Genomic DNA, 57,671 nt, shown 5'->3' on the forward strand with positions numbered 1-57,671 from the left:
TTACATTTCAACGGCCAATGAAATACCAGCTTCTAATCTATCGGCTGGCGTGGCAATAAAAGATGTAAAAGATGCTAAGAAGGCCGGAATCGCTAAACTTGAAAAAGAAAATAGAGATTGGTGGCATGCTTATTATCAAAAATCATTTTTAAGTATTCCAGATACACGAATGGAAACGTTTTATTGGATTCAGTTGTATAAAATGGCTACTTGTTCTCGAGCTGATGGTCCTGCATTGGATTTACTTGGGCCATTCTTTAAAAATACAAACTGGCCTAGTTTATGGTGGAACCTTAATGTTCAGCTTACTTATTGGCCTTTCAATACAAGTAATCATCAAGATATTGCTATCAATTACGTAAAGTTGATTGATGATCATTTTGAACACATGATAAAAAATAAAGTAGGTAAGAATCTTGGTGATTTTGCCTGGGCAACGCATAATTATTGGCTTTACTTTAAATATCAAGGCGATGAGCAAGCTATTTTGGAGAAATGGGTGCCTAAGGCAATGAGAATTGCTGAGATATACGAAACAAAGCTAGAACGTAATCAGGAGGGTAAGCTAGAATTAACGTCGATGGGATCGCCGGAATACAAAGGCTTTAAATCTTTTAGAAATACCAACTACAATTTTGCGATTCTTCGTTGGTTGCTTAATTCTCTTATTGAGGCAAATGAAAAAGCTAATCTGCATCCTAATGAAATTGCACACTGGAAACAGTTATTAAATGACTTGATTCCTTATCCAGTTGATGAAAATGGCTTGATGATTGGAAGTGATCAGCCAGTAGATATGTCGCATCGTCATTATTCTCATTTATTGGCATTGTATCCATTGTTTCAGCTTGATCCTGATTCTTCCGAAGATCGTGAATTGGTTGTGAAATCTGTACTGCATTGGCACAATATCGAAAATAGGAAAGCCTTAGCAGGTTATTCTTATACAGGAGCTTCTTCCTTATATGCTGCCATGGGAATGGGAAATGAAGCTGTTGAGGTAATGAATGATTTTCTGGATGCTAACATTGGTAGCGCTCATTTTTTAACCAATACTTTTTATATCGAAGGTAATAATCCAGTAATTGAAACTCCATTAAGTGCTGCGACTGCAATTATGGAGTATAACTTGCAAAGTTGGGGTGATAAAATTAGAGTTTTCCCTGCCATACCTAAAGATTGGCAAGAGGCTACTTTTGCTGATTTATTGGCTCAGGGAGGGTTTTTAGTAAGCGCATCCATGAAGGAAGGTAAAACGGAGTGGGTTTCCATCGAAAGTCAGGCAGGACAGCCATGTACTGTTAAAATACCTGAGTGGAAGAATGCGATTCAAATCAGTAAAGGCAAAGAAATAGCAATTACTAAAATAGGCGATGGTGAGTTTAAGATTGATTTAATAAAAGGACAGAAAATTATTTTGTCTTCTGGATCGAAAAGTACAAAAGTAGAGTTGAAAGCTATTGAACATCCCGAATTGGAAGGGAATTATTTTGGTATCAAGAAAGGTGCAAAGCGCAAAGCTTTATTAGAACATGCAATTCTCGAATACGAAAATCAGTAATCGTTGATATAAAGTTTAGAAGAAGGATATGAAAAATTTTCAAGCAAAATATATAGGAGAATACGATGTAGTAGTAGTTGGTGGTGGCGTATCTGGTAGTCATGCTGCTATAGCTGCCGGACGAACGGGTGCAAAAGTTCTTCTTATTGAGCAATTTGGTTTTTTAGGAGGTTCACTTACTGCGATGGGTGTTGGTCCAATGATGACTTTTCACAATCGAGCAGGAAAGCAACTAGTATTTGGTTCTCCTAACGAAATGGTGGAACGATTAAAGGCGAAAGGCGGCAGTCCTGGTCATATTCTTGATGGAACAGGTTATTGTTCTACGGTAACTCCTTTTGATGCTGAAATGCTTAAAGTTGTTTTAGAGGATATGGTGTTGGAAGCAGGAGCAGAAATTTTATACCACACACGCTTGATTGAACTTACCAAAGAAGGCAAAAGTATTACTTCTGTTTTTATTCATAACAGAGGAGGTATTCAGGAAATAAAAGCAAAGCAATTTATCGATGCCAGTGGCGATAGCGAGTTGGTAAAGCTTTCTAATATTCCATTTACTTTAGGTAGGGATGAGGATCACAAAGCACAACCTCTTACCATGAATGTGAAAATTGGTAATGTAAATACAAAAATCTTACGCAAATACATACAGGAAAATTGGGATCAGTTTGATGACAATATTCGTAGAGAAAATAAAGAGAAGGTGTTAGACCAAACTTCTCGTATTTCTTTGTGGGGATTTTATGACTTATGGGAAAAAGCAAAAAAAAATGGAGAAGTTTCTATTCCTAGGGACAACGTGCTATTTTTTGAAACCAATACTGAAGGTGAATTTATTTTTAATACATCTAGGATTTTGGGCTTAAATCCGATGAATCCTTTCGATATAAGCAAAGCTGAAACAATTGGACGTAAGCAATGTTCTGAAATTTATCAGTTTCTAATTAAATACGCTCCGGGATTCGAGAATGCAAGTTTGGTGAGTACTGCCCCACATATCGGAATTCGTGAGTCGCGTCATCCACATGCAAAATATGTTTTGAATTCGGATGATTTAGTAAATGAAAAACGATTTGAAAATCCAATAGCTGTTGGCGGATATCCAATAGATATTCATTCTCCAGATGGAGAAACTACAGAATCGGTTCATTTGAGAGATGAAGGAATCTATTATATTCCTGTAGATTCATTGCTTGTAAATGAAGTAGATAATCTGATTTTGGCAGGAAGGGCAATTGGAGCAGATCACCATGCTAGTGCAGCCATTCGAGTAACTCCTATTGCAATGTCTATTGGTCAGGGAGCAGGAACTCTCGCCGGATTAGCAGCCTGCAATAACACAATTCCAATGGCTTTAGAGTATGAAAAACTAGCAATTCAATTAAAAGAAAATGGAGTCTATTTGGGCGATTAATTAAGAATGCTAAAATGGTTTTTGGGATCAATCAATATTATTATGAGTAGGACATTATTAAGCTTGGTAATCGTTTTGTTATTAACATCTTGCCAAAGTGTAAAAAAGAGTCATACACTGCAAACCATTGCGGTTGTTAACTCTGGAATAAGTGGAAATACAACGAGAAATTTGTTGGATAGAATCCATTCTGATGCTGTCAATCATCATCCCGATTTGGCCATAGTAATGGTAGGAACCAATGATATGTTGAATTCTCGAAAAATGATTTCCTACAAGGAATACAAGCAGAATTTGGAGCAAATTACGCTCAAGCTAAAGGCTGAAGGAAGTCAGGTTTTATTGATGAGCCCACCACCAGTTGATAGTGCCTATCTTTTTGAAAGGCACGATAAGGCTTTGTATAAAGAATCTCCTAATGTGATAATGGATAGTGTGAGTCATATTATAGAGGAGATAGCTTTGAAAAATAATGTATTATACCTGAATATGTACAAGGTCATTCATAAAATGGATCTTCCCAAACACAATCAGGATATCTATTTTAGAAATGCAATGAACAGTGGGAAGCGAGATGGAGTTCACCCAACCAAGATAGGATACAAATTAATTGGTGATCGAGTGTTTGAATTTTTAAGTGCCAACAAATTGTTGTCAAAATACAGGAAGATTTTGTGTTTTGGTGATTCGATCACTTTTGGGGCTGGAGCTAAGGGAGGTGGAACGGTTACAGGAGACAATTATCCATCTTTTTTATACCAAAGACTTACAGGTTTAGCTTGTAAATAAATAGATTTGTTTTTATTGAAGGACAATGCAAATCAGTAATTTTAAATCGGTTAAAGATATGAAAATAAAGAGTTTAATGGTAATTGTTGTTTTGTCTATTTTACCACAGTTACTTATAGCCAACGTTAGTTTGAATTCGCTTTTTGCAGATCACATGGTGGTACAACAGAAAACCAAAATTCCAGTTTGGGGTTGGGCCGATCCAATGGAAAAAGTACTTGTGGAAGCAAGTTGGGGAGCAAAGTCGGAAGTTGTTACTGGCCCTGATGGAAAGTGGACGGTTTACCTAAAAACACCTAAGGCTGGTGGTCCATTTCATATTGCAATATCTGGGAAAAATAAAATCGTATTGAATGATGTTTTATCTGGCGAAGTATGGCTTTGTTCGGGGCAATCGAATATGGATTTTTCCATGTCTAAATTTACATCAGATTCTCGAGAAGTAAAATATCAGCCATTGGTAGAATACATTAGAGAAGAAGTTAAAACGGCCAATGATCCTTGGTTGCGTCATATAGAAGTTCCACAGACTACTTCATTATTTGGTAAAAAAAACAATTTTAAAGGGAATTGGAGAAGCGTGAATGCAGATGAGATTGGTAAAATAACTGCAACAGGTTATTTCTTCGCGAAAGAATTAAGAAAACAGTTGAATGTACCCATCGGAATTGTTGAGTGCTCGTGGGGAGGAACTCGCATTCAGCCTTGGATCTCAGAGGAAGCTTACAAGGCTAATGAGGATATGAAATCTTATTTTGAACAGGATCGTTTAAAAGCTAAAAAACGCATTGTCGAAATGAATGCAGAAGGCTATGTAGATACGGTGTATCAGAATAAATTAAAACTGTGGCAAGCAAATAAGAAGGAGCTTAGAAAGCCTTATCCTTCAGGACATCCAGAAAAAAGCAAACAAATGCCTGCAACCCTTTACAATGGAATGTTATCTTCAATTATTCCTTTTGCTGTGAAAGGAGTACTGTGGTATCAGGGAGAATCAAATTCGCATTCTATTGAAAATGAATACGAAAAATACTTTACTACTTTAATTAAGAGTTGGAGAGCTGAATGGGGACAGGAAAATATGCCTTTTTATTGGGCTCAGTTAGCGTCTTATCATGTTCCCGATGAGCGTTCGGATAATGGTTGGGCTATGGTAAATGACCAGCTGCGAAGAACTTTGAAATTGCGGAATACTGGAATGGCGGTATTGTATGATCTTGGAGAAGCAAAAGATGTTCACCCACACAACAAAATGGACACTGGAAAAAGATTGGCCTTATGGGCTTTGCGCAAAGACTATAATGTAAAAGTGCCTGTGGTAAGTGGACCACTTTATAAAAGTCATAAAATAGTAGATGCTTCAATAGTTATAAAATTCGATCAGGTAGGTTCAGGATTGATGGTCGGATACAAGGATCTTTTAGAGAAGACTGTTCCTGTAGATTCCTCTTTAACTTGGTTTGAGATTGCAGCTGAAGATGGTATTTGGAAATCGGCAAAAGCTAAGATTATTTCCAAAAATAAAATAGAAGTTTCCAATCGAGAAATTACAGAACCAACTAAGGTGCGTTACGGATGGTCATCAAATCCGGCAGGAGCTAATCTTTATAATAAAGAAGGATTGCCAGCTTCTATTTTTACAAGCGAAGAAAATTAAAAAATCAATATAAAAATGACTAGTATGAAAAGTTTGAAATCACTTTTGGTGATCTTGTTTATCGGATGTCTAACATCATCGGCAATGGCTCAGGATTGGGCTAATTTGAAAAAATATGCAGAGGCTAATTCTCAATTGGCACTTCCAGCAGCAGATGAAGCTAGAGTTGTATTTATGGGGAACTCGATTACTGAAAAATGGGAAAAGTATGATGCTTCCTTTTTTAGTTCAAACCCTTATATCAATCGTGGAATAAGTGGTCAGGTTACTTCTCAAATGTTACTGCGTTTCAGACCAGACGTAATTGAATTAAATCCAAAAGTGGTTGTGATATTGGCTGGCACAAATGATATAGCCGAGAATAAAGGTCCTATAACAATCAAACAGATTGCAGGAAATATATTTTCTATGGCAGAATTGGCAAAAGCGAATGGAATTAAAGTTGTGTTAGCAACAGCTTTGCCTGCTATTTCTTATTCTTGGCGTCCAGGAATTGAACCTGCTGATAAAATTATCGCTTTGAATAAGTTGATAAGAAAATATGCAAAGAAAAATGATCTGGTTTTAATAGATTATTATAAGCCGATGGTAAATAAACAAAAAGGATTGAAGAAAGAGTATGGAAGAGATACTGTTCATCCTAGTGTCGCAGGATACAAAGTGATGGAGAAATTGGTGAAAAAAGCAGTAAAAAAAGCTTTGAAAAGAAGTTAATATTGAATCAGAAATCAAATCATTTAGATATTTAAAAAAGACGATGAAAAAATATGCAATAGGAACAGATGTAGGAGGGAGTCATATTTCTTGTGCTCTTGTAGATCTTGAAAAAGGAGAATTGGTTGAAGGAACCAATAGTGAAGGAGATGTTGACAACAAGGCTGATGAAGATACGATTCTTAAAGGTTGGGCTGATGTTTTGTCCAAATCGTTAAAATCCATAAATAAGGATGAATTAGCAGGAATTGGTTTTGGTATGCCAGGACCATTTGAATATGCAAATGGAATTGGACGGTTTGCTCAAGTAGACAAATATGAAAGTCTGAATGGAGTTGATGTAGCTTCGAAATTGAAAGTTTTATTGGGCTTAGATGATTCAACACCACTTCGTTTTATGAATGATGCATCAGCTTTTGCTGTTGGTGAAGCTTGGTTAGGAAGTGCTGCGGATGCTGTTAAGAATATGTCGATTACTTTGGGTACTGGTTTTGGTTCTGCTTTTGTTGATGCTGGAATCCCTGTTGTAGAAGGTGATAGTGTTCCTGAAATGGGCTGTGTATGGCATTTGCCTTATGCTAATGGTATCGCCGATGATTCATTTTCAACTCGATGGTTTATCAAGAGATACAAAGAAGAAACAGGATTGGAAGTTTCTGGAGCTCGCCCAATTGCAGAAGCTGCTACAACGAATCCAAAGGCTGCAGATATATTCACTCAATATGGAAATAACATGGGCGAATTTTTGGGTCCATGGTTGAAAAAATTCGATGCTAAAGTATTGGTGATTGGTGGAAATGTTACCGGGGCATATAATTTATTTGGACCAGCCTTCGAAGCAGCTTTAAAATTGCAAGGAGTAAATACTAGAATTACCCTTTCCTCATTAAAAGAGGATGCTGCAATTATTGGAAGTGCACGAATGCTAAATTCTGATTACTGGAATACAATCAAGCCAATTATTCCATTGATGTAACCCATTATAGTGAAAACCAAAAGAGAATTAAATATCAATTACTAATTTATAATTATGAGTAAAAAAATATCAATCTCACAAGTCCTTCCAGTACTGTTTGGATTTTTTGTCATGGGATTTTGTGATGTGGTTGGAATAACTTCAGCACACGTAAAAGAAGATTTATTGGGCGCTTATAGTCCGGCATTTCAGGATACATTATCGAATCTTATTCCAGTTGCTTTATTTTCGATGTTCTTGATTTTTTCAATTCCAACTGGTTTATTAATGAATAAAATCGGTCGTAAAAAGACAGTGCTTTTAAGTAATGTTATTACGATTGTAGCAATGTTTATTCCACTAATCGAGTATAGCTTTATTACTTCTCTGTTTGCATTTGCCTTATTGGGAATTGCCAATACAATTTTGCAAGTGTCTCTTAATCCTTTGTTGACAAATGTCGTAAAAGGAGATAAGTTGACCAGTAGCTTAACTGCCGGGCAGTTTGTAAAAGCCATTTCATCATTTAGTGCGCCATTTATTGCTGCATTTGCGGCAACACAATTGGACAATTGGCAATATATCTTTCCAATTTATGCTGTTATAACACTTCTTTCAACAATTTGGTTATTAGCAACACCTATTCATGAAGATCCAATTGAAGGAAAGGCAAGTTCATTTAAAGACATTATTGAAATATTGAAGGATAAGACTATATTTTTAATGTTTTTAGGAATTTTATTTGTGGTTGGAGTAGATGTTGGCGTAAATACAGCATCGGCTAAGATCCTAATGGAGCGTTGCGGATTAACATCTATTGATGCAGGTTATGGTCCTAGTGTTTATTTTGCTTTCCGTACTTTAGGAGCATTTTTAGGAGCTTTCTTTTTAGCAAGATACTCTTCGTACAAATTCTTTAAAATAAATATCGTTGGTGCAGTTTTAGCTTTAATTGCTTTGATTTTTGTTGGTGATAAAATAGCTGTATTCGCAATTTATGCAGTAATTGGCTTTACCATTGCAAACATCTTCCCAATTATCTTTGGTCATGCCATTCAATCTCGTCCTGATAAAGCAAATGAGATTTCTGGTTTGATGATTACAGGTGTTTTTGGTGGAGCTATCATTCCATTTATCATGGGATTAATGTCTGATGGATTAGGTTCACAGGTTGGAGCCGTTTTGGTCATCCTTCTAAGTGCCTTTTATCTGCTTTACCTATCATTCTCTATGAAAGAGATAAAAGCATAAATCAAACGATTTACATTGATTTGTAAACCTATTTAAACTTGAGGTAGTAGAAAATTCTATCTCAAGTTTCAAATAGGTTTTTTTGCTTTATGGATGAGGAAATGGTAAGAATTCAATATCTACTTCATTCCAAACTCCTTTTTATACCTTGCAGGAGATACTCCTGTTATTTGTTTAAAGATTCTAGAAAAGTGATAGCGGTCAGCAAAACCGGTTTTTATAGCTACATCATTTACCGATATGTCGGAGTGATGCAATAAAATACAAGCCTGATCTATTCTTTTTTTCTTTACATATTTTTGTGGGGAAATACCTAGCTCTTTCGTAAAAAGTCTGGTGAAAGCATTCGTCGCCATATTGGCCTGTTCAGCCAAAACAGGATTTGCCAATTCATCACTACTGTTATTTTCGACATAGCTTAATACCTCCAAAATACGATAGTCCTTTGTAATTAAATTCCAGCTATTTTCGGGTAAATCAGAAAGTAAATCGCTGATTAGTGCATGAATAGCTAAATTTGAATAGAAACTAAATCGGGTATGCTCATAATTGAGGTGTCGTTTTATGACTTGCAACTTTTCTTTTAAATGATCAGTCAATTCATAAATAAATACGCCTGGGGAAATGTTGTCATATGGCATTCCAATATTGAAATGGATAAACAGATGCAATATGCATTTTTCTTCTAGCAATTGCTTCTCCGATACCGAAGCACTTATTCTTCCTCCTTTTAATTCATAACCCGTATCTGGTATTTTATGATCGTACAATCGAGTAGCATAGGAAGTATTAGGTGCGATCATTACAATCTTATCCGGCGATAAAGCATACTCTTTGTTATCATACAAGATAACTGCGCCCTTATAGCTATTGTGGTAGATACGCCAATAGGGGAATGAAAGTTCATTAAACTCCCAATGCTGAAGCCACCAATAACGACAACAATGCAAGTGTAAATTATAGCTGGGAAACATCTGTAATACATCAGAAGGATCTCCTTTGTCAGGTTTTTTTAGTTGTGTATTCATTCTGTGTATGTTTGAAACAGATACAAATATAATGAATTTGAGCATTTATTAAACGATCAAATGATGTCATTTTTGTATTGGATATTTTAGTTTAATAATTACGTGTTAAAGATATTATAAGATGGCTAATAGGTTAATTGGAGATTTGCCAAAGGTAGGAATCAGACCTGTAATTGATGGCAGAGAAAATGGAGTAAGAGAATCCTTAGAGACTCAAGTGATGGATCTAGCAAAAGCAGCTGCGAAATTTATTGAAGAGAATTTAAGATTTCCTAGCGGAGAACAAGTAGAATGTGTAATTGCTGATACTTGTATTGGTGGTGTTGCAGAGGCTGCAATGTGTGCCAATAAATTTAAAAAAGAAGGTGTTGGTGTTTCCTTAACTGTTACTCCTTGCTGGTGCTATGGTACTGAGGTTATGGATACAGATCCACAATTGCCAAAAGCGGTATGGGGATTTAATGGTACTGAACGTCCAGGTGCAGTTTATCTAGCTGCCGCATTAGCAGGATATACACAAAAAGGATTACCAACTTTTGGTATTTATGGCCGCGACGTACAAGATTCTGGAGACACGAACATTCCAGCCGATGTACAAGAAAAATTATTGCGATTTGTAAAATCAGCACTTGCTGTAGCTCAAATGAATGGTAAGTCTTATTTGTCGATAGGATACAGTTCTATGGGAATTGCTGGTTCTATGGTAGATTCTAACTTTTTTCAAGATTATTTAGGGATACGTACAGAGTTTGTAGAGTCCTTAGAAATTCTTCGTCGTATTGATGAAGGTATTTATGACGAAGAGGAATTCAAAAAGGCATTGGCTTGGACCAAAAAGAATTGCAAAGAGGGGGAAGATCCAAATGCTCCTGAAAAGCAAGCAACTGCCGAAAGAAAAAAAGCAGAATGGGAAACCGTAGTTAAAATGACCTTGATTTGCCGTGATATGATGATTGGTAATCAAAAGGTAATTGATAAAGGATTTAGAGAAGAAGGCTTAGGTAGAAATGCTATTTTAGGTGGTTTCCAAGGACAGCGTCAGTGGACCGACTATCAACCAAATGCTGATTTTCCTGAAGCTATTTTAAATTCATCATTCGACTGGAATGGTATCCGTCAGGCTTTTGTTTTCGCTACAGAAAATGATAGTTTAAACAGCATTTCTATGTTGTTCGGGCACTTGTTAACCAATACTGCACAAATCTTTTCAGATGTAAGAACTTATTGGAGTCCTGATGCAGTGAAACGAGTAACAGGAAAGGAATTATCTGGTTTGGCAGAAGGTGGCGTTATTCACTTGATTAACTCAGGTTCGACAACACTTGATGCTACTGCACAACAAAAAGATGCAGAAGGAAAACCTGCAATGAAGCCTTTCTGGGAAATTACAGAAGAAGAAGCTCAAAAATGTTTAGATAAAACATTGTGGCCACAAGCTGAGCGTGGATACTTTAGAGGTGGTGGATATTCATCACAGTTTAAGACTGAAGGTGAAATGCCAGTAACCATGTGTCGTGTAAATATGGTAAAAGGACAAGGGCCAGTACTTCAAATTGCTGAAGGATGGACAGTTGAATTGCCTGAAGAGATCCACTCAGTGTTAGACGAAAGAACCAATCCAACTTGGCCAACAACATGGTTTGTTCCAAGAACAAATGGAGCAGGAGCATTTAAAGATGTTTATTCGGTGATGGCGAATTGGGGTGCCAATCATGGTGCGATTAGTTATGGTCATATTGGTGCCGACCTTATTACTTTGGCTTCTATGCTACGAATTCCGGTAAACATGCACAATGTGAATGATGATGATGTATTTCGTCCAAGTGCATGGACTGCTTTCGGAGAAACTAAAGAAGGATCAGATTATAGAGCCTGTGCTACTTATGGTCCACTTTACGGAATGAAGTAGAACTCACAACATCTAAATAACCATATAGTCCGACAGATGCAGGGATGATTATAATTCTTGCATCTGTTCAATCTTCAAGATCGGATGTTGGAAAATAATAATACCAAAAGAAAAGGGAAAATGACTCATAAAGATATAGCTATCGTTTTTGATTGCGGAGCTACAAATGTAAGGGTAATTGCCATGGATAAGTCAGGGCAAATACTTGCATCTCAGGCAATGCCTAACGAAACCGACGAGGATCCGAATTATCCGGGAGGAAGAATCTGGGATCTGGAAAAGTTATGGGACAAATTATGTGAGGCTTCAAAAGGAATTGTAAAAGAAATAGATCCAAAGCGGATAGCCGGTATAACCGTTACCACTTTTGGAGTGGATGGTGCTTTTATCGATGAAAAAGGAGAATTACTCTACCCAATTATTTCTTGGCAATGTCCACGTACAACGCCGATAATGAATAACATTGAGAAATACATTCCGCTACAAGATGTTTATAAAATCAGTGGTATATATCCTTATGCCTTCAATACCATAAACAAGATGATATGGTTTAAGGAAAATAGACCTGAAATAATCGAACAATCTCATCGCTTTTTATTTATTTCTTCTATCCTAATCAGCAAATTATCGGGTGCATTGCAAAACGATGCGACCATGATGGGAACGGCTATGATGGCTGATATTGGGAAACGAGAGTTTTCTGATAAAATCCTGAATGCAATTGGACTGGATCAACAAAAATTTGGTACCATTGGCGAACCTGGCGATAAAGTAGGAGGTGTTACTTCGGAAGCTTCAATTAATACTGGGTTACCAGAAGCAACGCCAGTGTTTTTAACGGGACACGATACTCAATTTGCGATATTCGGATCAGGAGCTCAATTAAATCAGCCTGTACTAAGTTCAGGAACTTGGGAAATTGTAATGACCCGAAGCAATTCATTTACCGCATCAAATGTTGAGTTAGAAAACAATTTAACCACCGAATTAGATGCAATTTCAGGAGTCTATAACATTGGCCAAAACTGGTTGGGGTCAGGCGTTTTAGAATGGTTTTCAAAAAATTTCTATCCTGAATTAAGTGGTGATCAATTGTATGATGCCATGATTGAAGAGGCGGAGATCGAAATGCCTGGTTCAAATGGTATTGTTGTAGATCCGGCTTTTTATGATGATGGTTCAAGTAACAATACAGGAACGATCAAAGGTTTGACCATAAGTACCCGAAGAAGCCAAGTGTATAGAGCATTTCTGGAAAGCTTAGCCTATCGCTTGCGCGAAGGCTTAGAGGCTGTAGAAAAGGCAGGGAAATTTAAAACGGAATGCATCATTTGCGTGGGTGGTGGATCAAAGAACAAGTTATGGAATCAGCTAAGAGCTGATGTTTGCAATACACCTATTCAGTTGATCGATCAAAAAGAAACAACGGTATTGGGTGCATCAATGTTCGTTTTTGCTGGAGCTGGTGTTTACAAATCGGCAAATGCAGCACGAAAAAAAATCACATACAATCCACAAGTAATCAATCCTTCTGCTAACAGACAGGTTTACGATCAGCTCTACAATAACTACATTGAATTAAAAAAATAATAGAATCATGCTAAAAGGAATATCACCCTTACTAAGTCCAGAATTACTTTCTGTTTTATATCGAATGGGACATGGAGATGAAATCATATTGGCTGATGCTCACTTTCCTGGAGAAAGCTACAACACGAATGTATTAAGAGCTGACGGGATAAAAGTTCCTGATTTATTAGCTGCGATTCTTCCACTGTTTGAGTTGGATCAATATGTAGATAGCCCATTGGTAATGATGGATGCGGTTGCTGGCGATCAACTCGATCCGAATGTTGAGCTTCTCTATCGCAGAAGTATTCAGATCACAAACCCGAATGCTAAGGCGATAAAAAAAATAGAACGTGTTGCTTTTTACGAACGAGCCACAGAAGCATATGCTGTTGTAATTACTGGTGAAACAGCTAAGTATGGAAACATCATTCTAAAAAAAGGGGTGACCCCAATAGAAACTTCTAAACCAATTTATTGTGAGTAATCAAACTAAAGTTGTCGAAAAGAAATATCTATTATCGTTCATTCTAATCACAAGTCTTTTTGCCTTGTGGGGATTTGCCAACGATATTACCAATCCAATGGTTGCGGCTTTTAAAACGGTAATGGAGCTAACCAACACCAAAGCTACTTTAATCCAATTTGCCTTTTATGGAGGTTATGCCACCATGGCGATTCCTGCAGCATTGTTTGCGCAAAGGTATAGTTATAAAAAAGGTGTTTTACTAGGTCTTGGTTTGTATGCATTAGGAGCTCTTTTGTTTTATCCTGCGGCTCAATTTCAAATGTTTGGCTTTTTTGTAGGTTCATTGTACGTACTAACTTTCGGACTTGCTTTTTTAGAAACCACATGCAACCCATTTATTCTTTCATTGGGATCGAAAGAGACAGCTACTCGTCGATTAAATTTAGCACAGTCCTTTAATCCAATGGGATCTTTTCTTGGAATGACCGTTGCTGCGCGATTTGTTTTGGCAAATTTAAATGCTGATAAGCATTTGGATGCTGTTGGCAATAAAATAGAGTTTTCAACATTAGACAACGCGACTAAAGCCTTAGATCGATTGCACGATCTTGCTGTAATTAGAGATCCATATGTAGCCTTGGGGCTTGTAGTGCTTGTTATGTTGGTAATTATTGCTGCGGTTAAAATGCCTAATACTACAAATAAGGAACAAATGCATCCTTTACAATCCATGAAGAGATTGTTCCAAAACAAGGTATATCGTACTGGTGTTATTGCTCAAATTGCTTATGTGGCAGCACAAATCATGTGTTGGACATTTATTATCCAATATGCCGAGAATTTAGGCTTAACAAAAGAAGCAGGACAATATCATAATATGCTTGCCATGGGGTTGTTTATTGTAAGTCGTTTGGCTAGTACTTTTATTTTAAAGTACGTTAATGCTAGTCAGCTTTTAATGTGGTTTGCTATTGGCGGAATAACAACAACAACATGTGCCATTTTTATTGTTGGCTTACCTGGTTTGTATTGTTTGGTTGCGACATCGGTATTTATGTCTTTAATGTTCCCAACAATTTACGGTATCGCATTGGGAAATGTTGGTCAGGATACAACTTTAGGATCTGCTGGATTAGTTATGGCTATTGTAGGCGGAGCTATCATGCCAATGCTGCAAGCTATGATTATAGATTTAGGAACTGTTGGATTCTTACCTGCGGTTAACGCATCGTTTATTTTACCATTGTTGTGTTTTATTGTGATCGCATTTTACGGTAAGTATTCTAGTAAAATATTAGCTAAAGACTAGCACTTTTAGATGCTCTATTGCAATTGCGATATATAGATGTCGAACTCATGTTCGTGTGCTTTTACCATTATAAAAAAATAATTAAAAAAAATAATACTTTGAATATGAATAACTTGACGAATTTACCAGAAGGGGTTCAAAACGAAATAGATAAGGTTTCTGAAATTGCAGGATACCTTTGGGATAGAGAATGGGCAGAGCGAAATGCTGGGAATATTTCTATCAACTTATCTGATTATTTTAAAGGCGTAGAACTTGGTAATCCTGATCGATATTTTGATTTTGATTTTCCAAAAAATGTAGCTGGTTTAGTTGTTTTTATTAGCGGAACAGGATGTCATCTTAGACATTTGATCAATCGTATTGAAGAAGCTGCTTGTATCTTAAAAATTAACGATGATGCAACTGGATATTCAATAGTTTGGGGTGGTAAGAAAGAGAATTTCGGTCCTACTTGCGAACTGATTTCTCACGTAAAAATCCATCAATTTAATAGTGTAAACAACCCAACTCATAAAGCCATTGTTCACACTCATCCAATCGAATTGATTGTAATGAGCCATCATCCTATTTTTAACGATCAGGAGAAAATGAATCATTCATTATGGAAAATGTGTCCTGAAATTAAAGTGTTTGTGCCTAAAGGAGTTCATTGCACACCTTATGCTTTATCTAGTTCTGAAGATTTGGCCGATAAGACAATTGAAGGTTTGAAAAACTACAATGTATCTCTTTGGGAGAAGCATGGAGCAACTGCAACTGGAGAGGATGCTGAAAGAGCTTTTGATTATTTAGATGTAGCAAACAAAGGAGCAAAATTATTATTGACAGCTTGGTCTGCTGGATTCGACCCTGCAGGATTAAGCAAAGATCAACTAACAGAATTAGAACAGTTTATTTAAGCTTATAGGATTTGTGAAAGAGGTTTTTCTTTTGAATGACCTCTTCTATATTTAATTTAGATAATAGAATTAGAGATGTTAGAGAAAAGAAGAATCTACTTGCCTCCTTTGAGTTTGGTTGGCCCAGGTGTAATTGTTGATCTTGTTGAAGAAATAAAAGATCAGGATGGTAAAAAAGTACTTGTTGTAACCGATAAAGTTCTGAATGAGCTTGGTGTTGTTGGTAAAATAACAGATTTAATGGATCAAAAGTCCATTAATTATGTTGTTTTTGACGAGGTAAAACCGAATCCAACTTGCGCAAATGTAAATGCTGGATTAAAGGTTTTCAAAGAGAATAACTGCGATTTTATCTTAACAATAGGAGGTGGATCACCTCAAGATTGTGGTAAAGCGATTGGAATATTAGCTACAAACGGAGGTGATATAAAAGATTATGAAGGAATTCATATTTCTAAAAAGAAAGCCACTACAATTGCTGCCATTAACACTACGGCAGGAACAGCAAGCGAAGTAACCATTAACTACGTAATTACAGACGAAGAGCGTAAAGTGAAAATGGTGATGGTTGATAAAAACTGTTTGGTATCTATCGCTGTTAACGATCCTGAGTTAATGCTAAACAAACCAGCTGCATTAACTGCTGCTACAGGAATGGATGCACTAACTCATGCTGTTGAAGCCTATGTATCTGTAGGAGCATTCCATTGGTCAGATCACATGTCTCTATATGCAATTCAACTTATCGGCGAAAGCTTAAGAGATGCAGTTAATGAGGGGAGCAACCTTGAAGCACGAAGTAAAATGGCTTGGGCACAATTTATTGCCGGACAAGCTTTTTCGAACTGCGGATTAGGTTTTGTTCACTCTGCAGCGCACCAATTAGGCGGATTGTACAACACACCACACGGTGTAGCCAATGCAGTTTTATTGCCACATGTTGAGCGTTTTAACTTATCGTCTTGTCCTGAGAAGTTTGCCAAAATTGCACAAGCAATGGGAGTTGACATTTCAGCAATGAGCGAACAAGAAGCTGCCGAATCTGCATTAGATGCAATTTCTCAATTGTCGAAAGATGTTGGTATTCCTTCTGGAATTAAAGCATTAGGTGCTAAAGAAGAGGATTTTGTTTTAATGGCTGAAAATGCTTTAGCAGATGTATGTACAGGTGGAAATCCAAAAAGCGTATGCTTAGAAGATGCCATTGAAATTTACAAGAGTTCGATGTAATATCCATCATTCAATATTGATGTATTTGAATACTATGAAAATGAAAGCCCCATAAATCAGCTGATTTATGGGGCTTTTATATTGGATTAAGCCAAGAAAGAGGGATTTGAATCTATCATCTGCCTAATATTTATTTTACCTTACATGTTGATTAGTATATCAAATGTACGGTTCACTTCATTATTGTTTTATGTTAAATTATCGAGAAAAATGGTTAGCTATTAATAAATCTATAGGCAAGTTAAGCGAAAATTCTGTTTCTTTGCGATTCATTTTTTACTGCTAGCTAGTCAGCGCATAACCAATGTGCCGTTTTGCTAAATCTTAATCATAACTAAATGCGAGCTTTTATCAATCAAATTGGCCTTATTTTGCTAGTGCCATGTTTTATTGTCCTTACTTCTGAATATTGTCAAGCTCAAGAGACTAAGCTTGATAGCTTAAAACAATTGTTGCATAAGCACAATGAAAAGGACACTAGCAGGGTTAATATATTATATGATATTGCAGTTGAGTTAGCTTCTGTAAATGATGATAATGCAATAATAAATGCTTTGAAAGCGGATAGTTTAGCTTCCGGTTTGAATTACAAAAGTGGTAAAGCAAGAAGTCTGATGCTAATTGGAAAGCTACTTTATAACGAAAAGAATGAGTTTTCCAAAGCCTTAATAGAATTAGAAAAATCTTTGATTTTATTCGAGGAAATGGCTAATCGAAGTCGCATCTCCGAGAATTTATTACTGATTGCCGAAATTAATTCAGATCAAGGGAATTTTCCTATTGCTATTGATTTTTACGAGAAGGCATTAAAAATAGTAAAAGCCGAGAGAGACACAGCAGGTTTGCAAATTTGTTATGGAAGTATGGGCACCATTTATGCACGCCAGGGAGAATATCCCAAAGCTTTAGAGTTTTATCAGAAAAATCTAAAAATAAGTGAAGAAATAGGAGATAAGGATAAAATAGCAAGTACACTCGGAAATATTGGAACGATATATTCCGATGAGGGAAGCTTTGATAAAGCGCTTGTGTTTTATAATAAAGCTCTCAAAATGAATGAGGACGCTGACGATAAGTATGGACTGGCAATTAATTATGGAAATATTGCTGGAGTACACTTAAAACAGGAAGAGTTTGATAAAGCACTGGTATGTAATCAAAAGGCTCTGGAGATTCTGGAAAGCTTGAATGACAAGTTTGGAATTGGCAGATCTAAAAATAATATTGGGCTAGTCTATTTAAATCGTAAAGACTACGAAACGGCACTCCTATACTTTCACCAGGGCTTAACACTTTTTGAAGAGTTGGGTGCAATAGGGGGTATATCAGTCATGTTGGGTAATATTTCGGAAGTTTACATTTTAATGGAAAACTATAATTTGGCCTTGGAATATTCTAACAGATGTTTAAAAATTGCTGAAAAAACAGGATCGCTAAACCGTAAGAAATTTGCTTATGAGAAGTTGTCGAATACCTATAAAGGATTGCGAAAATACGACAAGGCGCTTCAGTACAGAGAATTATGGGTTGAAGTTAAAGACAGTATTTTTAATGAAACGAATCTGAAAAAAATAACGCGATTAGAAGTGCAATTTGAGCACGAGAAAGAAAAACAAGCCATTGCTTTGGAGCAAGAAAAAAAGGATGCCGTTCAGCTGGCAGAATTGCATAGACAAAAGGAGATGCGCAATGCCTTTGTAATTGGTTTTATCCTTGTTCTTTTGCTTGTAGTCATCATTTTTTACTACTATCGCAAAACCAAAAAATCCAACCATCAGCTAAGCGAACAGAATGGGATCATCACCAAGCAAAAGGAAGAGAAGGAAATGCTGATAAAAGAGATTCATCACAGGGTTAAAAATAACCTTCAGATTATATCAAGCTTGTTTAATCTGCAAAAGCGAAGCACCCAGCACGAAGAGGTGAAATCTGCTTTAGTTGATGGACTGAGTCGTGTAAAATCGGTGGCCTTGATTCATGAACTTTTGTATCAGAACGAGGATGTGATTAATGTAAATATTAAGGATTTTGTTACAAAACTTGTCAGTCATATTAAAGCATCTTTTGGAGAGCACAAAAATATGCAAGAGAAAATTGATATTACTGATGATGTTATTTTCCATATTGATACGGCTGTACCTGTAGGATTAATAATAACAGAATTGATTACGAATTCTTATAAATATGCTTTCGATAAAGAAGATATTTGTCAGTTGAACATTACTCTTTCAAGAAATTCAGACAATAATTTTTGTTTATTAATGAGTGATAATGGTAGTGGTTTACCTAAAGATTTTGATGTGAAAAAATCTAAAACTTTAGGTCTTAAGATGGTAAGAACGCTTTCGGCTCAACTTAAGGGTGATATTGATTATGAGTTTGATAATGGCGCCAAGTTTTCACTTCACTTTGCTGTACAGAAAGGGAGTTAATTGTGGTGAATTGTTCGTTGTCATTTAGCTAACGAAAGTTTTTTTAAATTTGCAGAATATAACGAGTTGCTGAGTACTAAATACTAAAGGATCAGAGAAAAATATGAGCAAGGTTAAAATTTTGATAGTTGAGGATGAGTTGCTGGTTGCGATGAACATGGCGGATTTACTCGAAGATCTGGGCTATGAAGTTCTTGAGCCGCAAATAAATTATGAAGGTGCTGTTGAATGCCTGATGAACGACAAGCCAGATATTGCACTGCTCGATATTCAAATAGAAGGGCTGAAAAATGGTGTTGATGTAGCTCGTTTCATTACTGAAAATTCAAATATCCCTTTTATCTTTCTGACTTCTCTTGCCGATCCACGTACTGTAGAGCAAGCTAAAATTGTAAAGCCCAATGCCTATTTGGTTAAGCCATTTAATCAGGATGATTTATATACATCTATAGAATTGGCATTGTATAATTTTCAAGCTTCAAAACAAGAAGAAATTTTGAGTGAACCTCCTCTTGTGAAAATTCACGATTCTTTTTTTGTGAAATCCAATGACTTGTTTCATAAAGTGAAGTACTCCGATATTGTATATATCAAAAGTGATCATGTTTATGTTGAGCTGCACACAGTGAATAAAAAGCGTCATGTTCTGCGCTCTTCAATGCTAGGTGTACTTGCAGATTTACCACAGAATTTTGTGCGTATTCATCGTTCCTATTCAATCAATATTGATTTTATAGAGAGTCTAAATTTGGGTATGGTAATAGTTGATGGCTGTAAAATTCCTGTAGGAAAATCATATGCCGAGCAGTTGATAAAGATGATTACCATAAAATAGCTCCCCATTAGTACTGAATTTACAGCTGCCTCTTCAACCTGTAGTTTTCATAAATTCACTTAGAACATTCTGAGTCCTATTCAGAACATTTCAGTCTCCCAGGTCTGATATTAGATCTATTTTCGCATCGCAATTTGTTAAAATCAATTCAGATTTTGAATTGAATAATAGCAAATTTAACGGTGAAAATTTAATCTATTATCTATACTTATGAGAAGAAAATTACTCCTTTATCAATTGGCTCTTTTGAGCTTTTTTTTATTGATGTCCACAAATTTGTGGGCACAAACTGGTTCGTTTGACGATCCGTATATTGTTGATACATTCCCTTATACAATTTCTGATTTTAATTCGAGTGATGGTTTTGATGCCACCACTATGCAAGGGAATTGTAACACTATCGCATGTTGTAAAGTGAAGATGGCCAAGATTATTTTGCCTGAGAAAGGGTCGTTGCTGTCTTTAATAGAAAACTTTACTCCATTAGCCGGATCTGTTATATTATATACTTCAGATAAAGAAACTCCTACATCTGTATCTGATTTGATATACTACTCAATGGCAGGGAATTTTTGTGGTTTTGGGAAATGTAAATCAATTGGTTTTGGGTATGTGTGGCCTAAAGAATATCATGGCCCATATAGTATTGCTGTTGATGAGAGTCATCCAGAAGAAGGTTGGAAGAACTTGATGAACAATGGTTTTGATTTTATTGAAGCGGGTACCTATTATGCTTTAATGTTTTGTGAAAATCAACAGGTTAATTATGGAATTGGTAGCATTACTAATATATTTTTCGATTTTGCTAGCTATTGCCCGAAAGGATCTGTTTGTAATACAATAAGTGAAGTTATTTGCAGTGGTGATGAATATTTAAGTCCTGCAGGTAATATATATACCGAAGAAGGAACTTATAAAGATATCCTGCCTGGTGCTGCTCAAGGTGGTCTCGATAGTCTCATTACGATTAATCTGGCATTTAATCAGGACATTTTAGGTGTGGATATTATAGATTCTTATACTCCCTCTTATACTTGGGTCGATGGTGTAATCTATACGGAGAGCAACAATACTGCTACCTATACCTATACTAATAAAATGGGTTGTGACAGTGTTGTTACCTTAGATTTAACGATCAACTCAACAGTTTTAACTCAAGATGTAATTAAAGATCAAGAGCTTTGTGAAAACAATCCGTTTTCTGTTACTTCTTCTTCTTCTTATACCAGCTATGCTTCTTTCGACGATGCAAATAGCAATTGGGTGCAATTAAATGATTTGGTTGTTCCTTTGGCTGCAAAAGACCGGTCTGTGTTTTTGTGGATGAAGAAAGAAAATGCTGCTGATGAAGCACAGTCCTTAGTCGGAATAAACGAAAATTCGGGTGATTATAACATCAGTAATTTGCAGATTAACACCAATGGTACTCTTGCTGTTTATGATGGTGAAGATGCTCGAAGCTCTACTACTGATGTGGTTGATGGTAAGTGGCATTATGTGGGTTACACTTATAATGATGACACAAAAGAGACCAAGCTATATGCTGATGGCAAATTAGTACTAACTTTTTCTGATAACCAGTCTTTTGATGGTAATGATTATATCTCCTTAGGAACCGAGTTCGATGGTAATAACTCCAAAAAAGGGAATTATTACGATGGATTAATGACTGAAGTCTCTTTTTGGGATGTGATTTTATCTGAGGAAGAAATTGCCACTATAATGAGTGCGCCAATAGCTGATGCCCATCCTAAGCGAAGCAATTTGGTGGCTTATTACCCTATGCTTGTATCCTCTGCCGATTCTGATTTGTCGGTAATAAAAGATGTTAGTGGTAATAATTATCATGCTACTGCCTCTTCTGCTTCTATTATTTCTACTACGCTTATCGATGAAGTTTCGGGTTTCGATGCCTCTTCTTATTATACAGGTTTATGGTCTCGTAATGGTTCTGATTTGTCGACTGGAAAAACTTTATCAATTGAAGGGAATTTGGCCGATGCAGGCGCATATGTATTAAAATTAGAACGTGATTATTTTTCGATTAGCGATGAATTTTCTCTTGTGGTAAATGCTGCACCTGCAATCAATGAGCAACCAGAAGATGCTAATGTAGTTGCAGGAGGAGAAGCTCGTTTTTCAGTAAATACGAATGCAGAAAACTACCAATATACTTGGCATCAAAGTTATGATCAGACTGTTGGTGTTGATAAAAATACAAACGGACTTCCTGACTCTAATATAAATTCAGCATTTGCTTCGGGCTCAAATATTTATGTCGCTACTGATGGAGGATTTGCCATTTCGACCGATCTTGGAAAGAGTTTTGCTATTTCTCAAAGTCTTGGAAATGCAAATTGTAAAGATGTTCTTGTGCATGATGGGACTATATATGTAGCCACGGATAGAGGATTATATATTTCAACTGACAATGGAGAGTCGTTTACAATAAAAACAACTGCCCATGGATTAAAAGATAATGCCTGTTTGAAAGTTTATGCACAAAACGATAATGTTTATGTGATAAATGGTGAGAACACTATTGGAGATGCTAAAGGTGGCGTTTCTATTTCCTTTGATAAAGGTGAATCTTTTATTTATAGAGATTCCGATTTTGGTTTAGCAGGAAAGCTGGTTACAGATTTATTTATTGATGGAGAAACAGTTTATTGTGTTTCAAAAGGAAAACCAGGTTTCGTTGGAGACTTAGGAGCTGGAGGTTTATCTGTCTCTTATGATAATGGAGGAAATTTTGCAGTGAAATTTGGTGGTGGAGTAGCTACTGCCGAACATCAAGCAACAGGGGTTTATCAGTACGGAGATCATTTATATATGTCAACTGCTGTAGGTTTGGGAATTTCAACTGATGGCGGTGAGAACTTTACATTTAAAACCACTGCCGATGGTTTGTCTGATAATTATTGTTTTGATGTTGAGATGATTGATGGCGTATTATATGTCGCCACAAACAAAGGTATCTCTAAATCGATTAATAATGGTGTGAGTTTTGAATTGTATGAAATTTACTCAGGTTCTAATGAGCTTTCTTTTTCTAATTTAAAAACAAACAGTACAACACTATTGGCTAATAATCCAACGAAATTGCTTGTTGATTATGATGGCATTGCTTATGAAACTAGTGCGGAAAATTTCTTAACGCTCAGCGATATTACTGCTGATATGGATGGTTCTGAATTTTACGTGCATGTGAAAAATCCAGATATGGCTTGTTCTACTGTTTCGAATACAGCAAGTTTAAATATTGTCAAAGGTGATTTTGAAGTTTCAAAAACAACTCTTACAACTAGCGAAAATAAAACAAGCGATACATTCACTGTTAAACTTACTGAGCAAGCAAAATCTAATGTGGTTTTAAATATTGTTAGTGATAATGAGAGTGAAAATACAGTATCTCCAGCTACATTAACATTTACAACCGACACTTGGAATACGGCTCAAACAGTTACTGTAACTGGCGTTGATGAAGATATCCTTGATGGCACACAAGAAACAAATATTGTAGTTTCGGTTGATGCTAACTTAAGTGATGATGATTACGATAAGCTTAGCAACAAAACCATTGTAGTGAGTAATCATGACAATGATGTTGTAAAAAATTCTGTTTACTTTAATGTACAGGATAATGATACCGATCCAATTCCAGAAGCTACAATCAAAATCGATGGTGAAACCTTACTTACTGATGATTCTGGTGATGTATTTATTAAATTACCGGACGGAAGCTATCCTTATACTGTTATTAGAGAAGGGTATGAAAATGCTTCAGGAACAATTGTTGTTCTTGGTGCTACTGTTAATAAAACAGTCGTTCTTCCTCTAAAGCTTATTGCAAAATATGCTGTAAACTTTACAATTTCTGATGGTAGTGCAAATGTCGAATCTGCGTCTATTATAGTTGATGGTAATACTTTAACTACTGATAATCTGGGTAAAGCAACTGTCGACCTTCCAAATGGAACTTACCAATACAGCGTAAATGCTGGTGGATTCGACGAAAAAACGGGTTCCGTTGAGGTGAAAGATGCCAATGTTGATGAATCTGTTGTGTTGGCAAAAACGGCTCCTACAACTTACACAACAACATTCACTGTCGTTAAACAAGATAACAATCCAATCTCAGGAGTTACAATTGATGTTAATAACCAAACATTAACAGCTGATGAAAATGGAGTAGCTACGATTGAATTATTACCTGGTGATTACCCATACACATGCTCGGCCACAGGCTACAAGACTTATTCGAGCGAAGTTAATATTGTAGATAAGGATTACAACGAAGAGGTCATTCTAATTGAGGCTGATCCAATACCAATGGTTAATTTTACAATCAAAAATCGTGATGGTAATGTTATCGAAGGTGCTACTGTAACTGCAAACGGAAAAGATTACACGACCAATGCTCAAGGAAAAGTTTCAGTAGTAACTGATATGATGGGCTTTTCTTACACAATTAAAGCTGACGGATATTCAGATAAAAGCGGAAGTTTCATGGGACCAGTGATGGGACCTATGGACGAAACTGTATTTTTAGATGCACTTGCAGTTGTATCTAATGTTACATTTACCGTAACAGATAAATTAACTTCTAAACCCATCGAAGGAGCAACTGTTGCTTACGATGGTGGTTCTGGACTTACTGATGCTAACGGGCAATTTACTAACCCAATTGAAAAAGGCTTGTCTAATTTTACTGTTAGTGCCGATGGTTATACCAGTAAAGGTGTTAGTGTAACCGAAGACGGAACAGATCAGAATGTAAATGTTGAGTTATCACCAATAACTTACTTGCTTGAATTTACGATTAAGGAAGGAACTAAAGGATTAAGTGGTGTTGATGTTCAAATAGCAGGTACTACAATCACTTCTGATGAAAATGGAATAGCAGAAATTTACCTGCCTATTGGTGACTACAACTGGAGTATTGACCACCCAGGATACGAAGCTAAAACAGGCCTTACTGCTGTTGTTGATAACGCAGGATGGGTTGAAGAGTATATTGGGCTTGTGAAAATTGTAACAAAATATCAAGTTACTTTCAATATTAAAGATGTTGATGCAAATCCAATTTCAGGAGCTACAATCAAAATCGATGGTAAAACATTAACTACCGATGCCAATGGTGTAGTGACTGTTGAATTGGAGAGCGATGTTTACCCATGGACTTGTGATGCGAATGCTTACGACGAAGCTACAGGTGAAATAGAGGTTAACATTACGGATGAAGTGGTGAATGTGGAGATGAAAAAAACTGCTCCTAAAACTTATCAGGCTACTTTCAATATTAAAGATGTTGATGCAAACCCAATTTCAGGAGCTACATTTAATATTGATGGTAAAACATTAACTGCCGATTCCAATGGTGTTGTTACTGTTGAATTGACAAGTGATGTTCATCTATGGACTTGTGATGCGAATTCTTACGATCAAGCTACAGGTGAAATAGAGATTACTATTACGGATGAAGTGATGAATGTGGAGATGGAAAAAACTGCTCCTACTACTTTCACAACAACCTTTAACGTTAAAGACGAAGATGGAAACCCAATATTGGGTGCAAGTATAAAAGTTGGAGAAACAACAGTTTCTTCTAATGCAAGTGGTGTTGCCACAATGGAACTTACCAAAGGATACCACTTCTTTGATTGTAAAGCAGACGGTTTCTTAGATCTTAACGATGAATTTGGCGTTAAAACAAGTGGTACAGTCGTTAATATTATGATGGAAGTACCTAGATTCGAAGTTACTTTTAATGTAAAAGATGCAGACTCTAAGCCTATAATAGGTGCAACAATTGTTGTAGATGGTGAAACCCTTACTATCGACGAAAGTGGTCAAGCATATATTGACCTTACAAATGACACTCACAGTTGGACTTGTGACGCTAACGGATTCGACCCATCAACAGGAAATATAGAGCTTGCTGGTGCAGATGCTATTGTTAATGTGGAAATGGTAAAAACTGCTCCTACTACTTTCACAACAACCTTTAACGTTAAAGACGAAGATGGAAACCCAATATCGGGTGCAAGTATAAAAGTTGGAGAAACAACAGTTTCTTCTAATGCAAGTGGTCTTGCAACAATGGAACTTTCTAAAGGATTCCACTTCTTTACTTGTAAAGCAGATGGTTTCTTAGATCTTAACGATGAATTTGGCGTTACAACAAGTGGTGCTGTCGTTAATATTGAGCTGGAAGTACCTAGATTCGAAGTTACTTTTAATGTAAAAGATGCAGACTCTAAGCCTATAATAGGTGCAACAATTGTTGTAGATGGAGAAACTCTTACTACTGACGAAAGTGGACAAGCGTATATTGATCTTACAAGCGGCACTCACAGTTGGATTTGTGATGCTGAATGTTTTGAGCAGTCTAGTGGGATGCTTAGTATAAGTGAAGCTAAAAATGAACAAATTACCCTTGTAGCAAGTAAGTCTTCAGGTGTTGATGTTCAGACTGCCTGTGGTTCTTACGAGTGGATTGACGGTAATGTGTATACCGAAAGCAACAATACGGCGACTCATACTTTGACCAACTCAGTAGCTTGTGATTCTATCGTTACATTGAATTTGACCATTAATCAGCCAAGTACTGGTGTTGATGTTCAGACTGCCTGTGGTTCTTACGAGTGGATTGATGGTTTGCTTTATACCGAAAGCAACAATACGGCGACTCATACTTTGAGCAACTCGGTAGGCTGTGATTCCATTGTTACATTGAATTTGACAATCAACAAGCCAAGTACTGGTGTTGATGTTCAGACTGCCTGTGGTTCTTACGAGTGGATTGATGGTATGATTTATACCGAAAGCAACAATACGGCAACTCACACTTTGACCAACTCGGTAGGCTGTGATTCTATCGTTAGATTGAATTTGACAATCAATAAGCCAAGTACTGGTGTTGATGTTCAGACTGCCTGTGGTTCTTATGAGTGGATTGATGGTGTGATTTATACCGAAAGCAACAATACCGCAACTTATACTTTTACCAATTCAGTAGGCTGTGATTCCATTGTTAGTTTGAATTTGACAATCAACAAGCCAAGTACTGGTGTTGATGTTCAGACTGCCTGTGGTTCTTACGAGTGGATTGATGGTTTGCTTTATACCGAAAGCAACAATATGGCAACTCATACTTTGACCAACTCGGTAGGTTGTGATTCTATTGTTACTTTAAATCTGTTTATTCCAGAAATTGAAACTTTTGTAAGTGTTTCAGGAAGAACAATGAGAAGCAATCAGGACGGTGCGGAATATCAGTGGTTTAAAGTAGGCATAGTAGATGAATTAATTTCGGGAGCTTCTGGTCAATCTTATGTTGCCTTGGAGAATGGGACTTATGTTGTTGAAATTATCAGGGGAGATTGTTCTGAGTATTCAGATGAGGTCATGGTGAATGATTTCTCAGAGGAGCTTGGTCAATTGCAAGTGAATTCGCAGATGTATCCGAATCCTAGCCATGGAGCAGTTACTTTAAATCTGAAAAAGACTTATAAAGAGCTGAAGGTGGTTGTGATCGATGAAAATGGTAAAACCCTTTTGGTGCAGCATGAAACCAATACCCGCGAAGTTCAATTTTTTATTGATGGAGCTCAGGGAATTTATTTTATACAGTTGTTCTCAGGATCCGAGAAAGCAATTCATAAAATAATGAAATACTAAAAAAAAATAATGAATTAAGCATGTCAGGAGAAAAGCTGAAAAGCTCCTCCTGATATGTTTTTTTATTTGCCAAAATAAAAATACAACCAAATGAAATTCAGTTTAAAGTATATTATAATTTGTTTCGTTCTTGTAGTATTTACAAGTCATACAAAGGCACAGGAGAACTCTGTTACAGGAGCCAATTATATTTCCACCGCAGTACCTTTTCTTACCATTACCCCTGATGCCAGAGCAGGGGCGATGGGGAATAATGGTGTAGCAACCAGTCCTGATTTATTTTCCATGCATTGGAATGCCGCAAAGTACAGTTTTGCCAAGGAGGAATCAGGTATTGGGGTTTCTTACACACCCTGGTTAAGAGAGGTGGCAAACGATATGAGTGTTTCCTACCTTTCGGCTTACTACAAGCTCGATCAATTGCAAACTATTGCGGGTTCCATGAGGTATTTTAGCTTAGGCGATATCTTTTTTCAGGAAAGACTTGATGAAATCCCTGTGAAACGCCAAGCTTACGAATTTGCTTTTGATCTGGCCTATTCGCGTAAATTGTCTGAGGCGCTTTCCGGAGCAATAAGTTTTAGATACATCTATTCCGATATTGTTCAGGGAAATAGTGCCGCTCAATCGGCATCAGTATTTGCTGCCGACCTTTCCTTGTATTACAAAAAGGAGTATGGGTCTTCAAGTGCACCCTCCATTTGGTCTTGGGGATTAAATATCTCAAATATTGGTTCTAAAGTGAAATATTATGAAGATGCCGAGCGTGAATTTATCCCTGTAAATTTAAAAATTGGAACTGCTTATAAATATCAAATTGATACCCATAATTCAATTAGTTTTTCTGTTGATATGAATAAATTATTAGTACCAAGTTCGGCAGGGAGAAGAATTGAGATGGGGGGAAAATCGGAAGATATCATATCATCTCCAGCTAGTAATAATTCTGTTATGGGAGGTGTTTTTAATTCCTTTACTGATGCTCCAGGAGGCTTTAGAGAGGAGTTGCACGAAATTACACTGGGATTTGGTGCGGAGTATTGGTACCAAAATCAATTTGCAGCTCGTACAGGCTATTTCTATGAGCATGAAAGCAAAGGAAACAGGAAGTATTTTAGTGCAGGAGTAGGTGTTAAACTTGATGTGTTCAATGTCGATTTTGCCTATTTAATTCCAACCGCTACGAATCACCCACTGCAAAATACCTTGAGAATTTCTTTATCAGCGAATCTCGATTTTAAAAGCCTTTTGAACTAAATCCGATTCTATTCATTTTAAAATCCCCACCTCAATGAACTGCACCCCAAATGTTAGACTCAACATTTGGGGTGTTTTTTATGTGTAATTTTATCTAATTCTCATTGAGATACAACAGGATTAAAAATAGGACATTGCTCATTGCTTCATATAACAAACTTAGTGGTTGCTTGGAAAATGTTCGGGTAAATCTGGCTTTGTCTACTGAAACCAGAAACAAGTTTGGGAAAATGAAGACGTTTGGTATGAAGAGTAAGCTGACCTTTTAAATGGTAATCGCCAGAGTGTGAATTATTGCTGAATTTGGATCATAACAACTCTTGTCCGAGAATAATGAAGTCAACCTTGACAATTATAATTTGAGCCCAGATAGGGCCAATACATTGCTTGTTATGGAAGATGGGCAGCGAAAGGAATTAGGAACGTCGAAAAAGTGTTAATTTCTCGTTCACCTTTATGAATTTATTATAGACCAGTTCACAATTAATCGAGACTCATCCATGAAAGTTTTGGGCATAAAAAAAGCATCAAAGTTTTTCAACCTTGATGCTTTAAAGCGGAGAGAGAGGGATTCGAACCCCCGGTACGTTGCCGCACAATAGTTTTCAAGACTACCGCATTCGACCACTCTGCCATCTCTCCTTAATTGAGCGGGAAACGAGACTCAAACTCGCGACCCTCAGCTTGGAAGGCTGATGCTCTATCAACTGAGCTATTCCCGCAGAAAATATAATAGTGGGGAGAGCAGGATTCGAACCTACGAAGACGAAGTCAGCGGAGTTACAGTCCGCCCCAGTTGGCCACTTTGGTATCTCCCCAATATATTTACAATAAAATTGAGCGGGAAACGAGACTCAAACTCGCGACCCTCAGCTTGGAAGGCTGATGCTCTATCAACTGAGCTATTCCCGCAGATCTTTAGCAATTCATCAATCGTTATTGAATGAATTTGTTTGCTTCAGAATGTTGTGGGAAGAGCAGGATTCGAACCTACGAAGACGAAGTCAGCGGAGTTACAGTCCGCCCCAGTTGGCCACTTTGGTATCTTCCCCAATTGCAATGTTTTAAAGAACTTTGTTTCTTGATTGCGGATGCAAATATAGGGGCTTTGGTAGAATATACAAGGGGTACCCGAGATTTTTTTTCAAAAAAAAGCTTTTTTTTATGTAAGTGTTTGATTTACTAGAAACTATTTTTGAACTTTTTTTTGAAAAAAATAAACGGCGAACTGAATATTTCCTCTTTTTGTGCATTTTTTATTCAAAATTAGAATCGATTATTTTGAATATCTTGTAATGAATGTAAGTTTGATAAAATGGAAAAGTAGATGGAAAATGGCTTTCTAAGAAGAATTTTATACATAAAGAAAGCAATGAACTCTAAATTACAATATATGCGCTCAGGAAAGCTTTAAATGCAGATAGAGTATTTATTTGCCGATTGATGTTTAAGAGGCATGAGTCGAAAGTAAAGAGCAAAAAAAAACGGAAACTAATTGCTTAGTCTCCGTTTTTATATTTTTTTGTTTTTACTATTTCAACATTGCTTTCGCTCTGGTGATGTATTTTTCAACGTCACGAGCTTCTGCTGATTTAGCAAAATCTTTTTCAATTTTTTCGTATGCTGCAATAGCACTATTAAAATCACCAACCATTTCGTAAGCGATACCTGCTTTTTGCAAGTAGATTGGAGTCGTAAAGTCATTTGCATTGAATGAACTTGCATCCATATAGTTCGAAGCAGCTTTTTTAGTTTCTCCAAGTTCCATATATGCATCACCAGTTGCAGCAATAGCTTCAGTGCTCAACAAGAAGTCATCAGAACTAAATTTACCTAAATGATCAATTGCTTTTTGGAATTCACCAATTCTTAAATATGAAATACCTGCGTAATATTGAGATAGATTACCTGCAGAGGTAGAACCAAATTCATCGATAATACTAAGAACACCAGGATAATTCTCATCGCCATTTAAAACAAGTTTGAATGAATCTTGATCGAAATATCTTTGTGCTTGGTATATTTGACTCTTAGCATTCTCTTCAAGAGGTGCTTTGTAGTACTTTTGGAAAGCAAAAATAGCTACAGCCACTACCATTATTGCAAGAGCTATTGTGGTAAGCTTCTTTTGATTTTTCTCGATATATTGTTCGGTTCTCCCTAAAGCTTCTTCTAAGTTTTCAAAATTATCTTCGTGAACCTGATCGTTTTTGTTTGTAGACATACTAGAAATATTTAATGTTTTATTTTTTCTAACGCAAATGTAATTTTTTTTACGAAATATAAGGCATAATTTCTATAAAAAATGAACAAGTGATTTTACATTATTAATAGATCTAAATAATTAAATTCGAATTGATTTTATTTCGTAATTTTGCAGCGTTCACCTAAGTTATATTATACATGCATCTGGAAAAAATATCCCTCTTAAATTATAAAAACATACTTGATTTAGAATTGAATTTTTCGCCTAAAATAAACTGTTTTATAGGTAATAACGGAATGGGGAAAACCAATTTGTTAGATGCTGTCTATTATCTGAGTTTTTGCAAAAGTTATTTTTCTTCTACAGATCAGCTGAACATCAAACACGAAGAACTCTTTATGGTGCTTGAAGGCAACTATAAGCGAAAAGACAAGGATGAGCTGATTTATTGTGGTGTTAAGCGCGGACAGAAAAAGAATTTTAAGCGGAATAAGAAGGAATATAAAAAACTTTCGGAGCATATTGGACTATTGCCCATTGTAATGGTTTCGCCAGCTGATGTTCGCTTGATTACCGATGGGAGCGATGAGAGACGTAAGTATATGGATAGTGTAATCTCTCAGTATGACAGAAAGTATTTGGATGATTTAATTCGATACAACCGTGTAATTCAACAGCGTAATAAGTTGCTGAAAGACTTTGCTCGTCGTGGCAAGTTTGAAGAGGATAGTTTGAGCATTTGGGATGAACAGATGATAATTCTATCAGCTTCAATTCATGAAAAACGCCAGAACTTTTTGAATAAGCTGATGCCGGTTTTTCAGGAATATTACAATATCATATCAAAGGGAAACGAATTGGTAAAGCTGGAATATAAATCTCAGTTAAACGATCACAGTATGCGAGATTTATTGCGCCATGCACGATTGAAAGATCAGGTGATGCAATACACAACCGTAGGTATTCATAAAGATGATTTGATCCTTTCACTTGGCGATTATCCTATAAAGAAAATGGGATCGCAAGGGCAGCAAAAAACCTATTTGATTGCGCTCAAGCTGGCTCAATTCGAGTTTATAAAGAAGCTTTCAGATTATAACCCGATTCTTTTACTAGATGATATATTCGACAAACTGGATGCAGAACGTGTTGAGCAAATTGTTCACTTAGTATCCGAAGAAAGGTTTGGACAAATTTTCATATCAGATACCAATCGCGATCATTTAAATGAAATACTTTCGGGAATGGATCTCGATTATCAGTTGTTTGTTATCGATAAAGGTGCCATTGTAAGCTAAATAAAATGAGAAGAAGTAAAACTGAAAAAATAGACCAGTTAATTCAACAGGTACTTAAGGAAAATAATTTAGACGGAAAATTGAAGGAGTATGAGTTGGTTACTTCCTGGGAGAAAGTAATCGGGAAGACGGTTGCCAATGCTACGACTGATATTTACATCCGAAATCGAAAATTATTTGTGAAAGTTCGTTCTTCGGTTATTCGAAATGAGCTTTTAATGATAAAAGATGGTTTAATAAAAGCTTTGAATCGAGAGGTTCAAGCCAATATTATAGATGATATTATTGTACGATAAAAGAAAAGCGCATCAAGATTACTCTTAATGCGCTTTTTATCTATTCTTAATTTCGTATTAAAACATTTCCGTTCCTGCAAAATGAAATGCACCTTCGATACAAGCATTTTCATCACTATCGGAACCGTGAACTGCATTTTTAGACATCGATTCAGCAAATTGTTTACGAATAGTTCCTTCTTCGGCTTCGGCAGGATTAGTAGCACCAATTAATTTTCTAAAATCAGCCACTGCATTCTCTTTTTCAAGAATTGCTGCGACAATGGGACCTGAACTCATAAAATCAGTCAACTCGCCATAAAATGGACGTTCTTTGTGAACCTCATAAAATACTTCTGCCTGTTCTTTGCTGATTTTTGTGTATTTCATTGCTGCAATTCTAAAGCCACCCTTTGTTATTGCGGCTAAAATATCACCAATATATCCATTGGCTACAGCATCTGGTTTTATCATTGTGAAAGTTCTGTCACTTCTCATGTATGTGTATAGTTAAATGTTTCGTATACAAAATTAATTATTCTGAGCACCTGTGCAATAGTTCGTTTAACAAAACAAGAAAAATACAAGCGCAGCTAAATTTGTTTTCAGACTCTTCAGTTTATTATTAAACGATCTGTTGTATCTTTACGTCTTATTTTTAAATCAACCCAATAAAAGAATGAACGATTTGCTTAATAGGATTGACAAAAATCTAATTAAAGAAGCGAAAGTATTACTTTCTGATTCAACAAAAATTTCAATCATACCTCATTCAGGTCCAGATGGTGATGCGATAGGCTCATCGCTTGCTCTATATCAATATTTAAAGAAAAAAGGAAAGCAAGCACAGATAATAAGTCCAAGTGCATACCCTGTATTTTTAAAATGGCTGCCAGAAAATTCTGATGTTTGGATTTATACCAATGGTAAGAAAAAGGCCGAGGAGTATTTGAATTCTTCTGATTTGATATTTATTGTAGATCATAATTCTTTTAAGCGCTCGGGCGATTTAGAAACAGTTCTAGAGAAAGCTACTGCAAAAAAAATAATGATTGATCATCATCCAGAGCCAGAGCCAATTGTAGATTTGATGTTTTCGGATGTGAAAATGTGTTCTACTTGCGAAATGATGTACGAATTTATTGAAGCATTAGGCGACGAGAACTTAATTGATGATCGAATTTCAGAATGTATTTATACTGGAATCATTACTGATACGGGTGGATTGAGTTACAATTCTTCGCAACCAAGAACCTATCAAATTGTAGGTAGCTTAATTGCAAATGGTATTGATAAAAGTAAAATTCATTCTAATGTATACGATAATTTCTCCCCAGATCGCATGAAGTTGTTAGGACATTGTTTGGATCAAGGAATGGAAGTGTTGTCTGACTATCAGGCGGCTATAATAAAGCTTACAAAGGAAGATTTAGTACGTTTTAATTACAAAGATGGAGATACAGAAGGCTTTGTGAACTATCCTTTATCTATCCAGGGCATGAAGATGTCAGTTATCTTTATTGAAAAAGATGATGTGGTAAAAATTTCATTTAGATCGAAAGGAAATGTTCCTATTAATAGTGTTGCTCGCGAATATTTTAATGGTGGAGGACATATGAATGCCGCTGGAGGTAGAACAGATCTTAAATTAGATGAAGCAATAAACCTATTTAAGAAAGTATTGCCTGATTTTCATAAAACTTTGGAAGAAAAATAAATCACTATTTGTAAAATAAAAGACTTAGTGGTATGATATTTGCTCAGTTACGATTAGTGGTCGTCTTTGATTGATGATGATTTGTTTTAGGGGATAATAAAATCAAAGATTAACCAATATTGCCCGATTTTAGGTGGTCGGGATAGTAACCTGAATTTTTATCTATGAAGTTCGCAGCGCAGATTCATCATCTGCGCTGTTTTTTTATGTCCTATTTATCTCTGTGGATAAGGAAAATTGTAGGTCTCTTGTGTAAATCAGGAACATTGTTTTTCCAGTTTTTAACAGGCATTGTTTTGATGTATTCCGTTTCGAGCGTAATGTCGGCAGCAATACAAAGCTTGGTACTTGGATGGCAATTTTGAATCAGATCTTCTACCATTTTCATGTTTCGAAAAGGTGTTTCGATAAACATTTGGCTTTGCCCTTCGTTAATCGAGCGATTGTCTAATTGCTTGATCTTTTTTGCTCTTTCTCCCGCTTGAATTGGTAAATAACCATTAAAAGCAAAGTTTTGTCCGTTAAAACCAGATGCCATTAAGGAAAGTAGGATAGAAGATGGACCTACCAAAGGAATAACCTTAATGTCTTTTGTGTGTGCAATTTTCACAACATCAGCGCCAGGATCGGCAACTCCAGGACAACCAGCCTCTGAAATGATTCCCATGTCATGCTCTTTAAGAGCATTTAAATATCCTGAAATATCATTTGGCGAGGTGTGTTTGTTCAATTCATAAAAGGTCAATTCATCAATATTGATGTTTCGATCTATTTTTTTCAAATAGCGACGAGTTGTTCTTATATTCTCAACAATAAAATGTTTAAGATCAGGAATAAGTTGTTGAATGTGCATTGGGATTACCTGATCAATTTCAGAATCACCCAAAGTTGTTGGAATTAAAAAAAGTTTGCCCTTCATGATTGATTAATTTTGGGCAAATGTACAAAATAACTTATTCACTAATTCTGTTTGTTGAATTCAATTTCATTTTTCTTATTTACATTCAATATGAATAATTTTGAATTCAAGTTGATTTGTTTCATCTTTGCACTTCATCGGCATTATTGATTACAATATGACACAGATTGCAGCTAAAATAATATTAAATCGAAACTTTATTCTGGTTCTTGCAGTAATTTTAGGATTGCTAATTGGAGATTGGGCTACTTTACTAAAGGACTATACTTTTTATATTTTAGCGATTGTTATGACTTTCTCTACAACGGGAATTTCGACTAAAGCAATGTTTCCTTTAAAGGAGATGTTTGTGCCCATGTTGCTTGGTTCATTTTTAAACTATGTTGTTTTTGGTGTTGTTATTATTAGTGTTTCCTATTGGTTAATGCCTACGCCCGAATTGTTCCTTGGTTTTGTCGTAATTGCTTCAACTCCTCCCGGGGTTGCTGTAATTCCCTTCTCGCACATTTTAGATGGAGACCTTAAATATGCAATTGTTGGAACTTTAGGCGCATTTATTTCTTCCTTGTTTTTTGCACCACTTATCGTCAGCTTATTTTCGAATGTTGACGGAGGAATCGACCCACTTCAATTGTTTGTTACAATGGTGCAACTGGTTTTACTTCCTTTGTTGATTTCTAGATTATTACTGTGGAAGCCGATCAAGCCAACGGTAGAGAAGGTAAGGGGGAAGATTGTCGATTGGGGATTTGCTCTCTTGATTTTTACTGCTGTAGGCTTAAATAGGCAAGTTTTCTTCTCAAATTTTGAGATACTATTTCTTGTTGCTCTGGTCTTGTTTCTTAGTATATTTGGTTTGGGATGGTTTTACGAATGGTTTAGTAAGAAAATTGGCATTTCGGCGCCTGTGGCAGTTACTCAAAACCTGTTGGTTACAATTAAGAGTTCAGGCTTTGCTGTTGTAACAGCATTAACATTGTTTGGTAAAGAAGCGGCTATCCCTTCTGCCGTAATGGCAATATTTGTTTTGTTATATTTACTCTACCTTTCCATAAGAAAAGAGTATTTCGGTACCAATAAAAGTGATTAGCCAGCAGATTTACATTAGAATTGAAACTGAATGGTGAAATTAACATTTTTAGGTACTGGAACCTCACAGGGTATTCCCATTATAGCTTGCAAATGTCCCGTTTGTTTATCTACTGATAAAAGAGATAAACGATTGCGAACTTCTGCCTTAATTGAGGTTGATGATATTTCGATAGTGATAGATAGTGGTCCCGATTTTAGGTATCAGATGTTGAGAGCTAAAGTTGAAAAATTGGACGCTATCCTTTTTACACATGAGCATAAAGATCATACGGCAGGATTAGATGATGTTCGAGCATTTAATTGGGTAAATAAGAAAGCTGTGGATATTTATGCTGAGGAGCGTGTACAAACTTCCCTAAAGCAGGAATTTGCTTATGTGTTTGCAGAATTTCGATATCCGGGAATTCCACAAATGAATTTGATTGATCTTACCAATGAAGCTTTTCATATTAATGGGACAAGTATTCTTCCGATAAGGGTAAGGCATTTTAAATTGCCTGTTTACGGATTTAGAATTAAGGATATGGCTTATATTACAGATGCCAATTATATTTCGAAAGAAGAAAAAGAAAAAATGAAAGGCTTAAAAGTTTTGGTGTTAAATGCGCTAAGGAAAGAAAAACATCTTTCTCACTTTACCCTTCCTGAAGCCCTCGAATTGGTTGCGGAATTAAAGCCCGAAAAAGCATATTTTACACACCTTAGTCATCAAATGGGATTTCACGATGAGGTGGAGGCAGAATTACCCAAAAATGTTTTTTTAGCTTACGATGAATTGGAGATTGAGATAAATTAAGGGATTTGTTCTGAGTTTATAGTTTGGAAAAAATTAGTGCCATCATCATGAAGATAATGGCACCAATAGGTATAACTTTAATTTTCTTTATTATTCTATATGTGCTTCTGTGTCACCACCAATTGCATTTTCAGTATATCCTTCTAAAGTAATTTTGTAAGCATGAGCGTAATTTGAAGGTAGAATTTTAGGAGCCTTTATAACAAGACCTTTTTCATTTCTTTCCCAAGAGATTTCTTCATTACTTCCTAATAACTCGATTTTCTCAATTTTTGAGTTCAATACGCCAATTTGAGTGCTTAAAGATTTAATTACAGTTTCATCTTCAGGCTTGTCCATTACAATTGCATAGAACTCTTTATCAGATTTTTTAGTGAAGCGAATGTCAGTGTTTTGATAAATGATTTTGTGTTTTTCAACTTTGTGTCCACCTTCAGGCAAACGGGTAGGGCCTTCACCAAATACTGTCCAAACACGTGTTCCATAAATAGCATCGCCATTTACTTCTAACCATTTTCCCATTTCGGTTAATAGATTAGCCATTACTTCAGGAATGGTTCCATCAGGGTTTGGTGGTACATTCAATAACATACAGCCATTTTTTGATACAATATCAACCAAGATATCCACAAGCTCGTTTGGTGTTTTAAATATTGCTCCCGGGCGATAAAACCAAGCTCCAGGAGAAGTGTCGGTTAACCACATTTGATCTACAGGTTGGTTGGGACGACCACGTTCATAATCTTTGATGGCTGTGCTTGCCGGGAATGTGCTTTCTTTGTAACAAACAGCAACTTCTTTTTTCCATTCCAATCCTTTGTTGTGATAATAAGCAAGGAATTCTTGACGACTTTCATCTGTCATATTTTCCAACCACCAATCAAACCAGATTAAGTCAGGCTGATATACATCAATATACTCTTTTAGTTTCACCCACCATTCTTTGTAAAAACTGGCATCAGGAGTTTCTGAGTCTAAAGCGTGAGGATTTGTATACAAATCGTAATCCTCTGGACTTACTCCTCCATATTTGTGGGCAGGAGCAAAATATTGCCAAGTAAAGGCATGGTGAAAGGAAGCCATAAACTTCATGCCTTTAGCTTCAATTTCTTTCTTAAGTTCTGCGGAAGGATCAATGCCTCCATAATTCATTGAATTCCAGCGTGTAGATTTTGCATCCCACATGGCAAAGTTATCGTGATGCATGGCAACAGGACCGGCAAATTTTGCGCCTGAAAGTGCAAATAAATCAGCCCATTCTTTTGCATCAAATCCAGATGGATCAAATTTTTCGATAAGTTGCTTGTATCCGAATTCTGCGGGATCGCCAAAATGCTCAGAATGATGAACAAAGTTAGTTGTTGGCTTACCATTTTTAGTCGGTACTTTTTTGCCATCTTCGTACATCTTCATTCCGTGCCAACCAGCATAGAATTTCTTAGGATCAGTTCCTTCAAAAGCATTCGATACAGGTCCCCAATGGGCATAAATACCGAATTTAGCATCCTGAAACCATTCTGGCACTTGATCTATCTTCTCTAATGATGCCCAATTTTTCTTAAATTTCTTGGGTTTCTGCGCTTTCGCGAATCCTACTGTGTTCATTGCAAGAAGAATGAACGCAATTATTCGAAAGTGATTAATTTTCATGATTTTAAAATTTGCCTTCAAGACAAGTTGATGCACACATGTGAACTGATTTAGAATCATTTTTTTTGTGTGACATATTTTTTTGTCCTGATGGTAGTATATAATTATTTATTTTTCCTCGTCTTAGGAAGCAGTGCTTCTTTACCTATTATCTGATGATCACGGCTCCTTCCAGTACAACTGATTTTTGTTCTTTTTGGTTAATTGTAATTCTTAGCTGTGTGGTGCTTCCGATTTCTGTAATTTTTTTGGCATATAAGGTCAGTACCTGTTTTTCAAATGGTTTTAAATCAGGAGCCTTAGCTTGCACTAGTTCTATCCATTTTCCATCTTTTTGGAATTCTATTTTCACATCTGATAAAGAGGATGAAACTTGACCGAAATTTTGAATTTCCAGCTCTATTTTTAATTCGCGACCGTTTAAAGAAAGGATAGGGAATCTGCACGAAAGTGCTTGTTCCTTGTAATTTACCCAAGGCAGACGTGCGTACGCAAATAATAATTTTCCTTTTCTAGTTTTTCCCAATAGTTTGGCTGCAAAATTGTCCTCATTCAAACCATTTTCAGCTGCGTTGAATGTGATAATTAAATCATCGCCTGATTTTTTCGTTTTTAGTACTTTAGAACCTCCACCGTAGTTTACCTTTTCGGAAGCGCCGAAGCGTAAGGATTTAAGATTTATATCTTTATGCGGGTTGAAACCTTCTTCGGCTTCGATTTTAATGCGAATTAGTTTAGTCTGGGAACCTATTTTTTCTTTATCAAGAACCGTAATTAAACGACCAATTGTTAATGGAATACCAATATTTTTTGAGCTGTGATGATCACTTCCAAGATCTTGCTTTTTGATGGTGTCTGCGACAGCAAAATTAGCTTGAATAGCTCGTCCGTACTTATCTTGTAAAACCTTTATTCGTTCGAATTTGTACCAATCAACTTTGGTTCCATCTTCATATTTTGCAATTCCAGGCTCGTAAGCTTCACCAGGTTCAACTTTCCAGTTGATTCCGTCTTTGGATCTCAGATAGTAAGCAATTCTTCCCAGCCAATCGTTGACGATCATGTGATATTGAATGTTGGTACGCCAAACCACAGGATCTTCATATCTGCCATCGTAAGGTGGATACACACTTTTTTCACTTACCTGATAGAAAGGAGGGAGGCCATTTTCACTGAGCCAAATACCACCACCTCGACAAACCATTAAGTAAGAATCATCTTCGCGTTGTGCAAAAGTAAAGTTGGCCATATGATCGAAAATAGGTCTATTTCGTTGATCGAATTCAAACTTGTTGTATTTCCATGGACCATTCAGGGTATTCGATAAATAGTAGCCATTATTCACGTAAAGCACATATCTACCATCTTTTATCTGATAAATTTCAGGATTGTGTCCTTTGCCTATGGTTTCCTTGTACTTGAATGGTCCCATAGAATTGTCGGCAATGGCATGAACAACTTCTGAATTTGGCCATTCCATGTGTCCTTTTTGTGAATCTTCCCGCCAACGGCAAACGTACAGATGATAGTTTCCCTTCTCATCTTGTTTGATATTTCCGCCCCAATAAGACCATTCATCTTCTTCAATACCATTGTCCGTGTAACGAGGCTTTACGGCTTTAGCACCCCAAGTATCAGAACTTAGTTTACCTATTGTTGGAATGGGTAAAAAGCGATCGATAAATAGGCCACCTCCAGCAAGCCCTTCCCATTCTTTAGGGCGTTGTCTTTCAATGTCCTGAGCGATGGTCATATTTGCTGTAAGTATGGCTAGTATTGAAAGGATTAGTAAACGGATTTTCATAAGTCGATTTCGTTTTAATTATTCCAATTTCCGGTAATGATTTTTTCGTTCTCAGGATAATTGTTGTCTGTTTCTTTTAGTAATTCACGTTTTTTATTCAATTGTGTGTTTAGCTTCTTTAGTAAGAGAAGCCCATTGGTGTAAAAATTCAAGTCATTGACTTTTACAGATTGATATCCGTATTAGGCCTAAAATCAAGAAAAATTGATTTGCAAATCACTTTGAGGTAGGTTCATGTGTTTTATCATTTTCCTTTTTACAAATTTCAGGAAAAAAGTGTGTTTTTATGGAGAGATATTTTCATGAAAAAGGGGTGTGTTTCATTTATTTGGTGGCAAACCCAAAGCAAATCACAAGTGTGCAAGAGGCTAAAATCCTAAATGATTACCTTATAAAACTTTAAGTTGTTTGGTATATCATCTGTTTGGTAATCGATTGATTTTAGGTAAGATTCAGTCTTATAGTGTTTTGGTGTAGGCTTCTTTTATGTACCCCCTTTTTGAATGGTATTTTCACACCCATAGTATTTTTTGATTCTTTTTTAATAGGTGATTTAAGCGTGTTAACTCAGCAATCCGAAGCAAATTTGGAAGTTTTTTTTGCAAGATGAAATTCGAGACGAAGTTGTCAGGTTTAAAGCCAGTAAAGATGTATTTCCTTTGACCAATCAAAGGGAGGCAGCAATGTCTGTGGCGTTTTGGATTCGGCCTGAAAATATTGACAAACAAGAAGTGATGTCGGGTTTGAGCGGAAAGCCCAATTACTAAAATCAATAAGGACAAGACTGAATAAAAGCTGGAATCAATTCTTTAATTTGAATTGTTTGGAGTTTTTTTTATTTCTCAACCTTAATCATGAATAGCACACTAATTCCACCAAGTACAAAGAAGATTCCACCAGCCAACATTAAGGCAGATGAAAGGGTGAAGTGATCGGTGTACCAACCTAAAAATGGACCGATAAGAGCAAAGCAGATTCTGATGATAAAGTTACGAACCGAAAGCACCGTTGCTCGCATCTCCGATTCGGTAATTCTATTGATGTAATCTTTTAAAACAGGAGTTGCAATTCCTCTTACAAAGTAGAAAAAGAAGAGTACGCCAACACCAATTAATGAATTGAACCAGCCAGTTAAAATAAAACCAATTGATACACCAAGAACAATAAAAATGGATGTTCCATTTTTGCCTAAATATCCTTCAATTTTATAGGCAGATAGCGCAACGAAACCAACCGTTAGGTTCAAGAGCGTCCAAATAACACCAATGGTGCTTACTTCCATATCCAAATCACGTAAGTAAGGCTGAATAAACCATGCTAGCGTAAGTGTAGCGCAACCAATTACCGATGAGAGAACAATATTCCATCGCAGTATGGCATTGTCCCAAAGAGAAAATTTAACAATGCTAAGAATGTGTTTAAAACCGACTTTTATTTTTACAGCATTTTGGTTCGGATCAACCAATAGAATAGAAGCTGGTATGGCAATAAAGGCAATAAAGGATTGAAAAACAAATGGAGTTCTCAAGCTAATTAAAGCCAAACTACCTCCAGCGATACCTGCAAGTGCTTCTGCAAAGTTTCCAACAGACATAACGCGACTTTCTTGCTTAAGGTAATCTTTCTCTTTTTTCATTTTCAGAAGACTATCGTAGAGCATTGCCGAATCCGATCCAGAAATAAAACTGCTACCAATTCCGAGAATCAGCTCTGCCGTTAAAAAACCAGAGAAACCATGGCTGAAAGAATACACTACAAAACCCAAACAGCCTAAAATCGAACCTAAAATCAACGATTTTTTCCTTCCCCAAACATCCGCAATGTATCCCGATGGAATTTCAAGAGCAACCACAGCAACAGAATAAATTCCTTTAAGTGTAAGCACATCTTGCATGCTCAAACCATTCTCTTGATAAAAAAGGACAATGATTGGCATGGTTAGCATGAACCATTTGGCAATTTTGATCAAATACAGTTTTGGAATGTTTCCAGAAATCGAAGCTGTCATCTCATTAATTTGAGTTGCAAAGATAATTGCTATCGTGTAAACAAAAAGCATTTCCCATTTATAATTTGAGCTTTGTAGAAAGGATAAAATTGAAAGTTGGAACGACTTTTATTTTTACTACACAGTGGTTTACGTTTTTCTTGCTGCTGCAATAAGAAGAATGATTTTCTTATTGATACAAAGATAGAAATCAGGTCGAAATCATGATGGATGCCAATTTATTTCCGTAAATTGAAAAGGAGGAGTTGGATTTGTGGGCTGTAGCAGTTTTTTACCTTTAAAATACTTGACCTATGGGAATGACATTAATCGAAAAGATTTTAGCAAATCACTCAAAAGAAAGTCGCGTAAAACCGAGCGAAATTGTCGATATCGAAATTGATATTCGCGCTGCGCGAGATTTTGGAGGTGCTAATGTGGTGAAAAATATTCAGGATCATAATCTGCGAATTGCCGATCCTCAAAAAACCTTTTTTACTTTCGATTGCAACCCAACCGGATCGGATCAAAAATATGCTGTAAATCAGCAAATATGCCGATTGTTCGCTAGAGATAATGGCGTAAAGGTTTTCGATATCAATACGGGAATAGGAACTCACACTTTAATTGAAAAAGGACTTGCTTACTCGGGAATTACCGCAGTAACAACCGATTCGCATGCTAATATTTTAGGTGCAGTTGGTGCTTTTGGTCAAGGAATGGGAGATAAGGATATTGCTGCTGCAATTCACAATGGAAAAGTATGGTTTAAGGTTCCTAAATCCGTAAAGATAAATTTGAATGGAAAACGCCCCGAGGGAATTTATGCCAAGGATATTGTATTGGGCCTACTGAAACGCTTTGGTGCGAATACCCTGTTAGGATATGCCGTCGAAATTTATGGTGATGAGGTAGATAAATTGACTTTAGATGAGCGAATTACCATTTCATCTATGGCAACAGAAATGGGCTGTATTATCATTTTCTTTACGCCTAATGAAGCCATAATGGAATATTCTCAGTTTCGCAATGGGAAAAAACTAGAAATCGTAAGAGCTGATCATGATGCGGAATATGAGCAGTTGTATGAATTGAATATAGAAGCCTTTGTACCTCGTGTAGCATTACCAGGCGAACCGCACAATACAGTTCCTGTAAAGGAAGTCAAAGGTGTGAAAATAGATTCTGCTTTTATCGGAAGTTGCACCAATGGGCGAATGGAAGATTTTCGAATTGTTGGAGAAATTCTGAAAGGAAAACAGGTTGCTCCTGATGTGGTTTTTAAAATAGTACCCGCTACCGATGAAATTTGGAATGAATGCTTAAAAGAAGGCTTAATAAACATCTTTAAAGAAGCTGGAGCAATGGTATCTAATGCAGGATGTGCGGGATGTGCAGCAGGACAGGTAGGTCAAAATGGAGAAGGCGAAATAAGCATTAGTTCTGGAAATAGAAATTTCCCTGGTAAGCAGGGAAAAGGTAAGGTTTATTTGGCTTCGCCAGCAACAGTTGCCGCTTCGGCAATTGCTGGTTGTATTGTTCCTCACGATGAGATTCCAGAAATTCCAATGACCTTTGGAGTGAGTGAGTCAAAACGAAAAATAGTTGAAACCGCGGTTTGTTTGGATTCCATAGAAATAGAAAAGCCAAAGCATATCGAAGGACGCGTGTGGTACATTCCGATGGATAATATCGATACGGATATGATTTATCACAATCGGTATTTGTCTTTAACGGATGTTTCTGAAATGGGACAGTATACTTTCGATAATTTGGAGGCTTACGAAGATTTTGCCCAAAGAGCAAAATCTGGAGATATTGTAGTTGTGCATAAGAATTTTGGTAGTGGAAGTTCCAGACAGCAAGCAGTAGATTGTTTTAAAGCTTTAGGAATTCAAGCAATTGTTGCAGAATCGTATGGGGCTATTTATGAGCGAAATGCAATAAATGCTGCATTCCCAATTATGACCTGCGCAACCATTGAAAAATTAAAATTAGCAGACGGAGATATTGTACAATTGAATCTCGAAACTGGTGAAATTATAAACACATCTAAAAAAATATCGGTGCAAGGAGAACGATTTTCTGAAGTTCAGTTGGAGATTTACCAAAACGGTGGGCTTTTTTAAAGATTTAACCGCAAAGGTAAACGAAGGACAACGCGAAGTCACACAAAGTATAAAAAGAGAAAAATCGATAGCATTACTTTAGGTGATTTGGCAAAAAAAAAGGTGGACTATTTTACAATTTAACTGCGAAAGCAAAGAAGTATAACGTGAAGTCATATAATGTAGAAACTAAAAAAAACTTTGTGTGACTTTTTGGCTTACTTAGAGTTTCCTTTGTGCTTAAGAAATACATTACGATCATGCAAAACCTAACTTTCGTTGAGAAAATATTCAGGGCAGAATGTGGTAGTATCGTTTTTAAAAGTCCTGATGTTGTGCTAACGCACGATAACACTGCCAGTATTAAAAAAACATTCCAGAAAATGGGCGGTGAAAAGGTGAAGAATCCAGATCAACTTTTGGTTGTTTTGGATCACAATGCACCGCCAACCAATGCAAAATTAGCAACCGATTACCAAAAGGTTAGGGAGTTGGTAAGGGAACAGGGAATCAAGAAATTTTTCGATGCTGGTTCTGGCATTTGTCATCAAATTATGTCCTATCATGCCAAGCCGGGAATGATCATCGTTGGTAGCGATAGTCATACTTGTACTGCAGGTGCATTTAATGCCATGGCGGCAGGAATCGATAGAACCGAGGCTGCTGGTCTGTGGAAAAGAGGTGAGACTTGGTTTCGAGTTCCTGAATCCATAAAAATCACACTAAGCGGTAGCTTGCCAGAAGGCGTTTATGCCAAAGATCTTTCCTTGTGGATTATTGGAATGTTAGGCTCGGCAGGAGCCAATTACATGTCTATTGAATATCATGGAGAAGGAGTTGTGGAACTTTCCATTTCTGAACGAATGACTTTGGCTAATCTTGCTTCCGAGATGGGAGCTAAGAATGCCGTTTTTCCTCCCGATAAGGTATTGGAAGCTTTTTATGGACAAAAGGTGAAAGGCATTTGGGCCGATGAAGGAGCTCGGTATTTTGGAGAATATGAAATTGATTTAAATGATTTGGTGCCACTTGCTGCGACTCCCCATCATGTCGATAATGTGAAATCCATATCGGAATTACAAGGAGTGAAATTGAATCAAGGATTGATTGGAACTTGTACCAACGGACGATTAGACGATTTAAGAATTGCCGCGAATGTATTAGATGGCAAGCAAATTGCCTCGGGTTTTCAATTGCTAATTACGCCAGCTTCCAAAGAAATCTATTTAGATGCCATTAAGGAAGGAATTATTACCAAATTGATGAATGCTGGTGCTAGCATTTTAGGTTCTTCTTGTGGGCCTTGTTTGGGCACAGGTCAAGGAATACCTGCTGATGGTTTCAAGGTAATTTCGACAGCGAATCGTAATTTCTTAGGACGAATGGGGAATAAGAATGCAGAGATTTATTTGGCTTCACCGGCAACTGTTGCTCATTCGGCACTTAGCGGAACAATTACCGATCCTCGCAAAGATAAAAGCAAACAAATTAAGTTTCCTTATCAGAAAATTCAAAGCCCTACAATCGAAATTAAGAATACCGATAAGCGAAAATGCACAGCTGTTTGGGATTATTCAGATGTAGATCATTTGAACACCGACCAAATGTTTGCTGGAAATTTAACTTATGAGGTTCTGAGTTCTGATCCCGATGGGATTCGTCCGCATCTTTTCAAAGGTTTCGACGAAGCTTTTGCTGATGAAGTAATGCCAGGAGATATTCTAATTGCAGGTGAAAATTTTGGTTGTGGTAGCTCTCGAGAGCATCCGGCGGTAGGCTTAGCACATGCAAAAGTGCAAGCTGTTATCGTAAAATCGGTGAATCGGATCTTTTATCGTTCGGCAATAAATCAAGGACTTTTGCTGATTGTGAGCCGTGAAATTGTTGATTTTTACAAGCGGGGAGATGCCATATTGCTTGATATTCAGGAAGGAATCATACAGGTACGTGAAAAACGGTTTGAAATACCTCCTTTACCCGATAAATTACAAGAAATAATTAAATACAAAGGCCTTGTGAATTGGATAAGATCTGTGATATAGGCTCTTACTTGCCTGTGGGTGATTTTTACAGAAAAAAAACACAAAAACATTTGTTTTGGAACGTAATTAATCCCTATATTTGCATCGCAATTAAGGAAAAATGGTCCAGTAGCTCAGTTGGATTAGAGCAATAGCCTTCTAAGCTATAGGTCCCAGGTTCGAGCCCTGGCTGGATCACTTGATTTTTTTGCAACAATATATTTATAGGATGGTCCAGTAGCTCAGTTGGATTAGAGCAATAGCCTTCTAAGCTATAGGTCCCAGGTTCGAGCCCTGGCTGGATCACAAAGCCGATACAAAAGTATCGGCTTTTTTGTTGCAAACACCCGCCAAACCTAGTACCTTTAGGTGTTACAAGAAACTTTTGACACACAAAATAAATGTTTCTTTTAACAATTTTGTAGTACCCGTGTAGTACCGTGCACAATACCCAGTTTAGTACCCGTTTTAATACCCAATAATACCCATATATGAAAGCGAGCTATAAAATCGTCTATAACCGTAAAGGAAAAACAAATAAAGAAGGTAAAGCCCTTCTTCAACTTCAAGTATACTTGCAAAAAAAACAACGTTATTTCTCTACAGGTATTTATCTAAAACCTAAACAATGGGATGAATCAAAAAGGCAAGTCAAAAACCACCCAAATCAAATCCGACTTAATAAACAGTTACGAGATTTGATCTCAGGACTAGAAGATTTTGAGCTAAAAGTAGCTGAAGAGAAAAAGAACTTTAGTTTTACTCATGTAGAAAACTATCTATCCGGTGATGTAGAAATGGAATTTATTGAATTCTGCGAAAACGAACTAGACCTAGACGCCACAAAAAAGTACAGCACTTATCGAGCAATTAAATCAAAACTCGAAACGCTTAAAACATTTGGACTACTCCAAAGCTTTCATGATGTTGATTATACTAATATCGAAAAGCTGGATAATTGGTTACGCCGTAAAGGTTTAAGTGATGCTACGGTATTTAAGTATCACGGAACCATAAAACAATTCATCAACATTGCTATAAAAAAAGATTTCTTTCCTGTACAGAACAACCCTTATCTAAAATTCAAACCCAAAGCACCTAAGACTGCAAAGCGAAAATTCTTAGACAAAGCCCAAATTAAAGCATTAAGAGAAAAGAAGTTTACCACTACCCGATTGACTGAAATTAGAGATGTCTTTTTATTTTCGATATATACGGGCTTAGCCTATGCTGATATTGCCACACTACGTACAAAAGACCTGTACACCGATGAAAATGGCGATAGGTGGATATGGAGAGAAAGAGAAAAAACAGCGAGTGAATACAAAGTACCCCTCCTACCTCAAGCAATTGAAATACTCAACCGTTATGAACTTGGGAAACGGCTTTTGCCAGTCAAAACCAACCAGAAAACCAATGAATACTTGAAGGAAATTGCAACACTTTGCGAAATAGAAGAAAACTTAACCTTTCATATGGCACGTCACACATTTGCAACTACTATTACCTTAAGCAATAATGTTCCGATTGAAACAGTTAGTAAAATGCTGGGGCACTCCGATCTCAAAACAACCCAAATATACGCTAAGGTTGTTGATGAGAAAATGAAAAGTGATATGGATGCTCTCAGACAAAAAATGACAGAACTATATTGAATAAAAAAGAGAGCCGTTAAGCTCTCTTTTCTGTTTATGATATTCTCTGTTGGTAATCTTGCATCAATTCATCGAATGGAGCTAGAGACTTTTTCCAGTACTTCATGATACGCACATTTTTCAAATCTAATGTTTCCCCGTCAGCTTCAAACTTCACACCAATTTGAGCTAGTTTAAATTGATTACTATTAGGATACTGGGTAACATGCATTATATCCCCGTTATCATTTTCGTACTCGGTACCTAGTGGATGAATCCCACTTGCACCATCATCAATTGGGGCTAACAAAGTAAAGTAAGTCCATTTGCCATGATAATTGGTATTGAAAATATCTTGCATCACAACTCCCTCAGAAGCAAGAGACATTTTTTTATTTACTCCATCAACCACAACATTAATTAAGCGATTACCTCCAACTAGTTCACATTGCAAATATGGTTTACTTCCTGTAAAAGTTAAGGCCGTTGAAAAGGTAAAATCAAAATCCTCTAATAATTTAATATTAACAGGATTGGCATTGCATAACTCAGGAGCAAAGATTGAATCTTTTTCACTAAGGCGTGTTTCAAAAAGCGTAACCTTATCAAGATTGTAAGATTCTGTTTGAATTCGTTCCTCTGCTGGTGCCAATGCTTGCTCCCAAGTTTTAAAAATCGTTACCATTCTTTGATTCCATGGCCAATACGATTGTAATAATACATCAAAACGGACTTGACAAACAAGCATCAACTTATCGGCTATTACATCCCTTGGTTTTGTATCTGTGGCACTTCCATCGTTATACTTAGAAAGTTGCATTCCGCTTGACTCTTCTGCATCTGTATCCATTAACAATCCTGATACTGTAATATATGCAGCCGCTCCCTTTTTGCAACTATTAAAAAATGCAGAATTCATTGTAAAAGGCACTAATTTTAAATACTTCGTACCACTAGGCGTACTAACAGGAATAGAGAGTTTATTCGTGCTATCATTAAAAGTAAAATTAACTTGCTTCGCGGTTACATCAACATTAGCTTGCATGCTGAACCCTTTCATTATCTTAATGTTTTCATAGTAGGCATGTTGAAGTTCAGGAACAACCAATTTATCAACTCCGCCAACTTTAGTTGCAATGGTTACATTATCAGCTAAAGGGCTTGCTTCGGGAATGATTATTCTTTCCTCTGCTGGAACAACTGATTTTTTCCAATATTTATGAATGCGAATTAATTCGGGTTTGACCGTTCCAGTACTATGTACTTGTGCTGAAACTTGCATAATGATCATTTGAGAATCAATATTCAAAGGCGTTGTAGTAATAACCGAACCATCTGCATTGGTTTCATAAGGCATATTTGTTGCAAGCGTGTTTGTGGTGCTTATTTTCCCCCACATGTTCCAATGGACTCTCTTTCCTTTTCCTCCATTATCAAAAGCGTTAAAGCCTATTTGCTGGCTTGATAAAGACAAATATTGAATCACCCCATTAACTTCAACCTTAACCGTTCTTTGTCCTCCAATCGGCTCTAAATACAGATTATCACCAAGAGGGCGAATTGAGTAGTCGAAATCTTCTAAGATTCGCACATCTGTACGCATGGAGATTACTGCATCAGTAGCGGTTAAGAGGTTATTGGGTGTCGTTTCAATCGAAACATTATCAGGTTCAAAAACGGTTGGGATTTCTGGAAACTCTGGAATTACTGGTTGTTCTTCCTTTTCCAGCAAATCAAACAAAGAACTTTCCTTATCATACTTGTAGATAGCCCAGCCTGAACTTATATTTTCATCGCTTGAAGCATCAAGAACTTTTACTTCCTGACCATTTTCTAATTTAGATGATGCTAAGTTTCTTTCTTCAATATTCGAGTAGATTTTATACTCTTGTTTTGTGCCACTAGGTTTTTTAATTCTCATCTTTTATAATTTTTTTGTCAAACACATTGTAAACTAAATCGCAAGAGTTGTAGCGGTTTTTCTCACACTGAGCATTGCCACCACGAACAACCTGAATAACCATAGAACTATCGTACTCACTCATAATTCCACCTCTGGCCGTTCCAGCGGTTGTGCTCTGAAAAATGCAAAGCCAAATTACATTGGGGTATTTTTCAATTAATCTCATGAAATCCTCTTGTGCTACATCTTTTAATTTCCCCCAGCTATCAATGGCTATAAAATCATACTTTTTGCAATATTCCTCTAACTCTTCTATGGTGTTTGAACTGCTTACGGCAACATGTTTTCGTGCTGATTTTGAGATATAAGAAATGTAGTTTCCAAACAGTTCCGATTCTGGGGAAACTTCCAAAGAAAGAAACAAGCCGTTAAGTTTTTCCAGAGCAAACAAGTTGATCATCTGGCATAATAAACGGGTTTTACCAGCTCCCTTTTCACCACGAAGAACAACGGCAAATTGATTTCTTTCATAACCGCCCAATAGCTGACCTAATTGACCTTTTAAGGGAATGATTTCGGTGCTAGGCTTCCAATCTGTAAGCTTAACTGTAGATTTATCATTGTGTCCTAAAAGTGTTAATTGTTCTGGCTTTTCAGTTGCTTGTTTTTTCTCCTTTTTTTGATCTGGGAAACACTCTTGAAATACTTTTTCAGCGATGTAAATTCCTTGCCTAGTGTTTTTCCTTTGCCATGCGGTAAACCTTGGAGAATATCGAAAAGCATTCCGTTTTAATACACTTCTGATTTCTTCACTTGGTTTTTCATCGGTTATAATCTGAACACGTTCAGCATCAAGATTATTTACAAGCTTTGCATCTTTGTTTTCCATCAAAACACGTTCGCCCGTTTCCTTTACAATTGCCCCATCTGTTAGGTTTTCCAAGCTCCAAACCTTATTCTTTTCTGTGAAAATCACTAAATCAAATTTCTTTTGTGAATCTCTTATGATCTGGAATACCTTGTTTACATGCTGGTGTTGGTGATTCTTAGAAAGTCGCTCAATAAATCCCTTTAACAGTGCTCTGTAATGGTTTATGCTTCCAACACTTTCACCTTTGTGGATGCTAATCATTGCAGCGATGTACTGAACCGTTTGATTTTCTATTTTTTCAAAAGCTTCCTTTTCTGCCTGCTCTTTTGGAATTGCTTTTTTGATCTTGCGGAGGATTCCCTTTTGTGCTTTTTCAATAAATTCCAAATACTCTTCTAATCTTCTGTGCTCTGTATCTAGTTTTTTCTGATTGCTTCTTACTGGGAAATTTGAACCGCCTGTAATCATTGTTGACATGCATCGAGATTTGGCAACGAGTAAAGCGGTTTTTTTCTTAAGAAATCTTTCTTTATAAGTCGCAAATTCTGATAAGGCCAATTCTTTTTGCTGATCAGATTTTGCAATTTCTTCAATTTCTTTTGCAAACTCATTTAATGAATTTGCATACGAATTTTGCTCAGATACGGCTCTTTTTTCTGGTGAAAAAGAAGTTCCAGTATAAGCCCTGTATGCTAAATCATAATCAAGCTCAGTTCTAAGAGTACGAGGAATAAACCAATTTGCTTCTGGTTTTTCTTCTGGCTTTTCCTCTGGTTTTACCTTTTTTGGTTTTTCTTCCAGTTGCTTAGCTCTTTTTTGAATACGCTCTTTTATTCCTGGTTCTTTTACCTCTTTTTTATCTTCTGCTCTTTTTTGCATCGACTGAGGAACCAAGCTTTCAAAATCAATATCCTCTAATAGATATTCAGCCGCTTCACTTGCTAAACTGTATGCTTTAAGTAGTGATTCATCAAGGTTTTTTGCTTGCTTCATCCAGCTATTCAAATAACTTAAGGAATTGTCTTTTGTGTACTGCAATCCTAATTCTTCACAAATAATTAGAGCTCCCATTTCTGCCACAAGTTCCTCTGTTGGCCTATCCAGCTTTTCACGGCCTAACCTTTTCGGGTTCATGGTAGAATGAGTAATCTCATGAAATAGTACAGAGTAATAAAATTCAATTTTTTTGAATGTATCAATCTTTACCATATGAATGGATTCAGAACCATAGCCCAGAGAATGTGCATAGTGGCAACTATCCGCCTGATCGTAAATAAGCTTAGGAATACGCTTTCTTTTCTTCAGCTCTTTAATGAAATTTTCTACGTACTCATTGAGTTCCAGCTTTTCAAAAACTTGCGTTTTCACAACTGGCTTTTTTATTCCTTTTACGTATTCAATGTTGATTGCCTTATGCACTTTAGGAAGTACATAGTCGGGCTTTCTTGGTGTTTTGTTTTCTGGATCTTTCCACATTGGGATATAAGAAACAACTGATACTTTTTTACTGGCATCAATTATTTCACCACCAAGTGAAGCAAGCTTCTTAACGGTAATGAAAAAAGGAGAATTTTCACTTTTAGCCGCTAAAGAAATAACATTGGTAAGGTTTTTATAAACCCTTCCATTGATATTCCTAAAACCTGAAAGTACATTTCCCTTTTCATCAAACAAAAGCGATGGTTTCCAAGGCTTTTCCCATTTAGTAAACAGGAATGTTTTGATGTCATTTAAAAGCTCTAGTTTAAACTTTTCCTTATCATCTTTCCAGCCGTCAATTGACTGATCGAATATACCCTTTAGGATACAAGTAAGGCTAGGCTTTTTTGATTGCCTAGCCTTAACTTCTTCTTCAAATAAACCCAACATACTAATTAAATATTTTGTGTAAGAAACTTTTCTTTTTTGATTCGTCCTTTTTGTTGTCTTGCTTCTGATCGGTTTTGGTATCGATATGAATCGAACCGCCTTTTTTGGTTTTAATGTCCTTTATCTCAATGCTAGTTTGCTGGGCTGGAAATTGGTTTTTTGCATACTTGTAACCAATAGCCATTCCGAAACCTAGGCCAGTTGTGAATAAAAGAATTGCTGAAAGTATTGTGATTTTTCTTCTTAGCATGGTTTAAATTATTGCTTGGTGAATTGCTCACTAGTAACCCCTAAAACGATGGAACCAGAGAGCAAAACCAATTGTTTAATAAATTCGATGTTTGCCTTTAGCAAGCCGCTCACGATTATTGAGAAAACAAGCAATAAAAGGACTTGCCGCTTGAAACTGGGGTTTCCCTTCACATCCGTAAAGGTTGAACGAAGCCAGTTTTTTGTTTTGTTTTTCTCCGCTTCCATTGTTCAGCCTATAAGTGATTAGTTTTAGTTCTGATTTTATTTCGTTTTGGGTTAAATGAAGTTGCCAATTAGCCCAAAGGGAAGCACATATTAGAAATACTAATACTGAATGCTCCTGAGAGAAAAACCCTTTTATATCGGGTGTAGCCATAATCAGTTTAATTTTTAGTTAAAAAAAAAAGAGAAAGCCCAATAGCTGCAATCAAGCCAAAAGAAACCCCTACACTTGGTAGATGTTTTTTCATGGTGTCTAGTCTTGAACTCCAAACCGCTGCAAAATCGGGTTGATCCTTTGATTCCTCGACTAAAAATCGGGTTCGCATATTGTGTAAATGATTTGCTAATTCATTTTGCTTATGCCTACCTATTGCAGCCAAAGTTTTTGAACCTAAAGCACCATCTACTTTTAAAGCTTCGCCCAAACCATTAAGAACTCTTTGCAAATCTTTAACCGCCTGACCTTTTCCCGAATTAACGGCATAATCAAAAAGCTGATTGGCTAGCGATTGCTCTAACTTGGAACAATGTAATTTATCCCAGAACTCTCGAGTATAGAATATTTCAACTGCACCATTAAGATTGGTAAATCTTGTATTGTTTCTGATAGGGTGGGCTTGCCTGTCTATAAATTGCCAGCCGATCCAATAAGGAAAATACTTTCTGGAAATACCAGCGTATGTTTCCCCTCCATTGTCTTTTGGATTGTTGGCATAACCGCCTTCTAGCTTGCTTGTGATATTGTGGGATATTCTAAATACTGCCATAACTTAAACCATTACATTAATCTTGCTTAGAATTCCTCTAACCTCTTTCATTCCACTATTTCCAAACTCATTGTACAATTCAGCTCTTAAAGTTCTACCTCTAGGCATCCCGTACTGTTTAGAGACTAAAATCCAATCGAATTGATTCTTCAAGGCTCGTAAATTGCTTTTTGCTTGCTCATCGTAAGTACCAGGGTATTCAAAAGCATCCAATAAGCTTTGTGCAATTCCCTTTGCTTGAACCTCACTTAAGGTTGGAACACCTTTATTCAAGTCTTTATCGAATTGAGATTTCACCTTATCTTCAGCGGCTTTTCGCTCTTCTTCGGCCTTTTTTCCCGTTAACGTGTCAAACATGCCATTCATATTTGACATTACTTTATATCCGATAAAAAGTACACCAATACCAAGAGCAATTCCACCAATATTAACCGCCATTTTCTGATTTTTATCAAGGCTTTTGTATTTTTCAGCTCCTTTTTCAGCCGCTACCTTTGCTATTTGAGCTTGCGGTAATATCCCTAACATAGATGCTTGTATTTATGAGCCGTTAATAAAAGCTTATTCATATCTTTTCCCGACTTGTGGAACTTCTCTATGATTCGCAAAGATTGATTGTTTAAAGGCTTTCCAAATCGTTCTAACAATTCGGCCTTTTCCTCTGGATTGAATTTTTTCTTATCGGGCATCGCATTAATTTTGATTGATAATTACATTGTTTTGAGTTCTGCCTGTCCTTTCGGATTCCGTTTGAGAAAGTAAATAAAGACCTTCGTTTCCTTCTACAGTTTCATCTTGGATTTCAATAAAAAAATCGGTTGTTTCTGTGATTTCTTCAATCTCTATACTTTCCTGAACCTCTAACGGATAACCAACTTTTGCACCTTGTTCAGCAAATAGAACTACAGGGGCTTTTGTTTTGTTGGTTACTATCAAAGCTTTTGAAGCTGGCACACTTACCGTAAGTCTGCGACCAGCTTCAACCACTTTTTGAATAGATACAAATAGTCTCATCTATTCTTAATTTTTTTCTACTGTGAAAATGAATTGCCCCTTAACATCTGCACCCGTTTCAAAAGAAGTTTCAAGCCTAATTTGATTGTTTTGAATGTTTTGGTTTAAAATCATTTCTTCACGACCAGCACCCATTTTATAGTAATCAACTGAAACTTGATCTACTATTGGAGTTCGCCCGTCATGTGTTTTGATAGCGACTTCATAATTTTTACCGTGATCGCCAACCCACGCAACCGCCAACAAACGGTCATGATCATCAAACGTAACCACCTCATTAGATGTGGTGGTTGCGTCTGCTGATTTTTTGTCTACGTTGTAAACATACCTGCGCATTTACTAGGCGTTGTTTTCGGTGATTTTGTAACCAACCAAGGTAATTTCAATCACTAAATCTTCCGTTCCTGAAGTAGGATCTTCAAAAACTTGTAATTCAGGTTTGATGGATTGGTTTGGAGCAATTACAAACGGGCTAACTTCATAAGCCATATCAGTTGTGATATCATCACCTGAAACGTTAGGAGTCATGTGGCGTAACACACCTTTAACCTTTTCTTCATTTGCAATTTTCAACGACAATTCACTGTTGTGAAACTTGTTGTTTGCATCTGAACCTACCACAAATTCAGCAACCGCAATTTTCTGATCGGTATCAGCTGGGCTTGCAGTTGTAGCCGTAGAAATTAAAATTCCTGTTACCAAAAATGCAGTATCAGCATTCAAACGACCAGAATCGATATTTCTAACACCATCGGTTTGAACATCCGAAGCCTTAAGGATTTCCTGAATCCCAGTTTTGCCTTTCATTGCTTTACGCATGAAGATTTCATACTTTTCAATACGAGCTCTTTCCGTATCGAAATTGATTTTTTTATTGCCTTTTGCAATTGCTCTAATTGCTGCCTTATCTGCTAATGTGCTTACTACTGATTTCATAATTTTACTATTGAAATTTGATATTTTTTTAACTTATTGATTTGTGAGGGGTGGAGTTAAGCTAGTTAACTTCAATCACCATTTCGTCACCTTCGATTTCCTGTTCAGTTCCTCTTAGGTTTCGATCCATGTAGTCGTCGTCCTCCTGTTCTTCATCGATTATTGCTTGATAATCTTCCAAAGAATTTAACTCTAATGCAATCTTTTGATCTTCATCATCTAAAGTTGCAGTTCCTAAAGAACCGTGAAGAGCTGGAATAAAACCTTTATCCTCTTTTGCAAAAGGAGTCACAGCGGCAAGTACACCAGCTGTCGCAACACCAGCAAAAACACTCTTTAACTCTTGTGGTGCTTTAAGGGCTCCAATGGTTCCAACGGCTAAAACACCGCCACCAATTGCTATTTTTTTGATTTTTGCTTTTTTAGGATCTGCTTCCTCATTTACTTTTAGTGCATTTCCGCCCATTACACATGCATAACGCCCAACGGTTACACCAGCAACGGTTTTTAATAATTCCATGCCGACTGTTACGACTTTTTTTTGTGCCATTTGTTTAAAATTTAATTTTTGAAAAATGTTTACTTATTGGTTTTCTTATCCTTGTCTTTCATCTGAGAAAGAATAAACCCACCAGCAACCAAGACCAAACCACCAATTAAAATTGGATTCATACCAGCTTGCTTCTGAGTTGTAGCCGTCATTGGCTGCAATTGGATTTGTTCACCGTTTGGTTGTATCACAGCATTTGGAGTAATCGCATTGCTCGTAATGTTTCTAGGTGAAGGCAATTTGCTTTCTGGCTTGGTTTTAGTAACCTTATTGAAAATTGCCAAATTCGTTTCCGCTCTTTCCTTTCTTTGGATCAGCTTTGCTTTTGCTTCTGGATCTAACTCATTGGTGATCTTTTTTGAAAGATTCTCAATGTGTTTTTCTTTTGCTTTTGTGATCATTTTACCCAGACCTAGCTTTTTAAGGATATCCATGATTGGCTTTATGATTGCAATTACTGCGGCAGTAACGGCAGCCGTTGAAACGGTTACAGGTTCGCCCAAACCTTCCTCTCTTGCAATATCTGCATGGATAAGCTTTAAGAAATCCAATCGCTCCTTTTCGTAGGCGGTCATTTTTCTAGGGGCTTTTGCAATCGGTTTTTTAACTGCTTTTCTCTGTTTAGATAATCGCTTCAATTCTTTAAACGATCTTGGTCTAATCGTGCGATGCTTAGCACTTAATAATGCTTTTTTCTTTGCTGCGGCTGCTCTTCTTCTTCTTTTTCGTCTTCTTCTGCGACGACCATCTAAAGAATCTAATCCATGTAAGTTTTCAATTACTGGAAGATTGGCTTTTTTAGCCGATTTTTTCCAA

Annotated in this window: 44 protein-coding genes and 7 tRNA genes (2 of these 51 only partly in view); 27 read left to right on the forward strand and 24 right to left on the reverse strand. The window is 36.6% G+C overall.

What is annotated here, in order from left to right:
* The 7 genes in view from L3049_RS13885 to L3049_RS13915 are tightly spaced (at most 58 nt apart) and all read left to right on the forward strand, a layout consistent with a single transcriptional unit that may run on beyond the window.
* On the forward strand, positions 1-1,561 hold the 3' portion of the coding sequence (locus L3049_RS13885; protein WP_275110418.1) for a glycosyl hydrolase family 95 catalytic domain-containing protein. The gene continues 743 nt to the left of window position 1, outside the view; only the last 1,561 of its 2,304 coding nucleotides appear in the window; its start codon lies beyond the left edge, outside the window; its stop codon occupies positions 1,559-1,561.
* 28 nt (positions 1,562-1,589) lie between these two features.
* On the forward strand, positions 1,590-2,975 hold the full coding sequence (locus L3049_RS13890) for an FAD-dependent oxidoreductase (RefSeq protein WP_275110419.1): 1,386 nt from the start codon (positions 1,590-1,592) through the stop codon (positions 2,973-2,975).
* A 42-nt stretch (positions 2,976-3,017) separates the two neighbouring features.
* Positions 3,018-3,764: an SGNH/GDSL hydrolase family protein gene (locus L3049_RS13895; RefSeq protein WP_275110420.1), complete on the forward strand. Its 747-nt coding sequence runs from the start codon at positions 3,018-3,020 to the stop codon at positions 3,762-3,764.
* 58 nt (positions 3,765-3,822) lie between these two features.
* Positions 3,823-5,421: a sialate O-acetylesterase gene (locus L3049_RS13900; RefSeq protein WP_275110421.1), complete on the forward strand. Its 1,599-nt coding sequence runs from the start codon at positions 3,823-3,825 to the stop codon at positions 5,419-5,421.
* Positions 5,422-5,445: 24 nt separating this feature from the next.
* Entirely contained in the window at positions 5,446-6,135 is a 690-nt protein-coding gene (locus L3049_RS13905; protein ID WP_275110422.1) for an SGNH/GDSL hydrolase family protein, read from the forward strand.
* 43 nt (positions 6,136-6,178) lie between these two features.
* Positions 6,179-7,111 carry an ROK family protein gene (locus tag L3049_RS13910; protein WP_275110423.1) on the forward strand — a complete coding sequence of 311 codons (933 nt, stop codon included), beginning with the start codon at positions 6,179-6,181 and terminating at the stop codon, positions 7,109-7,111.
* Between the two features lie 54 nt (positions 7,112-7,165).
* Positions 7,166-8,341, forward strand: a complete 1,176-nt coding sequence (locus tag L3049_RS13915; protein ID WP_275110424.1) for an MFS transporter — start codon at positions 7,166-7,168, stop codon at positions 8,339-8,341.
* A gap of 119 nt (positions 8,342-8,460) precedes the next feature.
* On the opposite strand, the gene L3049_RS13920 is transcribed toward L3049_RS13915, so the two are convergent.
* Positions 8,461-9,369, reverse strand: coding sequence for a helix-turn-helix domain-containing protein (locus L3049_RS13920; RefSeq protein ID WP_275110425.1), 909 nt, complete (start codon positions 9,367-9,369; stop codon positions 8,461-8,463).
* 121 nt (positions 9,370-9,490) lie between these two features.
* Between L3049_RS13920 and L3049_RS13925 the strand changes: the two genes are divergently transcribed.
* The 10 genes from L3049_RS13925 to porV all read left to right on the forward strand — a co-directional run bounded on the left by L3049_RS13925 (position 9,491) and on the right by porV (position 28,964).
* Positions 9,491-11,278, forward strand: coding sequence for an L-fucose isomerase (locus L3049_RS13925; protein WP_275110426.1), 1,788 nt, complete (start codon positions 9,491-9,493; stop codon positions 11,276-11,278).
* Positions 11,279-11,362: 84 nt separating this feature from the next.
* Positions 11,363-12,868, forward strand: a complete 1,506-nt coding sequence (fucK, locus tag L3049_RS13930) for an L-fuculokinase (protein WP_275110427.1) — start codon at positions 11,363-11,365, stop codon at positions 12,866-12,868.
* Positions 12,869-12,875: 7 nt separating this feature from the next.
* On the forward strand, positions 12,876-13,334 hold the full coding sequence (fucU, locus tag L3049_RS13935) for an L-fucose mutarotase (protein WP_275110428.1): 459 nt from the start codon (positions 12,876-12,878) through the stop codon (positions 13,332-13,334).
* The gene (fucP, locus tag L3049_RS13940) at positions 13,327-14,625 is read left to right on the forward strand and encodes an L-fucose:H+ symporter permease (protein WP_275110429.1); all 1,299 of its coding nucleotides are present in this window, start codon (positions 13,327-13,329) and stop codon (positions 14,623-14,625) included. Before fucU ends, fucP begins: the two co-directional genes overlap by 8 nt.
* Positions 14,626-14,729: 104 nt before the next feature.
* Positions 14,730-15,527: a rhamnulose-1-phosphate aldolase gene (rhaD, locus tag L3049_RS13945; protein ID WP_275110430.1), complete on the forward strand. Its 798-nt coding sequence runs from the start codon at positions 14,730-14,732 to the stop codon at positions 15,525-15,527.
* A gap of 75 nt (positions 15,528-15,602) precedes the next feature.
* Positions 15,603-16,757 carry an iron-containing alcohol dehydrogenase gene (locus L3049_RS13950; protein WP_275110431.1) on the forward strand — a complete coding sequence of 385 codons (1,155 nt, stop codon included), beginning with the start codon at positions 15,603-15,605 and terminating at the stop codon, positions 16,755-16,757.
* Positions 16,758-17,095: 338 nt separating this feature from the next.
* Entirely contained in the window at positions 17,096-19,189 is a 2,094-nt protein-coding gene (locus tag L3049_RS13955; protein ID WP_275110432.1) for a tetratricopeptide repeat protein, read from the forward strand.
* Positions 19,190-19,292: 103 nt separating this feature from the next.
* Positions 19,293-20,024 carry a response regulator gene (locus L3049_RS13960; protein ID WP_275110433.1) on the forward strand — a complete coding sequence of 244 codons (732 nt, stop codon included), beginning with the start codon at positions 19,293-19,295 and terminating at the stop codon, positions 20,022-20,024.
* A gap of 210 nt (positions 20,025-20,234) precedes the next feature.
* Positions 20,235-27,707, forward strand: a complete 7,473-nt coding sequence (locus L3049_RS13965) for a LamG-like jellyroll fold domain-containing protein (RefSeq protein ID WP_275110434.1) — start codon at positions 20,235-20,237, stop codon at positions 27,705-27,707.
* A 90-nt stretch (positions 27,708-27,797) separates the two neighbouring features.
* On the forward strand, positions 27,798-28,964 hold the full coding sequence (porV, locus tag L3049_RS13970) for a type IX secretion system outer membrane channel protein PorV (RefSeq protein ID WP_275110435.1): 1,167 nt from the start codon (positions 27,798-27,800) through the stop codon (positions 28,962-28,964).
* 557 nt (positions 28,965-29,521) lie between these two features.
* On the opposite strand, the gene L3049_RS13975 is transcribed toward porV, so the two are convergent.
* The 6 genes from L3049_RS13975 to L3049_RS14000 all read right to left on the reverse strand — a co-directional run bounded on the left by L3049_RS13975 (position 29,522) and on the right by L3049_RS14000 (position 31,188).
* A tRNA-Ser gene (locus tag L3049_RS13975) sits at positions 29,522-29,606 on the reverse strand.
* 7 nt (positions 29,607-29,613) lie between these two features.
* A tRNA-Gly gene (locus L3049_RS13980) sits at positions 29,614-29,686 on the reverse strand.
* A gap of 14 nt (positions 29,687-29,700) precedes the next feature.
* Positions 29,701-29,782, reverse strand: a tRNA-Tyr gene (locus L3049_RS13985).
* Positions 29,783-29,803: 21 nt separating this feature from the next.
* Positions 29,804-29,876, reverse strand: a tRNA-Gly gene (locus L3049_RS13990).
* A 57-nt stretch (positions 29,877-29,933) separates the two neighbouring features.
* Positions 29,934-30,015 (reverse strand) — tRNA-Tyr (locus L3049_RS13995).
* Between the two features lie 480 nt (positions 30,016-30,495).
* Complete coding sequence (locus L3049_RS14000) at positions 30,496-31,188, reverse strand: tetratricopeptide repeat protein (RefSeq protein ID WP_275110436.1); 693 nt, start codon at positions 31,186-31,188, stop codon at positions 30,496-30,498.
* A 179-nt stretch (positions 31,189-31,367) separates the two neighbouring features.
* Here L3049_RS14000 and recF point away from each other — a divergent pair, with 179 nt between their 5' ends.
* On the forward strand, positions 31,368-32,468 hold the full coding sequence (gene recF / locus L3049_RS14005; protein ID WP_275110437.1) for a DNA replication/repair protein RecF: 1,101 nt from the start codon (positions 31,368-31,370) through the stop codon (positions 32,466-32,468).
* A gap of 5 nt (positions 32,469-32,473) precedes the next feature.
* A complete protein-coding gene (locus L3049_RS14010; protein WP_275110438.1) occupies positions 32,474-32,764 on the forward strand; it encodes a DciA family protein in 291 nt (96 codons plus the stop codon).
* Positions 32,765-32,821: 57 nt separating this feature from the next.
* Here the strand turns inward: L3049_RS14010 and L3049_RS14015 are convergent, their stop codons facing one another.
* A complete protein-coding gene (locus L3049_RS14015; protein WP_275110439.1) occupies positions 32,822-33,241 on the reverse strand; it encodes a nucleoside-diphosphate kinase in 420 nt (139 codons plus the stop codon).
* A 181-nt stretch (positions 33,242-33,422) separates the two neighbouring features.
* On the opposite strand from L3049_RS14015, the gene L3049_RS14020 reads away from it, so the two are divergent.
* Positions 33,423-34,460 carry a DHH family phosphoesterase gene (locus L3049_RS14020; RefSeq protein ID WP_275110440.1) on the forward strand — a complete coding sequence of 346 codons (1,038 nt, stop codon included), beginning with the start codon at positions 33,423-33,425 and terminating at the stop codon, positions 34,458-34,460.
* A gap of 211 nt (positions 34,461-34,671) precedes the next feature.
* Here L3049_RS14020 and L3049_RS14025 read toward each other — a convergent pair whose 3' ends face one another.
* Positions 34,672-35,379: an SAM-dependent methyltransferase gene (locus L3049_RS14025; RefSeq protein WP_275110441.1), complete on the reverse strand. Its 708-nt coding sequence runs from the start codon at positions 35,377-35,379 to the stop codon at positions 34,672-34,674.
* Between the two features lie 157 nt (positions 35,380-35,536).
* On the opposite strand from L3049_RS14025, the gene L3049_RS14030 reads away from it, so the two are divergent.
* Both L3049_RS14030 and L3049_RS14035 read left to right on the forward strand, forming a co-directional pair.
* Complete coding sequence (locus L3049_RS14030; RefSeq protein WP_275110442.1) at positions 35,537-36,469, forward strand: bile acid:sodium symporter family protein; 933 nt, start codon at positions 35,537-35,539, stop codon at positions 36,467-36,469.
* A 30-nt stretch (positions 36,470-36,499) separates the two neighbouring features.
* Positions 36,500-37,267, forward strand: coding sequence for an MBL fold metallo-hydrolase (locus L3049_RS14035; protein WP_275110443.1), 768 nt, complete (start codon positions 36,500-36,502; stop codon positions 37,265-37,267).
* A 90-nt stretch (positions 37,268-37,357) separates the two neighbouring features.
* Here L3049_RS14035 and L3049_RS14040 read toward each other — a convergent pair whose 3' ends face one another.
* From L3049_RS14040 to L3049_RS14050, 3 genes are all read right to left on the reverse strand, one after another.
* Positions 37,358-38,917, reverse strand: a complete 1,560-nt coding sequence (locus L3049_RS14040) for an alpha-L-fucosidase (protein WP_275110444.1) — start codon at positions 38,915-38,917, stop codon at positions 37,358-37,360.
* Between the two features lie 148 nt (positions 38,918-39,065).
* The gene (locus L3049_RS14045) at positions 39,066-40,721 is read right to left on the reverse strand and encodes a glycoside hydrolase family protein (RefSeq protein ID WP_275110445.1); all 1,656 of its coding nucleotides are present in this window, start codon (positions 40,719-40,721) and stop codon (positions 39,066-39,068) included.
* A gap of 835 nt (positions 40,722-41,556) precedes the next feature.
* Positions 41,557-42,780, reverse strand: a complete 1,224-nt coding sequence (locus tag L3049_RS14050) for an MFS transporter (RefSeq protein ID WP_275110446.1) — start codon at positions 42,778-42,780, stop codon at positions 41,557-41,559.
* A gap of 242 nt (positions 42,781-43,022) precedes the next feature.
* Here L3049_RS14050 and L3049_RS14055 point away from each other — a divergent pair, with 242 nt between their 5' ends.
* The 5 genes from L3049_RS14055 to L3049_RS14075 all read left to right on the forward strand — a co-directional run bounded on the left by L3049_RS14055 (position 43,023) and on the right by L3049_RS14075 (position 48,492).
* Positions 43,023-44,837 carry an aconitase/3-isopropylmalate dehydratase large subunit family protein gene (locus L3049_RS14055; RefSeq protein WP_275110447.1) on the forward strand — a complete coding sequence of 605 codons (1,815 nt, stop codon included), beginning with the start codon at positions 43,023-43,025 and terminating at the stop codon, positions 44,835-44,837.
* A gap of 239 nt (positions 44,838-45,076) precedes the next feature.
* Positions 45,077-46,858 carry an aconitase/3-isopropylmalate dehydratase large subunit family protein gene (locus L3049_RS14060; protein ID WP_275110448.1) on the forward strand — a complete coding sequence of 594 codons (1,782 nt, stop codon included), beginning with the start codon at positions 45,077-45,079 and terminating at the stop codon, positions 46,856-46,858.
* 102 nt (positions 46,859-46,960) lie between these two features.
* Positions 46,961-47,035 (forward strand) — tRNA-Arg (locus L3049_RS14065).
* Positions 47,036-47,068: 33 nt separating this feature from the next.
* Positions 47,069-47,143, forward strand: a tRNA-Arg gene (locus L3049_RS14070).
* Positions 47,144-47,328: 185 nt separating this feature from the next.
* Complete coding sequence (locus tag L3049_RS14075; protein WP_275110449.1) at positions 47,329-48,492, forward strand: site-specific integrase; 1,164 nt, start codon at positions 47,329-47,331, stop codon at positions 48,490-48,492.
* Between the two features lie 34 nt (positions 48,493-48,526).
* Here the strand turns inward: L3049_RS14075 and L3049_RS14080 are convergent, their stop codons facing one another.
* The 12 genes from L3049_RS14080 to L3049_RS14135 all read right to left on the reverse strand — a co-directional run.
* Positions 48,527-50,392, reverse strand: coding sequence for a hypothetical protein (locus L3049_RS14080; RefSeq protein WP_275110450.1), 1,866 nt, complete (start codon positions 50,390-50,392; stop codon positions 48,527-48,529).
* Positions 50,382-53,114, reverse strand: coding sequence for a zincin-like metallopeptidase domain-containing protein (locus L3049_RS14085; RefSeq protein ID WP_275110451.1), 2,733 nt, complete (start codon positions 53,112-53,114; stop codon positions 50,382-50,384). Before L3049_RS14085 ends, L3049_RS14080 begins: the two co-directional genes overlap by 11 nt.
* Before the next feature lies 1 nt (position 53,115).
* Positions 53,116-53,364 (reverse strand): hypothetical protein, encoded by a 249-nt coding sequence (locus tag L3049_RS14090; protein WP_275110452.1) that lies wholly within the window; start codon positions 53,362-53,364, stop codon positions 53,116-53,118.
* Between the two features lie 75 nt (positions 53,365-53,439).
* Positions 53,440-53,742, reverse strand: a complete 303-nt coding sequence (locus L3049_RS14095) for a hypothetical protein (RefSeq protein ID WP_275110453.1) — start codon at positions 53,740-53,742, stop codon at positions 53,440-53,442.
* Positions 53,743-53,749: 7 nt separating this feature from the next.
* Positions 53,750-54,355, reverse strand: coding sequence for a glycoside hydrolase family 108 protein (locus L3049_RS14100; RefSeq protein WP_275110454.1), 606 nt, complete (start codon positions 54,353-54,355; stop codon positions 53,750-53,752).
* Between the two features lie 3 nt (positions 54,356-54,358).
* Positions 54,359-54,883 (reverse strand): hypothetical protein, encoded by a 525-nt coding sequence (locus L3049_RS14105; RefSeq protein ID WP_275110455.1) that lies wholly within the window; start codon positions 54,881-54,883, stop codon positions 54,359-54,361.
* A complete protein-coding gene (locus L3049_RS14110) occupies positions 54,877-55,044 on the reverse strand; it encodes a hypothetical protein (RefSeq protein WP_275110456.1) in 168 nt (55 codons plus the stop codon). The genes L3049_RS14105 and L3049_RS14110 overlap by 7 nt, the downstream gene beginning before the upstream one ends.
* Before the next feature lie 4 nt (positions 55,045-55,048).
* On the reverse strand, positions 55,049-55,369 hold the full coding sequence (locus L3049_RS14115) for a hypothetical protein (protein ID WP_275110457.1): 321 nt from the start codon (positions 55,367-55,369) through the stop codon (positions 55,049-55,051).
* A gap of 6 nt (positions 55,370-55,375) precedes the next feature.
* Positions 55,376-55,705, reverse strand: coding sequence for a hypothetical protein (locus L3049_RS14120; protein WP_275110458.1), 330 nt, complete (start codon positions 55,703-55,705; stop codon positions 55,376-55,378).
* Positions 55,706-55,708: 3 nt separating this feature from the next.
* Positions 55,709-56,305 carry a hypothetical protein gene (locus L3049_RS14125; protein ID WP_275110459.1) on the reverse strand — a complete coding sequence of 199 codons (597 nt, stop codon included), beginning with the start codon at positions 56,303-56,305 and terminating at the stop codon, positions 55,709-55,711.
* 61 nt (positions 56,306-56,366) lie between these two features.
* Positions 56,367-56,855, reverse strand: coding sequence for a hypothetical protein (locus L3049_RS14130; protein ID WP_275110460.1), 489 nt, complete (start codon positions 56,853-56,855; stop codon positions 56,367-56,369).
* Between the two features lie 29 nt (positions 56,856-56,884).
* On the reverse strand, positions 56,885-57,671 hold the end of the coding sequence (locus tag L3049_RS14135; RefSeq protein ID WP_275110461.1) for an NUDIX hydrolase. 1,388 nt of this gene lie beyond the right edge of the window; the window shows 787 of its 2,175 coding nt (coding positions 1,389-2,175); its start codon lies beyond the right edge, outside the window; the stop codon is at positions 56,885-56,887.

This window comes from Labilibaculum sp. DW002 (assembly GCF_029029525.1).
Lineage (GTDB): Bacteria > Bacteroidota > Bacteroidia > Bacteroidales > Marinifilaceae > Paralabilibaculum > Paralabilibaculum antarcticum.

What these genes read in the sequence shown, in the direction of transcription:
- L3049_RS13890 (WP_275110419.1), top strand. Translation starts at nt 1,590, where the DNA reads ATGAAAAATTTTCAAGCAAAATATATAGGAGAATACGATGTAGTAGTA.
- L3049_RS13895 (WP_275110420.1), top strand. Translation starts at nt 3,018, where the DNA reads ATGAGTAGGACATTATTAAGCTTGGTAATCGTTTTGTTATTAACATCT.
- L3049_RS13900 (WP_275110421.1), top strand. Translation starts at nt 3,823, where the DNA reads ATGAAAATAAAGAGTTTAATGGTAATTGTTGTTTTGTCTATTTTACCA.
- L3049_RS13905 (WP_275110422.1), top strand. Translation starts at nt 5,446, where the DNA reads ATGAAAAGTTTGAAATCACTTTTGGTGATCTTGTTTATCGGATGTCTA.
- L3049_RS13910 (WP_275110423.1), top strand. Translation starts at nt 6,179, where the DNA reads ATGAAAAAATATGCAATAGGAACAGATGTAGGAGGGAGTCATATTTCT.
- L3049_RS13915 (WP_275110424.1), top strand. Translation starts at nt 7,166, where the DNA reads ATGAGTAAAAAAATATCAATCTCACAAGTCCTTCCAGTACTGTTTGGA.
- L3049_RS13920 (WP_275110425.1), bottom strand. Translation starts at nt 9,369, where the DNA reads ATGAATACACAACTAAAAAAACCTGACAAAGGAGATCCTTCTGATGTA.
- L3049_RS13925 (WP_275110426.1), top strand. Translation starts at nt 9,491, where the DNA reads ATGGCTAATAGGTTAATTGGAGATTTGCCAAAGGTAGGAATCAGACCT.
- fucK (WP_275110427.1), top strand. Translation starts at nt 11,363, where the DNA reads ATGTTGGAAAATAATAATACCAAAAGAAAAGGGAAAATGACTCATAAA.
- fucU (WP_275110428.1), top strand. Translation starts at nt 12,876, where the DNA reads ATGCTAAAAGGAATATCACCCTTACTAAGTCCAGAATTACTTTCTGTT.
- rhaD (WP_275110430.1), top strand. Translation starts at nt 14,730, where the DNA reads ATGAATAACTTGACGAATTTACCAGAAGGGGTTCAAAACGAAATAGAT.
- L3049_RS13950 (WP_275110431.1), top strand. Translation starts at nt 15,603, where the DNA reads ATGTTAGAGAAAAGAAGAATCTACTTGCCTCCTTTGAGTTTGGTTGGC.
- L3049_RS13955 (WP_275110432.1), top strand. Translation starts at nt 17,096, where the DNA reads ATGCGAGCTTTTATCAATCAAATTGGCCTTATTTTGCTAGTGCCATGT.
- L3049_RS13960 (WP_275110433.1), top strand. Translation starts at nt 19,293, where the DNA reads ATGAGCAAGGTTAAAATTTTGATAGTTGAGGATGAGTTGCTGGTTGCG.
- L3049_RS13965 (WP_275110434.1), top strand. Translation starts at nt 20,235, where the DNA reads ATGAGAAGAAAATTACTCCTTTATCAATTGGCTCTTTTGAGCTTTTTT.
- porV (WP_275110435.1), top strand. Translation starts at nt 27,798, where the DNA reads ATGAAATTCAGTTTAAAGTATATTATAATTTGTTTCGTTCTTGTAGTA.
- L3049_RS14000 (WP_275110436.1), bottom strand. Translation starts at nt 31,188, where the DNA reads ATGTCTACAAACAAAAACGATCAGGTTCACGAAGATAATTTTGAAAAC.
- recF (WP_275110437.1), top strand. Translation starts at nt 31,368, where the DNA reads ATGCATCTGGAAAAAATATCCCTCTTAAATTATAAAAACATACTTGAT.
- L3049_RS14010 (WP_275110438.1), top strand. Translation starts at nt 32,474, where the DNA reads ATGAGAAGAAGTAAAACTGAAAAAATAGACCAGTTAATTCAACAGGTA.
- L3049_RS14015 (WP_275110439.1), bottom strand. Translation starts at nt 33,241, where the DNA reads ATGAGAAGTGACAGAACTTTCACAATGATAAAACCAGATGCTGTAGCC.
- L3049_RS14020 (WP_275110440.1), top strand. Translation starts at nt 33,423, where the DNA reads ATGAACGATTTGCTTAATAGGATTGACAAAAATCTAATTAAAGAAGCG.
- L3049_RS14025 (WP_275110441.1), bottom strand. Translation starts at nt 35,379, where the DNA reads ATGAAGGGCAAACTTTTTTTAATTCCAACAACTTTGGGTGATTCTGAA.
- L3049_RS14030 (WP_275110442.1), top strand. Translation starts at nt 35,537, where the DNA reads ATGACACAGATTGCAGCTAAAATAATATTAAATCGAAACTTTATTCTG.
- L3049_RS14035 (WP_275110443.1), top strand. Translation starts at nt 36,500, where the DNA reads ATGGTGAAATTAACATTTTTAGGTACTGGAACCTCACAGGGTATTCCC.
- L3049_RS14040 (WP_275110444.1), bottom strand. Translation starts at nt 38,917, where the DNA reads ATGAAAATTAATCACTTTCGAATAATTGCGTTCATTCTTCTTGCAATG.
- L3049_RS14045 (WP_275110445.1), bottom strand. Translation starts at nt 40,721, where the DNA reads ATGAAAATCCGTTTACTAATCCTTTCAATACTAGCCATACTTACAGCA.
- L3049_RS14050 (WP_275110446.1), bottom strand. Translation starts at nt 42,780, where the DNA reads ATGCTTTTTGTTTACACGATAGCAATTATCTTTGCAACTCAAATTAAT.
- L3049_RS14055 (WP_275110447.1), top strand. Translation starts at nt 43,023, where the DNA reads ATGGGAATGACATTAATCGAAAAGATTTTAGCAAATCACTCAAAAGAA.
- L3049_RS14060 (WP_275110448.1), top strand. Translation starts at nt 45,077, where the DNA reads ATGCAAAACCTAACTTTCGTTGAGAAAATATTCAGGGCAGAATGTGGT.
- L3049_RS14075 (WP_275110449.1), top strand. Translation starts at nt 47,329, where the DNA reads ATGAAAGCGAGCTATAAAATCGTCTATAACCGTAAAGGAAAAACAAAT.
- L3049_RS14080 (WP_275110450.1), bottom strand. Translation starts at nt 50,392, where the DNA reads ATGAGAATTAAAAAACCTAGTGGCACAAAACAAGAGTATAAAATCTAC.
- L3049_RS14085 (WP_275110451.1), bottom strand. Translation starts at nt 53,114, where the DNA reads ATGTTGGGTTTATTTGAAGAAGAAGTTAAGGCTAGGCAATCAAAAAAG.
- L3049_RS14090 (WP_275110452.1), bottom strand. Translation starts at nt 53,364, where the DNA reads ATGCTAAGAAGAAAAATCACAATACTTTCAGCAATTCTTTTATTCACA.
- L3049_RS14095 (WP_275110453.1), bottom strand. Translation starts at nt 53,742, where the DNA reads ATGGCTACACCCGATATAAAAGGGTTTTTCTCTCAGGAGCATTCAGTA.
- L3049_RS14100 (WP_275110454.1), bottom strand. Translation starts at nt 54,355, where the DNA reads ATGGCAGTATTTAGAATATCCCACAATATCACAAGCAAGCTAGAAGGC.
- L3049_RS14105 (WP_275110455.1), bottom strand. Translation starts at nt 54,883, where the DNA reads ATGTTAGGGATATTACCGCAAGCTCAAATAGCAAAGGTAGCGGCTGAA.
- L3049_RS14110 (WP_275110456.1), bottom strand. Translation starts at nt 55,044, where the DNA reads ATGCCCGATAAGAAAAAATTCAATCCAGAGGAAAAGGCCGAATTGTTA.
- L3049_RS14115 (WP_275110457.1), bottom strand. Translation starts at nt 55,369, where the DNA reads ATGAGACTATTTGTATCTATTCAAAAAGTGGTTGAAGCTGGTCGCAGA.
- L3049_RS14120 (WP_275110458.1), bottom strand. Translation starts at nt 55,705, where the DNA reads ATGCGCAGGTATGTTTACAACGTAGACAAAAAATCAGCAGACGCAACC.
- L3049_RS14125 (WP_275110459.1), bottom strand. Translation starts at nt 56,305, where the DNA reads ATGAAATCAGTAGTAAGCACATTAGCAGATAAGGCAGCAATTAGAGCA.
- L3049_RS14130 (WP_275110460.1), bottom strand. Translation starts at nt 56,855, where the DNA reads ATGGCACAAAAAAAAGTCGTAACAGTCGGCATGGAATTATTAAAAACC.